This window comes from Nocardioides limicola (assembly GCF_016827675.1).
GTDB classification, from domain to species: domain Bacteria; phylum Actinomycetota; class Actinomycetes; order Propionibacteriales; family Nocardioidaceae; genus Nocardioides; species Nocardioides limicola.
Genome location: NZ_JAERJA010000002.1, coordinates 1 through 57,044, shown reverse-complemented (window position 1 = coordinate 57,044; position 57,044 = coordinate 1). Strand labels below are relative to the sequence as shown.

55 protein-coding genes, 3 tRNA genes and 2 pseudogenes (1 of these 60 running past the window's edge) are annotated in these 57,044 nt (G+C 69.5%); 51 read left to right on the top strand and 9 right to left on the bottom strand.

Features of this window, described 5'->3' with window-relative positions:
• Positions 1-795: the final stretch of an energy-dependent translational throttle protein EttA gene (gene ettA, locus JKG67_RS04060; RefSeq protein WP_203336007.1), read on the top strand. It extends 888 nt beyond the left edge of the window; only the last 795 of its 1,683 coding nucleotides appear in the window; its start codon lies beyond the left edge, outside the window; its stop codon occupies positions 793-795.
• An 83-nt stretch (positions 796-878) separates the two neighbouring features.
• Here the strand turns inward: ettA and JKG67_RS04055 are convergent, their stop codons facing one another.
• Positions 879-1,361, bottom strand: coding sequence for a MarR family winged helix-turn-helix transcriptional regulator (locus tag JKG67_RS04055; RefSeq protein ID WP_203336006.1), 483 nt, complete (start codon positions 1,359-1,361; stop codon positions 879-881).
• A 62-nt stretch (positions 1,362-1,423) separates the two neighbouring features.
• On the bottom strand, positions 1,424-2,638 hold the full coding sequence (locus tag JKG67_RS04050; protein ID WP_203336005.1) for an acetyl-CoA C-acetyltransferase: 1,215 nt from the start codon (positions 2,636-2,638) through the stop codon (positions 1,424-1,426).
• Between the two features lie 94 nt (positions 2,639-2,732).
• Here JKG67_RS04050 and JKG67_RS04045 point away from each other — a divergent pair, with 94 nt between their 5' ends.
• The gene (locus tag JKG67_RS04045; RefSeq protein ID WP_203336004.1) at positions 2,733-3,599 is read left to right on the top strand and encodes an acyl-CoA thioesterase; all 867 of its coding nucleotides are present in this window, start codon (positions 2,733-2,735) and stop codon (positions 3,597-3,599) included.
• Between the two features lie 28 nt (positions 3,600-3,627).
• Here the strand turns inward: JKG67_RS04045 and JKG67_RS04040 are convergent, their stop codons facing one another.
• Positions 3,628-4,014 carry a globin gene (locus JKG67_RS04040; protein WP_372442036.1) on the bottom strand — a complete coding sequence of 129 codons (387 nt, stop codon included), beginning with the start codon at positions 4,012-4,014 and terminating at the stop codon, positions 3,628-3,630.
• An 83-nt stretch (positions 4,015-4,097) separates the two neighbouring features.
• On the opposite strand from JKG67_RS04040, the gene JKG67_RS04035 reads away from it, so the two are divergent.
• Positions 4,098-4,523, top strand: a complete 426-nt coding sequence (locus JKG67_RS04035) for an OsmC family protein (protein WP_203336002.1) — start codon at positions 4,098-4,100, stop codon at positions 4,521-4,523.
• Positions 4,524-4,528: 5 nt separating this feature from the next.
• Here the strand turns inward: JKG67_RS04035 and JKG67_RS04030 are convergent, their stop codons facing one another.
• On the bottom strand, positions 4,529-5,560 hold the full coding sequence (locus JKG67_RS04030) for a mechanosensitive ion channel family protein (RefSeq protein ID WP_238997963.1): 1,032 nt from the start codon (positions 5,558-5,560) through the stop codon (positions 4,529-4,531).
• A gap of 47 nt (positions 5,561-5,607) precedes the next feature.
• Between JKG67_RS04030 and JKG67_RS04025 the strand changes: the two genes are divergently transcribed.
• Positions 5,608-5,961: a hypothetical protein gene (locus JKG67_RS04025; RefSeq protein WP_203336001.1), complete on the top strand. Its 354-nt coding sequence runs from the start codon at positions 5,608-5,610 to the stop codon at positions 5,959-5,961.
• On the top strand, positions 5,948-6,310 hold the full coding sequence (locus JKG67_RS04020; RefSeq protein WP_203336000.1) for a DUF5130 family protein: 363 nt from the start codon (positions 5,948-5,950) through the stop codon (positions 6,308-6,310). Before JKG67_RS04025 ends, JKG67_RS04020 begins: the two co-directional genes overlap by 14 nt.
• A gap of 175 nt (positions 6,311-6,485) precedes the next feature.
• On the opposite strand, the gene pepN is transcribed toward JKG67_RS04020, so the two are convergent.
• Positions 6,486-9,020, bottom strand: a complete 2,535-nt coding sequence (gene pepN, locus JKG67_RS04015) for an aminopeptidase N (protein ID WP_203335999.1) — start codon at positions 9,018-9,020, stop codon at positions 6,486-6,488.
• A 10-nt stretch (positions 9,021-9,030) separates the two neighbouring features.
• On the opposite strand from pepN, the gene chrA reads away from it, so the two are divergent.
• From chrA to JKG67_RS03905, 22 genes are all read left to right on the top strand, one after another.
• Entirely contained in the window at positions 9,031-10,395 is a 1,365-nt protein-coding gene (chrA, locus tag JKG67_RS04010) for a chromate efflux transporter (RefSeq protein ID WP_203336580.1), read from the top strand.
• 64 nt (positions 10,396-10,459) lie between these two features.
• The gene (gene metG / locus JKG67_RS04005; RefSeq protein ID WP_203335998.1) at positions 10,460-12,253 is read left to right on the top strand and encodes a methionine--tRNA ligase; all 1,794 of its coding nucleotides are present in this window, start codon (positions 10,460-10,462) and stop codon (positions 12,251-12,253) included.
• 4 nt (positions 12,254-12,257) lie between these two features.
• Positions 12,258-13,097 carry a hypothetical protein gene (locus JKG67_RS04000; protein WP_307816422.1) on the top strand — a complete coding sequence of 280 codons (840 nt, stop codon included), beginning with the start codon at positions 12,258-12,260 and terminating at the stop codon, positions 13,095-13,097.
• A 56-nt stretch (positions 13,098-13,153) separates the two neighbouring features.
• Positions 13,154-14,059 carry an alpha/beta hydrolase gene (locus tag JKG67_RS03995; protein ID WP_203335996.1) on the top strand — a complete coding sequence of 302 codons (906 nt, stop codon included), beginning with the start codon at positions 13,154-13,156 and terminating at the stop codon, positions 14,057-14,059.
• A 97-nt stretch (positions 14,060-14,156) separates the two neighbouring features.
• Entirely contained in the window at positions 14,157-14,684 is a 528-nt protein-coding gene (locus JKG67_RS03990) for a SigE family RNA polymerase sigma factor (protein WP_307816421.1), read from the top strand.
• On the top strand, positions 14,677-15,774 hold the full coding sequence (locus JKG67_RS03985) for a hypothetical protein (protein WP_203335994.1): 1,098 nt from the start codon (positions 14,677-14,679) through the stop codon (positions 15,772-15,774). The genes JKG67_RS03990 and JKG67_RS03985 overlap by 8 nt, the downstream gene beginning before the upstream one ends.
• Before the next feature lie 12 nt (positions 15,775-15,786).
• Positions 15,787-16,302, top strand: a complete 516-nt coding sequence (locus tag JKG67_RS03980; protein ID WP_203335993.1) for a ribose-5-phosphate isomerase — start codon at positions 15,787-15,789, stop codon at positions 16,300-16,302.
• A complete protein-coding gene (locus JKG67_RS03975; protein WP_203335992.1) occupies positions 16,295-17,224 on the top strand; it encodes an Fpg/Nei family DNA glycosylase in 930 nt (309 codons plus the stop codon). The genes JKG67_RS03980 and JKG67_RS03975 overlap by 8 nt, the downstream gene beginning before the upstream one ends.
• Before the next feature lie 42 nt (positions 17,225-17,266).
• Positions 17,267-18,337, top strand: coding sequence for a PP2C family protein-serine/threonine phosphatase (locus JKG67_RS03970; RefSeq protein WP_203335991.1), 1,071 nt, complete (start codon positions 17,267-17,269; stop codon positions 18,335-18,337).
• A gap of 65 nt (positions 18,338-18,402) precedes the next feature.
• A tRNA-Gly gene (locus JKG67_RS03965) sits at positions 18,403-18,473 on the top strand.
• Between the two features lie 37 nt (positions 18,474-18,510).
• Positions 18,511-18,583: transfer RNA gene (locus tag JKG67_RS03960), tRNA-Pro, on the top strand.
• Between the two features lie 56 nt (positions 18,584-18,639).
• On the top strand, positions 18,640-20,037 hold the full coding sequence (tig, locus tag JKG67_RS03955; RefSeq protein WP_203335990.1) for a trigger factor: 1,398 nt from the start codon (positions 18,640-18,642) through the stop codon (positions 20,035-20,037).
• 62 nt (positions 20,038-20,099) lie between these two features.
• A complete protein-coding gene (locus tag JKG67_RS03950; protein WP_203335989.1) occupies positions 20,100-21,113 on the top strand; it encodes a hypothetical protein in 1,014 nt (337 codons plus the stop codon).
• 1 nt (position 21,114) lies between these two features.
• A complete protein-coding gene (locus JKG67_RS03945; RefSeq protein WP_203335988.1) occupies positions 21,115-22,392 on the top strand; it encodes an alpha/beta fold hydrolase in 1,278 nt (425 codons plus the stop codon).
• A complete protein-coding gene (locus tag JKG67_RS03940; protein WP_203335987.1) occupies positions 22,389-22,850 on the top strand; it encodes an SRPBCC family protein in 462 nt (153 codons plus the stop codon). The genes JKG67_RS03945 and JKG67_RS03940 overlap by 4 nt, the downstream gene beginning before the upstream one ends.
• A 26-nt stretch (positions 22,851-22,876) precedes the next feature.
• On the top strand, positions 22,877-23,392 hold the full coding sequence (locus JKG67_RS03935; RefSeq protein WP_203335986.1) for a hypothetical protein: 516 nt from the start codon (positions 22,877-22,879) through the stop codon (positions 23,390-23,392).
• Positions 23,393-23,522: 130 nt separating this feature from the next.
• The gene (locus tag JKG67_RS03930; RefSeq protein ID WP_203336579.1) at positions 23,523-24,134 is read left to right on the top strand and encodes an ATP-dependent Clp protease proteolytic subunit; all 612 of its coding nucleotides are present in this window, start codon (positions 23,523-23,525) and stop codon (positions 24,132-24,134) included.
• Positions 24,135-24,138: 4 nt separating this feature from the next.
• Entirely contained in the window at positions 24,139-24,747 is a 609-nt protein-coding gene (locus tag JKG67_RS03925) for an ATP-dependent Clp protease proteolytic subunit (RefSeq protein ID WP_203335985.1), read from the top strand.
• A 29-nt stretch (positions 24,748-24,776) separates the two neighbouring features.
• The gene (gene clpX, locus JKG67_RS03920) at positions 24,777-26,051 is read left to right on the top strand and encodes an ATP-dependent Clp protease ATP-binding subunit ClpX (protein WP_203335984.1); all 1,275 of its coding nucleotides are present in this window, start codon (positions 24,777-24,779) and stop codon (positions 26,049-26,051) included.
• 161 nt (positions 26,052-26,212) lie between these two features.
• On the top strand, positions 26,213-26,806 hold the full coding sequence (locus JKG67_RS03915; protein ID WP_203335983.1) for a hypothetical protein: 594 nt from the start codon (positions 26,213-26,215) through the stop codon (positions 26,804-26,806).
• A gap of 73 nt (positions 26,807-26,879) precedes the next feature.
• Positions 26,880-27,569 carry a hypothetical protein gene (locus JKG67_RS03910; RefSeq protein WP_203335982.1) on the top strand — a complete coding sequence of 230 codons (690 nt, stop codon included), beginning with the start codon at positions 26,880-26,882 and terminating at the stop codon, positions 27,567-27,569.
• A gap of 50 nt (positions 27,570-27,619) precedes the next feature.
• Complete coding sequence (locus JKG67_RS03905) at positions 27,620-28,693, top strand: class I SAM-dependent methyltransferase (RefSeq protein WP_203335981.1); 1,074 nt, start codon at positions 27,620-27,622, stop codon at positions 28,691-28,693.
• A gap of 63 nt (positions 28,694-28,756) precedes the next feature.
• On the opposite strand, the gene JKG67_RS03900 is transcribed toward JKG67_RS03905, so the two are convergent.
• Positions 28,757-28,832 (bottom strand) — tRNA-Arg (locus JKG67_RS03900).
• 86 nt (positions 28,833-28,918) lie between these two features.
• Here JKG67_RS03900 and argS point away from each other — a divergent pair.
• From argS to JKG67_RS03785, 23 genes are all read left to right on the top strand, one after another.
• Positions 28,919-30,604 carry an arginine--tRNA ligase gene (gene argS, locus JKG67_RS03895; RefSeq protein WP_203335980.1) on the top strand — a complete coding sequence of 562 codons (1,686 nt, stop codon included), beginning with the start codon at positions 28,919-28,921 and terminating at the stop codon, positions 30,602-30,604.
• Between the two features lie 7 nt (positions 30,605-30,611).
• Entirely contained in the window at positions 30,612-32,024 is a 1,413-nt protein-coding gene (lysA, locus tag JKG67_RS03890) for a diaminopimelate decarboxylase (RefSeq protein WP_203335979.1), read from the top strand.
• A 102-nt stretch (positions 32,025-32,126) separates the two neighbouring features.
• Complete coding sequence (locus JKG67_RS03885) at positions 32,127-33,449, top strand: homoserine dehydrogenase (RefSeq protein WP_203335978.1); 1,323 nt, start codon at positions 32,127-32,129, stop codon at positions 33,447-33,449.
• Positions 33,446-34,525, top strand: a complete 1,080-nt coding sequence (gene thrC, locus JKG67_RS03880; RefSeq protein WP_203335977.1) for a threonine synthase — start codon at positions 33,446-33,448, stop codon at positions 34,523-34,525. The genes JKG67_RS03885 and thrC overlap by 4 nt, the downstream gene beginning before the upstream one ends.
• A gap of 11 nt (positions 34,526-34,536) precedes the next feature.
• Entirely contained in the window at positions 34,537-35,445 is a 909-nt protein-coding gene (thrB, locus tag JKG67_RS03875) for a homoserine kinase (protein ID WP_203335976.1), read from the top strand.
• A gap of 313 nt (positions 35,446-35,758) precedes the next feature.
• The gene (gene rho / locus JKG67_RS03870) at positions 35,759-37,573 is read left to right on the top strand and encodes a transcription termination factor Rho (RefSeq protein ID WP_238997990.1); all 1,815 of its coding nucleotides are present in this window, start codon (positions 35,759-35,761) and stop codon (positions 37,571-37,573) included.
• 56 nt (positions 37,574-37,629) lie between these two features.
• Positions 37,630-38,814 (top strand): multidrug effflux MFS transporter, encoded by a 1,185-nt coding sequence (locus JKG67_RS03865; RefSeq protein WP_203335975.1) that lies wholly within the window; start codon positions 37,630-37,632, stop codon positions 38,812-38,814.
• Between the two features lie 70 nt (positions 38,815-38,884).
• A complete protein-coding gene (gene rpmE / locus JKG67_RS03860; protein WP_203335974.1) occupies positions 38,885-39,103 on the top strand; it encodes a 50S ribosomal protein L31 in 219 nt (72 codons plus the stop codon).
• 20 nt (positions 39,104-39,123) lie between these two features.
• A complete protein-coding gene (prfA, locus tag JKG67_RS03855; protein WP_203335973.1) occupies positions 39,124-40,206 on the top strand; it encodes a peptide chain release factor 1 in 1,083 nt (360 codons plus the stop codon).
• Positions 40,207-40,230: 24 nt separating this feature from the next.
• On the top strand, positions 40,231-41,085 hold the full coding sequence (gene prmC, locus JKG67_RS03850) for a peptide chain release factor N(5)-glutamine methyltransferase (protein WP_203335972.1): 855 nt from the start codon (positions 40,231-40,233) through the stop codon (positions 41,083-41,085).
• 4 nt (positions 41,086-41,089) lie between these two features.
• Entirely contained in the window at positions 41,090-41,770 is a 681-nt protein-coding gene (locus JKG67_RS03845; RefSeq protein WP_203335971.1) for an L-threonylcarbamoyladenylate synthase, read from the top strand.
• A complete protein-coding gene (locus tag JKG67_RS03840) occupies positions 41,763-42,902 on the top strand; it encodes a glycosyltransferase family 4 protein (protein WP_203335970.1) in 1,140 nt (379 codons plus the stop codon). Before JKG67_RS03845 ends, JKG67_RS03840 begins: the two co-directional genes overlap by 8 nt.
• Before the next feature lie 89 nt (positions 42,903-42,991).
• Positions 42,992-43,504 (top strand): hypothetical protein, encoded by a 513-nt coding sequence (locus JKG67_RS03835; RefSeq protein WP_203335969.1) that lies wholly within the window; start codon positions 42,992-42,994, stop codon positions 43,502-43,504.
• 30 nt (positions 43,505-43,534) lie between these two features.
• Positions 43,535-43,777 (top strand): AtpZ/AtpI family protein, encoded by a 243-nt coding sequence (locus JKG67_RS03830; RefSeq protein ID WP_203335968.1) that lies wholly within the window; start codon positions 43,535-43,537, stop codon positions 43,775-43,777.
• Between the two features lie 13 nt (positions 43,778-43,790).
• Positions 43,791-44,594 carry a F0F1 ATP synthase subunit A gene (gene atpB / locus JKG67_RS03825; RefSeq protein ID WP_307816420.1) on the top strand — a complete coding sequence of 268 codons (804 nt, stop codon included), beginning with the start codon at positions 43,791-43,793 and terminating at the stop codon, positions 44,592-44,594.
• A gap of 84 nt (positions 44,595-44,678) precedes the next feature.
• On the top strand, positions 44,679-44,882 hold the full coding sequence (locus JKG67_RS03820) for an ATP synthase F0 subunit C (RefSeq protein WP_203335967.1): 204 nt from the start codon (positions 44,679-44,681) through the stop codon (positions 44,880-44,882).
• A gap of 47 nt (positions 44,883-44,929) precedes the next feature.
• Positions 44,930-45,466, top strand: coding sequence for a F0F1 ATP synthase subunit B (locus JKG67_RS03815; RefSeq protein WP_203335966.1), 537 nt, complete (start codon positions 44,930-44,932; stop codon positions 45,464-45,466).
• Positions 45,466-46,263 (top strand): F0F1 ATP synthase subunit delta, encoded by a 798-nt coding sequence (locus JKG67_RS03810; protein WP_203335965.1) that lies wholly within the window; start codon positions 45,466-45,468, stop codon positions 46,261-46,263. Before JKG67_RS03815 ends, JKG67_RS03810 begins: the two co-directional genes overlap by 1 nt.
• Positions 46,264-46,320: 57 nt before the next feature.
• A complete protein-coding gene (gene atpA / locus JKG67_RS03805; protein ID WP_203335964.1) occupies positions 46,321-47,964 on the top strand; it encodes a F0F1 ATP synthase subunit alpha in 1,644 nt (547 codons plus the stop codon).
• A 3-nt stretch (positions 47,965-47,967) separates the two neighbouring features.
• Positions 47,968-48,894: a F0F1 ATP synthase subunit gamma gene (locus JKG67_RS03800; RefSeq protein ID WP_203335963.1), complete on the top strand. Its 927-nt coding sequence runs from the start codon at positions 47,968-47,970 to the stop codon at positions 48,892-48,894.
• Positions 48,895-48,907: 13 nt separating this feature from the next.
• The gene (gene atpD / locus JKG67_RS03795; protein WP_203335962.1) at positions 48,908-50,362 is read left to right on the top strand and encodes a F0F1 ATP synthase subunit beta; all 1,455 of its coding nucleotides are present in this window, start codon (positions 48,908-48,910) and stop codon (positions 50,360-50,362) included.
• Positions 50,362-50,751 carry a F0F1 ATP synthase subunit epsilon gene (locus JKG67_RS03790; RefSeq protein ID WP_238997962.1) on the top strand — a complete coding sequence of 130 codons (390 nt, stop codon included), beginning with the start codon at positions 50,362-50,364 and terminating at the stop codon, positions 50,749-50,751. The genes atpD and JKG67_RS03790 overlap by 1 nt, the downstream gene beginning before the upstream one ends.
• A gap of 151 nt (positions 50,752-50,902) precedes the next feature.
• Positions 50,903-51,358 (top strand): DUF2550 domain-containing protein, encoded by a 456-nt coding sequence (locus JKG67_RS03785; RefSeq protein WP_203335960.1) that lies wholly within the window; start codon positions 50,903-50,905, stop codon positions 51,356-51,358.
• 31 nt (positions 51,359-51,389) lie between these two features.
• On the opposite strand, the gene JKG67_RS03780 is transcribed toward JKG67_RS03785, so the two are convergent.
• The 3 genes and pseudogenes from JKG67_RS03780 to JKG67_RS03770 all read right to left on the bottom strand — a co-directional run bounded on the left by JKG67_RS03780 (position 51,390) and on the right by JKG67_RS03770 (position 56,413).
• Positions 51,390-54,542 (bottom strand): DEAD/DEAH box helicase, encoded by a 3,153-nt coding sequence (locus tag JKG67_RS03780; RefSeq protein ID WP_203335959.1) that lies wholly within the window; start codon positions 54,540-54,542, stop codon positions 51,390-51,392.
• Between the two features lie 138 nt (positions 54,543-54,680).
• Complete coding sequence (locus tag JKG67_RS03775) at positions 54,681-55,976, bottom strand: NCS2 family permease (RefSeq protein WP_307816419.1); 1,296 nt, start codon at positions 55,974-55,976, stop codon at positions 54,681-54,683.
• Positions 55,977-56,022: 46 nt separating this feature from the next.
• Positions 56,023-56,413: pseudogene (locus JKG67_RS03770) on the bottom strand (ATP:cob(I)alamin adenosyltransferase).
• Between JKG67_RS03770 and JKG67_RS19295 the strand changes: the two are divergent.
• A pseudogene (locus JKG67_RS19295) lies at positions 56,414-56,653 on the top strand (IS1380 family transposase); the annotation flags it as partial.
• Positions 56,654-57,044: the final 391 nt, after the last annotated feature.

Sequence of the window (57,044 nt, the reverse complement as noted above, 5' to 3'; positions counted from 1 at the left end):
GCCGCCGAAGCCGAGAAGTTCCGCAAGATCGACACCGCCGAGATCAACATCCCGGCCGGTCCGCGACTCGGCGACGTGGTGCTCGAGGCGAAGGGTCTGACCAAGTCCTTCGACGACCGCACCCTGTGGCAGGACATGACCTTCTCGCTGCCGCGCGCCGGCATCGTCGGTGTGGTCGGCCCCAACGGTGTCGGCAAGACCACGCTGTTCCGGATGATCACCGGCGAGGAGAAGCCCGACGCCGGTGAGCTCACCCTCGGTCAGACCGTGAAGCTCTCCTACGTCGACCAGTCCCGGGGCGGCATCGACGGGACCAAGAACGTCTGGGAGGTCGTCTCCGACGGGCTGGATCACATCAAGGTCGCCAACTTCGAGATGCCGTCGCGGGCCTACGTCGCCTCCTTCGGCTTCAAGGGTGCCGACCAGCAGAAGAAGGCCGGGGTCCTCTCCGGTGGTGAGCGCAACCGGTTGAACCTGGCGCTCACCCTGAAGATGGGCGGCAACATGCTGCTCCTCGACGAACCGACCAACGACCTGGACGTGGAGACGCTCTCCTCACTCGAGGACGCGCTGCTGGAGTTCCCCGGCTGCGCCGTGGTGACCTCGCACGACCGGTGGTTCCTGGACCGGGTCGCCACCCACATCCTCGCCTGGGAGGGCACCGAGGACGAGCCGGGGAAGTGGTTCTGGTTCGAGGGCAACTTCGCCTCCTACGAGGAGAACAAGATCGACCGGCTCGGCGCCGAGGCGGCCCGACCCCACCGGGTCACGCACCGTCGCTTGACGCGGGACTGACCGCCACTGCCCGCGAGGGCACTGCCCGCAGCGTCGCCGGGCGCCCGTGAGGGTGCTCGGCGTCCGAGCTGGCGCTGGCGCTGTCAGCGTAGGTCGGAGCCGGGGTGGTCGCCGGCCAGCCGATCGGTCACCGCGTGCATCACGCGGCCGACCGCGCGGAAGTCAGCGGGCGTGGCCAGGTCGACCAGGTTGTCCCGGACCCCGTTGACGTGGGTGGGCGCCGCCCTGACCAACAGGTCGTAGCCGGCGTCGGTCATCCGGGCCTGGATGCCGCGACCGTCCTCGCTGCACTGCTCCCGGACCACCAGGCCGGCCTGCTCCATCCGGCTGATGGTGTGGGTGACGCGGCTGCGACTGTGCCGCAGCGCGTCGGCGATGACGGCCATCCGGAGGGTGCGGCCGGGGCTCTCGGAGAGCCGGACCAGGATCTCGTACTCGGCCAGTGAGAGGCCGAAGTCCCGTCGCAGGTCGCTGTCGAGTCGGTCGAGCAGCAAGGTGACGCCCACCACGAAGGCGCGCCAGTCGCGCTGCTGGTCGGCGTCGAGCCACCGGGTCTCCTCAGCCATGCCGGGAGTGTAGCCCCAGCAGCGGACGCCGCCCAGAACCGCGTCCGCTGCTGGATGCCGGCTCAGCCCAGCCGCTCCAGGATCATCGCCATGCCCTGCCCGCCACCGACGCACATGGTGATCAGGCCGGTGGACTTGTCGTGCCACTCGAGCGAGTTCAGCAGAGTGTTCTGCAGCCGGGCACCGGTCATCCCGAACGGGTGGCCGACCGCGATCGCACCGCCGTTGACGTTGAGCCGGTCCAGGTCGATGCCCAGCTCCTGGTAGGACGGCACCACCTGAGCAGCGAAGGCCTCGTTGATCTCCACCAGGTCGATGTCGCCGATCGACATGTTCGCGTTGGCCAGCGCCTTCTTGGTCGCCTCGACCGGGCCCAGCCCCATGATCTCGGGGGAGAGACCGCTCACACCGGTGGAGACGATCCGGGCCAGGGGCGTGAGGCCGAGTTCGCTGGCCTTGGTGTCGGACATGATCACCACGGCGGCAGCGCCGTCGTTGAGGGGGCAGCAGTTGCCGGCGGTGACCACCCCGTCGGGGCGGAACACCGGGTCGAGCTGCGAGATCGCGTCGTACGTCACCCCGGCGCGCGGGCCGTCGTCCTTGGTGACCACGGTGCCGTCGGCGAGGGTGACCGGGGTGATCTCCCTCTCCCAGAAACCGTCGTTGGCGGCCTTCTCGGCGAGGTTCTGGGACCGCACCGCGAACTCGTCGAGCTCCCTGCGGTCCAGGCCGCGCAGCCGGGCGACGTTCTCCGCCGTCTGGCCCATCGCGATGTAGATGTCGGGCAGCAGTCCGTCTTCGCGCGGGTCGTGCCAGTCCTGGCCGCCCTTGGCGTACTCCTCGGTCCGCGCCTGGGCGTCGCCGAACAGCGGGTTCTTGGTGTTCGGGATGTGGTCGGAGGTGCCGAACTGGTAGCGCGAGACCGCCTCGACGCCGGCGGAGATGAACACGTCGCCCTCGCCCGCCTTGATGGCGTGGAACGCCATCCGCGACGTCTGCACAGAGGACGAGCAGTAGCGGGTGATGGTGGCGCCGGGGATCTCGTAGCCGAGCAGGGTGGTGACGATACGGGCCATGTTGTTGCCCGCTTCGCCGCCGGGCAGGCCGCAGCCCAGGTAGAAGTCGTCGACCTGGTTGGGGTCCAGCGCGGGGATCTTGTCGAGCGCAGCCTTGGTGATCAGCGCGGTGAGGTCGTCGGGTCGGAACTCCTTGAGCGACCCCTTGTTCGCCCGACCGATGGGGGTCCGGGCGGCGGAGACGATGACGGCTTCGGGCATGACGGGGCTCCGTTTCTCGATGTGCAAGTCGGAGTCAGCCTAGCCCTACCCCCCGGACGACTTGGAACGCGTTCTAGTCTGCGATCATCGAAGGGTGCGCCACACCTACACCTGCCCGATCCGATGGGCCGATCTGGACATGCTCGGTCATGTCAACAACGTGATCTGGATCGACTACCTGCAGGAAGCGCGCATCGACATGCTGCTCACCCATGCGCCGGACAGTCGGGCCGCCGAGCTGGCCGAGGGGGTGATCGTGGTCCGCCACGACGTCCAGTTCGCTGCACCGTTGGGCTTCCGCCCCGAGCCGGTCACCATCGACGTGTGGGTCACCAGGATCACCGCAGCCAGCGTCACGATGGCCTACGAGGTGTACGACGAGACGCCGGAGGGCCGGCTGGTCTACGTGCGAGCGACAAGTGTGCTGGCGCCGTACGTGTTCAGTGGTGAGTACCCGCGACGGCTCACCGATGCCGAGAAGGACGCCTTGGCGCCGTTCCTGGCCGACCCCGACCCGAAGTTGGCCCCGACCAAGGTCGGCCCGGCGCACCGCACCGAGATGGGCCACTACCCGGTCCAGGTGCGCTTCTCCGACGTCGACGTCTACGGCCACGTCAACAACGTGAAGTACTTCGAGTACTTCCAGGAGGCCCGGATCGCCCATATGGCGAAGATCTGGGCCGATGCCCCGACCGAGATCGCACGGGTGCCGATGGTGCTGGCCCAGGTGTCGGTGGACTACCGCAAGCCGATCCTGTTCCGCACCCAGCCCTACGACATGTGGAGTTGGGTCGCCTCGATCGGGCGCTCCAGTTTCGTGATCGAGTCCGAGATCGTCGACGGCGACGACATCCTGTCCCGGGCTCGGGTGGTGCTGGTGACCTTCGACCCGCAGACCCAGAAGGCCGCGCCCGCTCCGGACATCTACCGGGAGCTGCTGGTCGCGCACATGCCGGACTGAGGCCTGCCGTGCTGAGGCCTGCCGCGCGTCACTCCGGGCTGTTCACCAGGAACTGCGCCGCGTGCGTGGCGTAGGCCCAGAACTGCTGGTCCTGCTCGGGGGTGAGTTCGGCCGCGTCGAGGCCGGCCCGGAAGTGCTTCAACCACCGGTCCCGGGCGCTCGGAGTGACCGCGAACGGCGCGTGCCGGATCCGCAACCGAGGGTGGCCCCGCTGTTCGGAGTACGTGGTCGGACCACCCCAGTACTGCGCCAGGAAGAGTGTCAGTCGCTCCGCGGCCGGCCCCAGATCCTGCTCGGGGTAGAGCGGCCGCAGCAGATCGTCGTCTGCGACGCCTTCGTAGAAGACGTCGACGATCCGACGGATCGTCTCCAGGCCGCCGATGGATTCGTAGAAGGAGGTGGTCACCCGTCCCATTCTGCCCGGCCCCGTGGAAGACTCGGACACGTCCTGCGCACACACGTGGCTGAAACGCCACCGAAGAACTACCGAGGAGACCCATGCCCACCACTCGCACCGCCACCGCTCACTGGGAAGGCAGCCTGTTCGAGGGCGCCGGTCAGGTGACGCTGGCCTCGTCCGGGCTCGGCACCTACGACGTGACCTGGCCCTCGCGGGCCGAGGAGCCGGACGGGCGCACCAGCCCCGAGGAGCTGATCGCTGCGGCTCACTCCTCGTGCTTCAACATGGCCTTCTCCAACGGTCTGGCCAAGGCCGGCACCGCCGCCACCTCACTGGACACCACTGCCGAGGTCGAGTTCACGCCTGGCACCGGCATCACCGGCATCAAGCTGACCGTGCGGGGCGTGGTCGAGGGGATGAGCAACGACCAGTTCGTGGAGCTCGCCGAAGCCGCCAAGGCCGGCTGCCCGGTCTCCCAGGCGCTGACCGGCACCACGATCACCCTGGACGCTGCGCTGGCCTGATCGGGTCACCGCTGGTGGGGCACCGTCCCGGGATCGACTCCGGGATCCGCATCGGGCTCGGGCCGGTGCCACACCACCCGCTGCGGGAACGGGATCTCGATCCGGTCCTCGTCGAAGCGGGCCTTGATCCGCTCCCGCAGCGCCCGAGCGACCGTCCACTGCTGCAGCGGCGCCGTCTTGACGGTCAGCCGGACCGTCACCGAGTCGGCAGCCAGGTCCTGGACCCCGAGCACCTCGGGGTCGTCCAGCACCAGCGCGGCGTACTCGGGGTCGGTGCGCAACTGCTCGGCCACCTCCAGCAGCACTCGACGTACCCGGGCGATGTCCTCGCCGTACCCGACGCCGATGTCCAGCACTGCCTTGGCCCAGCCCTGGCTCATGTTGCCGATCCGCAGGACCTCCCCGTTGCGGACGTACCAGACGGTGCCCTCCACGTCGCGGAGCCGGGTGACTCGGAGGCCGACCGCTTCGACGGTGCCGGATGCTTCGCCGGTATTGATGACGTCGCCGACGCCGTACTGATCCTCGAAGATCATGAAGACCCCGGAGATGAAGTCCTTGACCAGGCTCTGGGCGCCGAAACCGAGAGCGACGCCGACGATGCCGGCGCCGGCGATCAGCGGCCCGATGTTGATGCCGAGCTCTGCCAGCACCATCACCGACGTGATCGCCACGATGATGCCGGTGGCGATGCTGCCCAGCAGGGAGCCCATCGCTTGGGCGCGTTGCACCCGTCGGGCCGGGTCGATGCTGGCCACGTGCCCGATGGAGATGCGGGCCACCTTGCCCGGCATCAGGCCCTGGGCGGCGCGGGTGGCGACCCGGTTGATGAAGCGGTGCGCCAGCCAGCGGATCACCAGACCGAGAAGGACGATCCCGGTGATCGCCAGCGGCCGGCCGACGAGGTAGTCGGCGAGCCGTGCGGCGAGGTCGCTGCCGGTCTGCTCGTGCACCAGAGTGCACCAGAACTGATCCGGTGTGCACGGCTCGGCCCGGACGGCGGCCAGCATGGAAGGCGCGGATGTGGTGAGAACCATGCGGCCCAGTATCCCGGGTCGGCCGAGGAGCCGATATCCTGCTGCCCGTGATCACCACGACGCCTCGACGCCCCAGCCGCGCCGCCGCCCTTCTCGCCGGTCTGAGCCTGCCGTTCCTGGCTGCCGGTGCTGCCCAGGCAAGCATCCCGGCAGGGTGGTCCGACCCCGACCCGGTCTCGACGATCACCGTGCTGTGGATGCTGGTGGGCATTCCGATCGGCATCATCGTGCTGATCACGCTGCTGGTCTACCTCCCCGCGCTGGCCAAGGGCGAGCGCCTGCTCCCGGGCCAGCCGGCCGCGGACGACGAGTGGTTCGGTGGGCCGCGCAAGGGCACCGACGAGCTGGCCGACCCCGACACCGACGAGTCGAAGGCAGGAGCCACCGGTGGCCGCTGGTGAGTACTTCACCCGGATCGAACGCCAGCAGATCGACGCCTGCATCCGTGCGGCGGAGCAACTGTCGCGCTGTGAGTTCTCGGTCTTCGTCGGTTGCGCCGAGGGTGAACCGCGTGCCTTCGCGACGCAGTTGCACAACTCGCTGGTGGCACCGGCACGCAGCATCGTGATCATGGTCGACCCGACGGCCAAGGCAGTCGAGGTCGTCTGGGGTGGTTGGACCCGCGAACGCCTCAGCGACGACGACGTCGCCGCCGCAATCGCGACCATGACGTCGACCTTCGCGGCCGGGGATCTGGCCGGAGGCGTGATCAGCGGCATCGAGCAGCTGGCCGCCTCCGCCAACTCCTGACGTTCGCGCTGTCCCCCCGCTTGCCCCCGGCACTCAGGGCGTGAGGCGCCGCCGCCGTACCGGCCCGCGGAAAGCCCTGATGTCAGGCTGTTCTGACTGTTGTCAGGGGTTGCAACCCCTGACAACAGTCAGCAGTCCCTGACATCAGGCTTTTCCGTCGGCCCGTCAGCGGGCCTCAGCGGGCCTGGGCGGCGAGGGCGCGGGCCATGTCGGAGCGGCCCTCGGCGACGTACCGCTTGGCGGCCGGGTTCGCCGGGGAGTTCTCCAGCCACTCGTCGATCCGGGCCAGGGTGGCCTCCGACAGCAGCGGCATCGGGAACATGTACTGCAGCGCGGTCGAAGCGCGCTGCACACCCTTGTCCTCCCAGATCGTGTCCGCACAGGTCAGGTACTTCTCCAGATACGGAGCGAGTACGTCGACCTGGCCGGCCACCGCGAACGACGCGGCGATGTTGCGCTGGGTCTCGTTCGCGACGTCGTCGCGCTCGATGGCGTCCCGCCACGCCTCGGCCTTCGCCTCGGCGGTGGGCCGGACCGCGCGCACCGCGGCGGCGCGCTCCTGACCGGAGATGGTCTGGTCTTGCGCCAACTCGGCGGCGATCCGGGCCTCGTCGGCGCGGCCGGTCCGCGACAGCGCGCCCAGCAACGCCCAGCGCAGGTCGGTGTCGACGGTCAGCCCATCGATGGCCGCGGTGCCGTCCAGCAGGCCGGCGACCAGATCCAGTCCCGGCTCCGAGCGCACCGCCGCGGCGAACGCACGGACGAAGGCCAACTGGTGGTCTGAGCCCGGCTCCGCCTCGGCGAGCAGGCCACGCAGCCCGGTCTCCCACTCCGCGGCGAGCGCCCCCGCGTCAGCAGGTGCCGTGTAGTAGTTGACGGCCGTCTGGGCCGACAGCGGGATCCGGCTCACCGCGGTCAGGTCCGTCTCGGCGCCGATCCCGGCCAGCACCAGCGCCACGAAGTCCCGGGCGCTCATCTCGGCGTCCCGGGTCATGTCCCAGGCGGCACCCCACAGCAGTGCCCGGGCCAGCGAGTCGTCGACCCGGTCGATGTGGCCGATGGCGGTGGCCAGCGACCGCTCGTCCAGGCGGATCTTCGCGTAGGTCAGGTCGCCGTCGTTGAGCAGCAGCAGGTCCGGCTGCCGCACGCCCACCAACTCCTCGATCGGGGTGGCGGCGCCGGCCACGTCCACCTCGAGGGAGGTACGCCGGACCAGTCGGTCGTCGACCAGGTCGTAGAGGCCGATCCCGATCCGGTGCCGCCGCAGTGTCGGGAACGCCTCGGCGGCGGTCTGGGCGACGCTGAACGAGGCGTAGTTGCCGTCGGCGTCGACCTCGAACTCCGGAGCGAGGGTGTTCACCCCGGAGGTCTGCAGCCACTCGGTCGCCCAGCTGGCCAGCTCCCGACCGGAGGCCTCCTCCAGCGCGGCGAGCAGGTCGGTGAACTCGGAGTTGCCGAACTCGTGGGCGCGGAAGTAGCGCCGCAGCCCGGCCAGGAACGGCTCAAGTCCCACCCAGGCGACGAGCTGCTTGAGCACGGAGGCGCCCTTGGCGTAGGTGATCCCGTCGAAGTTGACCTCGACGGCCTCGAGGTCGAAGTTGTCCGCGGCGATCGGGTGCGTGGAGGGCAATTGGTCCTGCCGGTAGGCCCAGTTCTTCCGGGCATTGGTGAAGCCGGTCCAGGCGCCGGTGTACTTGGTCGCCTCCACCAGCGCGTGGTGCGAGGCCCACTCGGCGAACGACTCGTTCAGCCACAGGTCGTCCCACCACCGCATCGTGACCAGGTCGCCGAACCACATGTGCGCCATCTCGTGCAACACCGTGTTCGCCCGCTGCTCGTAGAACATGTGCGTCTGCCGGGAGCGGGGCAGGTACTCGTCGCGGAAGGTCACGCAGCCGGCGTTCTCCATCGCACCCATGTTGTATTCGGGCACGTAGAGCTGGTCGTACTTGCCGAACGGGTACGGGTAGTCGAAGGCCTCCTCGAAGAAGGCGAACCCCTGCTTGGTCAGCTCGACCAGCTCGTCGACGTCCAGGTCGGCCACCTTGGACTGGCGGCAGAAGTGGCCCAGCGAGATCTCGCCGTGCTTGCCGACGTAGGTGTCGCGGACCTCGTGGTACTCACCGGCCACCAGCGCGGTGATGTACGTCGACATCCGTGCGGTGGGAGCGAACTCCCACCGGGCGGCCCCGTCGGCCACGGGGACCGGCTCGGGGGTGGGGGAGTTGGAGACCACCTTCCAGTGGCTCGGGGCGGTGACGTGGAACTCGAAGCTGGCTTTGAGGTCGGGCTGTTCGAAGGTGGTGTACACGCGGCGGGCGTCGGGGACCTCGAACTGGGTGTAGAGGTACACCCGGTCGTCGGCCGGGTCGACGAACCGGTGCAGGCCCTCGCCGGTGCGGCTGTAGGCGCAATCGGCGCGGACCACCAGCACGTTGTCGGCGGCCAGGTCATCCAGCGCGATCCGGGAGTCGGCGTACACGGTGTCCGGGTCCAGCGAGCGGCCGTTCAGGGTGATCTCGTGGATCTGGGCGCCGACCAGGTCGGCGAAGGTGTTCGCCCCCGGTTCGGTGCAGCGGAATCGGATCGTGGTGACGGATCCGAAGGTCGCATCAGAGGTGGTCAGGTCGAGCTCGACGGTGTAGGAGTCGACGGCGAGGAGTGCGGCGCGGGTCTGCGCCTCCTCGCGAGTGAGGTTGGTTCCAGGCATGTGGGGCATGATGCCACCCGTGACCCAGCGCAACAGTCGGCACCTCGTCGGCCTCGGTGAAGCGACCCGAACTTGGGGTCTCATCTCGATCCAGACCTTCGGTGGCCCCGCCGGCCAGATCGCGATGATGCACCGGATCCTGGTGGAGCAGAAGCGCTGGCTGGGGGAGCGTCGCTTCTTGCATGCGCTGAACTACTGCATGCTGCTGCCCGGTCCCGAGGCGCAGCAGTTGGCGATCTACGCCGGCTGGCTGCTCAACGGCTGGCTGGGTGGGATCATCGCCGGGGTGTTGTTCGTGCTGCCGGGGGTGGTGGCGCTGCTGGCGCTGTCGTGGGTCTACGTCACCCATGGCGACACTCAACTGGTGGCGGGGCTCTTCCTGGGCCTGGCGCCCGCGGTGCTGGCGATCGTCGCCTACGCGGTGTGGCGGCTGCGGCAACGGGTGCTGCACCATCGGCTGCTGCTGGGGATCGCGGTGGCCGCCTTCGTGGCTCTGGCGCTCTTCGGGGTGCCGTTCCCGGTCGTGGTGCTCGCTGCGGGACTGATCGGCTGGTGGGTGCATCGGCGGTGGCCGGACCTGATCCCCGAATCGGGCCACGCCGCTGCCGGCGACGGGCCGCAGCCGCTGGTCCCCGACGACGCCCTGCACTCCGCGCGGCCGTCGCGCCGCCGCAACACCACCATCCTCAGCCTCGGTCTGGTGCTGTGGGCGGCGCCGGTGCTGGTGGCGGTGCTGTGGGCGGGACGGCAGAGCGTCTTCGTGGAGCAGGGGCTCTTCTTCGCCTTCACCGCCCTGGTCACCTTCGGCGGTGCGTACGCCGTGTTGTCGTTCGTCGCCCAGCAGGCGGTCGGTGTCTTCGGCTGGCTGACCGGTGGCGAGATGGTCAAGGGGCTGGCGCTGGCCGAGAGCACCCCCGGGCCGTTGATCATGGTGGTCCAGTTCGTCGCCTTCCTCGGCGCCTACCGGTCCCCGGGCGGACTGGACCCGGTGGTCGCCGGCGTACTGGCCTCGCTGCTGGTGACCTGGGTGACCTTCGTGCCCTGCTTCCTCTTCATCCTGCTCGGGGCGCCGTACGTCGAGCGGCTGCGCGGCAACACCACCATCACCGCCGCGCTAGGTGGGGTGACCGCGGCCGTGGTCGGCGTGATCGCGAACCTGGCGGTCTACTTCGCCTCGCACACTCTTTTCGCGCAGACCCGGGAGGTGGTCGCCGGGCCGCTGCAGGTCGAGCTCCCGGTCCTCACCAGCTTCCAGGCACCGGCTGCCGCCATCGCCGTCCTGGCGCTGCTGCTGGTCTTCTGGCGGGGTTGGAGCACGCTGCGGGTGTTGGGGCTCTGCGCCCTGCTCGGGGTCGGCGTCGGCCTGCTCGGGTAGCTCGACCGCCTCGATGCCGCGGCCGCCCCGCCGGCAGGGATCGTCGGCGCCTAGGATTCGCTCCATGAGTCACGTCCTGTCTGCCGTCGCCTGGCCGTACGCCAACGGCCCACGCCATATCGGCCATGTCGCCGGTTTCGGTGTGCCCTCCGACGTCTTCTCCCGGTACATGCGGATGGCGGGCCACGACGTACTCATGGTCTCGGGCACCGACGAGCACGGCACCCCGATCCTGATCGCCGCCGACGAGGCCGGGCTCACCCCGCAGCAGTTGGCCGACCAGAACCACCGGCTGATCGCCGAGGACCTGTGCGCCCTCGGCATCTCCTACGACCTCTACACGCGAACCACCACCCGCAACCACGAGGCCGTGGTGCAGGAGATGTTCCTCGGGGTCTTCGAGAACGGGTACTTCGTCGAGCAGACGACGTACGGCGCCATCTCACCCTCGACCGGCCGCACCCTGCCGGACCGCTACATCGAGGGCACCTGCCCGATCTGCGGGTACGACGGTGCGCGCGGCGACCAGTGCGACAACTGCGGCAACCAGCTCGACCCGCACGAGTTGAAGGACCCGCGGTCGAAGATCAACGGGGAGACCCCGGAGTTCATCGAGACCCAGCACTTCTTCCTCGACCTCCCCGCGTTGGCCGAGGCGCTCACCGAGTGGCTGGATCAGCGGGAGGCCACCGGCCTGTGGCGACCGAACGTGATCCGGTTCTCCAAGAACATCCTCGGCGACATCAAGCCCCGGGCGATGACCCGCGACATCGACTGGGGGATCACCGTTCCCCTCGACGGATGGCGGGAGAACCCCACCAAGAAGCTCTACGTCTGGTTCGACGCGGTGATCGGCTACCTGTCCGCCTCGATCGAGTGGGCCCGGCGCAGCGGCGACGTCGACGCCTGGCGCGAATGGTGGAACGAGCCGGACGCGCTGTCCTACTACTTCATGGGCAAGGACAACATCACCTTCCACTCCCAGATCTGGCCGGCCGAGCTGCTCGCCTACAGCGGTCGCGGTGACCACGGCGGCGAGCCCCGCGACTACGGCGTACTGAACCTGCCCACCGAGGTGGTGAGTTCGGAGTTCCTGACCATGGAGGGGAAGAAGTTCTCCTCCTCCAAGCGGGTCGTCATCTACGTCCGCGACCTGCTCTCGCGCTACCAGCCGGACGCCTTCCGGTACTTCGTCGCCGCCGCGGGTCCGGAGAACTCCGACTCGGACTTCACCTGGTCGGAGTTCGTCCGCCGCACCAACGACGAACTGGTCGCCGGCTGGGGCAACCTGGTCAACCGCACCGCGACGCTGATCGCCAAGAACTTCGGCGAGCTGCCGGTCGCGACCGACCTCACCGACGCCGACCGGGCGCTGCTGGCCCACATCGAGGCCGCCTTCGACGTGGTGGGCGACCTGATCGGCCGGCACCGGCAGAAGCAGGCCATCAGCGAAGCGATGCGGGCGGTCGCCGAGGTCAACAAGTACGTCTCCGACCATGAGCCGTGGAAGCTCAAGAGCGACGAGGAGCGGGACCGGCTGGCCACCATCCTCCATGTCACCGCGCAGTGCGTGGCCGACCTCAACCTGATCCTCAGCCCGTTCCTGCCGTTCTCCGCGAACGAGGTGGACAAGGCCCTGGGCGGTGCCGGTGAGGTGGCGCCGATGCCGCGCATCGAGGAGGTCGAGGACCTCGACGGCGGGGCGCCGTACCCGATCCTCACCGGCGACTACACCGGCGTACCGGCCTGGCAGCGGCACCCGATCGTGCCCGGCACCCCGGTCGCGAAGCCGACCCCGGTCTTCCGCAAGCTCGACACGTCGGTGGTGGATGACGAGCTGGCCCGCCTGGAGGGCTGATCCCGTGCTCCCCCTCGATCTGGGGACGCGGAAGTTCTGGCGGGCGGTGGGTCGCCCCATCGACGTCAGCGGTCCGCAGGACTGGCTCCGCGCCCCGGTGAGCGCTGGCGTCACCGTCGCCGACGGGTGGCTGGCGGCGGAGGCCGAACTGGCGGGCGGCCGGGTGGTCGAGGGTGAGGACGGCGCCGGGCTGCTGCCCGATCTTGCGGTCCTGGACGGTCCCGGCTTCGCCGCGGCCGACGTGCACCCTCGGATCCGCGCCTTCTACGAGCACAGTTCGGACTGGCGGATGGAGGTGTGGGCCGGCTGGAGTCCCGTCTTCTGGCTCGGGGGCGAGGTGGTGTCCCGGCTGTTCGGCAAACGGGTCCAGCAACTCGCCCTGCCGATGCGACCGCTCGACGTGGCGCACGGCATGGACAGCCGGGTCTCGGTGATCCACGACGCTGCCGGGCGGCAGGTGGCCGCCGGCTGGATCCGGACACTGCGGTCCACCGGGGAGGTCGTCTTCAGTGGCTGCTACTCGGCGCGGCGGCTGCCCGGCAGCGACAGGGCCAGCGTGCATGTGGCCTTCCCGCTGGAGTCGGGGAACGTGCAGGTGTACCTCCGCCCCGATCACGGCCCCGACCGGTCCCTCCTGCTCCGCTCGCCCCGGGGACGGTTCGGCCAGGACGGCGCCTACGTGGTGGTCGAGGACGGCGGTCGCACCTATGCGGCGAGGGTGCCGGTCCACGAGACGTTCCATGTGTACGTCGACGAGGAGGGCATTCTGCGCGCCGACCACCACCTGCGGATCTGGAACGCCACCGCCGTACGGCTGCACTACCGGCTGGACGAACTCGACTGACCCGGGGGCTGCACCGCCCGGTCGAGCGGCGGGGGGCGGGGTGGCAGGCTACGACCATGGTGTTGCATCCTCAGGCCCGCAAGGCGCTGGAACTGGCCGCCGGCGAGATGCCGGTGCACGCGGCGGAGTACGACATCGAGGCGGCCCGAAGGGCTGCCCGCGAACTGGCCGCCGAGCAGCCCCGGGAGCAGGTGGCCGAGGTCCGAGACGTCACCGTCGGGGGAGTGCCCTGCCGGTTCTACCGACCGGCGTCGGTGCCGGCACCGAGCGCGCTGATCGTGCATCTGCACGGGGGCGGCTTCGTCTTCAACGACATCGACGTGCACGACCCCGCCGCCCGGCGGCTGGCCAACCGAGCCGGGATGGCGGTGCTGAGCGTGGAGTACCGCCGGCCCCCCGAGCACCGGTTCCCGGCCGCCCCCGACGATGTGAGCGCCGTGGTGACGGCCATCGACAGTGCCCAGCTGGCCGAGTGGGGGCTGGCGGTCGACGTGCCGACGTTCGCCCACGGCGACAGCGCCGGCGCCAACCTGGCGCTGGTGGCAGCGCTGCGTCACCCGGGGCTCTTCGCCGCCGTGGCGCTGATCTACCCGTTCCTGGATCCTGGCATGTCACACGACTCCTACCGCAGCGCCGCGGACGGCTTCGACCGTCGCGAGGCGGCCTGGTACTGGGATCAGTACGCTGCCTCCCCGGCCGACTTGGAGCATCCCGACCTGGCGCCGCTGCACTCGGCGGCCATGTCGCTGTTGCCGCCGACGCTGGTGGTCACCGCGGAGCACGACCCGTTGCGTGATGAGGGCGAGGAGTTGGCGGCCACACTGGCCGAGTCGGGGGTGTCGGTGGTCGCCACCCGATACCTGGGCCTGGTGCACGGATTCTGGCGGCACCCGGACGCCTTCGACGCCGCCGAACCGTTGACGGGTCAGGTGGCCGCCTTCCTGGGCCAGTACGCCCGCTGAGGGAGTCCGTGCCCGCGGACCAGAAATGTGCGGCGGACTGCAACGAAACGCCGCGCGGTCGCGTACTAGCAGTGTGAGCAGTGTCAATCTGGGAACCGTGCACCCGAAGCCACGCACCCCACAGGTCGACTTCTCCGAGTGGGTGGCCGCACGGGGGGCGGCCCTCCAGCGGTTCGCCCGCCTGGTCAGTGACCAGGAGGCGGCCGATCTCGTCCAGGAGGCGTTGTCGCGGGCCTATCCGCGGTGGCAGAAGTTGGCCGAGTCCGGATCGGCGGAGGCCTATGTGCGACGGAGCATCGTCAACGCCTCGGTCAGTGCCTGGCGCAAGGACCGGCGGCTGGTCGCCGTCGCCGACCCGTCGGTGCTTCCGCACGCCGTCCAGGAGGACCCCGCGTCCGGCCTGGGTGACGCCGAGGTGGCCTGGCGTCTCTGTCTGGAGTTGCCGCCACAGCAGCGTGCTGCGGTGGTGCTGAGGTTCTACGAGGACCTGAGCTTCGCCCAGATCGCGGAGACCCTGGACTGTCCCGAGTCGACCGCTCGCTCCCATGTGCACCGTGCACTCAGCACCCTGCGCCGGCGGCTGGACGCCGCTGGCGCCGACGAACTTGGAGGCAGCCATGAGTGAGGACCGCGCCGAACGGGCATTCCGCGACGCCTTGGCGAAGCGGGCGGAGGAGACGACCCCCAAGCCGCTGGACGTGCCGACCCGCCGTCGTACGCCGCGGCTGATGCTGGCCGCCGCAGCAGCGCTGCTGGTGGTGGCCGGCGGACTGGGGATCCTGCAGTCGATGCGGGGTGGCGAGCAGTCCCAGGTGGCCACCGACCCGCAGCCGCACGAGACCGACCCGGCCGCCCCCGCGGCCGGCTGGCAGTGGATCTCCTGGCGTGACCTGGAGGTCCAGGTGCCCGCGGAGTGGCAGTACGCGTTCTCGCCCGCCAACGACTGGTGCGTGGACCACATCGAGTACCCCGATGGGCCCTACGTGGCCTTCCCCGGGACCCGGATCACGATGATGATCGCCTGCGAGGAGGAGTTCACTCATCCGGCCGAGTTCGGGCCCGCTCCGGAGCGGCTGTGGGCGCCGCACGTGGCCCTGCATGAGCGGCAGTTCGACGACGGCGTCGCCACGCACGGCGACTGGACGGCCACGATCCGCACCTTCGGCGACCTCCAGCTCACCGTGATCACCGACGCCGACACCACCCCGCTCGTGGACAGCATCGTGGAGTCGGCCCGCCAGGTGCAGGTCGACCACGCCGGGTGCGACGTCACCTCGCCCGTGCAGGCCACTGACATCCAGCGACCGGACCCGTTCGACCTGGCCACGATGGCCGAGGTCGACCAGGCAGCGATCTGCCTCTACAACCGGATCGGCACCGAGCAGCCGGGGCTTGCCGGCTCACGGACCCTCGGCCAGGCGGAGGCGCGCGAACTGCTGGCGGCAGTCCTGGAGGCGCCGGTCGGCGGCGGCCCCGACGAACCCGAGAGCTGCCTGGAAGGCTCCTACGGCGACACCGCGTTCGTGGTCCGCTGGCACACCGGCGAGGGCGTCCGTGACATGTACGCCTACGCCGACTGGTGCTTCGGCAACGGCTTCGATGACGGGACCAACCTGCGCGAGGTCACCTGGGAGAACTGCAGGATGCTGCAGGGCGGTGCCGTGCACCTGTGGGCCGGTGCCGGACCGGTGAGCGGACGCTGCCTCGCCGGGTGAGAAGATCGGCCCATGCGCGTGCACCTGGGCTCCGACCATGCCGGACTCGAACTCAAGGACCACCTGTTGAACTGGCTGGTCGACGCCGGCCACGAGGTCGTCGACCACGGTCCGTTCGTCTACGACGCTCTCGACGACTACCCGGTGTTCTGCCTGCGGGCCGCCGAGGGTGTGGCCGCTGAGCGGAGCGAAGGGCTGGACAGCCTGGGCGTGGTGATCGGCGGGTCCGGCAACGGCGAGCAGATGGCCGCGAACAAGGTGGCCGGAGTGCGCTCGGCCCTGGTCTGGTCGGAGGAGACCGCCGCGCTGGCTCGCGAGCACAACGACGCCAACGTGGTCTCCATCGGCGGGCGGATGCACACGCTGGAGGAGATGACCCGGTTCATCGAGGTCTTCCTGGCCACGCCCTTCTCCGGCGACGAGCGTCATGTACGTCGGATCGGCCAGCTCAGCGACTACGAGGCCACCGGCGAACTGCCGCCGCTGCCGGAGTCCGCGCTCCAGGGTCGCTCCGACTCGGATGCCTGAGGGGCACACCCTTCGCAGGCTCGCCCTGGACCTGACCGATGCCTTCGCCGGGCAGCCGGTGCGGGTCAGCAGCCCCCAGGGACGGTTCGCTGCCGAGGCGGCGGACCTGGACGGGGCTGTGCTGGAGTCGGCCGACTCGGCGGGCAAGCATCTGTTCATCGAGTTCGCCGGTGAGCGGTTCGTGCACGTCCATCTCGGACTGATCGGCAAGTTCGACGTGCGCACCGGGGTGGACGTCGTACCCGAGCCGGTGGGGCAGGTCCGGCTGCGCATCTCCGGTGGCAGGCCCAAGTCGACGCGGATGGGGCCCAAGTCGACGCGGATGGGGCCCAACTCGACGCGGATGGGGCCCAACTCGACGCGGATGGGGCCCAACTCGGGGTATGCGGATCTGCGGGGGGCGACGCGCTGCGACCTGGTGGGGCCCACCCGGGTGACCGAGGTGATCGCCGGCCTGGGGCCGGACCCGCTCCGGCCCGACGCCGACCCGGACCGCGCCTGGCGACGGATCGCGCACAGCGACCGCCCGATCGGCGACCTGCTGATGGACCAGGCGGTGATCGCCGGGGTCGGCAACGTCTATCGGGCCGAGGTCCTCTTCCGGCACCGGATGCACCCACTACGTCCCGGCCGCACGCTGCGCCGCCGTCAGTTCGACGAGATCTGGGCCGACCTGGTCGACCTGATGGCCGAGGGAGTGCGCCACAACCGGATCGACACCGTGCGTCCCGAGCACACCCCCGAGGCGATGGGTCGCGCGCCACGACAGGACGATCACGGGGGAGAGGTCTACGTCTACCGGCGGGCGGGCCTGCCCTGCCACGTCTGCGGGGCACCGGTGCGAACGGAGCCGCTGGCCGGGAGAAACTCGTTCTGGTGTCCGCGTTGTCAGCGCGCATTCCGCTCCCGGGCCCTACAGTGAGCCGGACACGACTCTGAGCCCTCTCGGGAGAAGCAGACAGCAGTGAGAGCACCGACCGTGCGGTTCCTCGGCCGGAGACTGCGCACCGGCGGTCTCCGGGAGCTGGTGCTGCTCACCGCGCTCACCCTGGGCCTGGGGGTCGGCACCGTGCTCTGGCCGATGTCGGTGCCCCTGGATGCCATGGTCGTCCCACTGGTGCTCGGCAGCGTCTTCCTCGGCCCCCGGCTGCTGCCCTGGTTCGTGGTGTTCCTGCTCGCCGTGTTCGCGTTGGGAGTGGCCCGGCAGCCCGCACTGGAGCGGCTCAGCATCACCGCCATCGCGGTCATCTACCTGGTCGGGCTGATCGTGATGCTGGTCTCCTTCCGGCGCAGTCGGCTGGGCGTAGGCGGGGCCCAGGGCGAGTCGATGCTGGTCGACCTGCGGGACCGGATCCAACGCCAGGGCGAGCTCCCCGACCTCCCGGACGGCTGGTACGCCGAATCCGCGCTCCGCTCCGCGGGCGGCACGAAGTTCTCCGGTGACTTCACGGTGGTCAGTACGGCGACCTCGGCCGGCGGTGGCTCACGGCTGGACGTCGCCGTGGTCGACGTCTCGGGCAAGGGCGCTGAGGCCGGCACCCGGGCGCTGTTGCTGCTCGGTGCCTTCGCCGGCCTGCTGAGCGCGGTGGAGCCGGCTCGGTTCCTCCCCGAGGCCAACGAGTACCTGCTCCGCCAGGGCTGGGAGGAGGGCTTCGCGACCGCAGTGCACCTCTCCCTCTCGTTCGACACCGGAGAGTTCGAGCTCCGCTCCGCAGGACACCCGCCGGCCGGGCACCTGGAGTCCGGCTCGGGCCGGTGGCTGAAACTGCTGGCCGAGGGGCCGCTGCTCGGCGTGATCGAGCAGCCCCGATACGAGGTCGTCACCGGCCGGATGCGGCCCGGCGACGTGCTGTTGCTCTACACCGACGGTCTGATCGAGACCGGTGGCCGGGACATCGACCGCGGTATCGACCGGCTGTTGGGCCACGCGGTCCGGCTCCAACAGGGCGGCTTCACCCACGGCGCCGACCGGCTCGTGGACCAGCTCGGGGCAGAACGCGACGACCGGGCGCTGGTCCTGGTGCACCGCCGCTGAGGGGATCTGATTCGGAGCCGCCGCCGGGCGTGTGGCACCATGGCACCGCACCGAAACCGGTGCGCGCGGATGTAGCTCAATGGTAGAGCCCCAGTCTTCCAAACTGGCTACGCGGGTTCGATTCCCGTCATCCGCTCTCAGGAGGTGTGCTCGACGCTGAGCACGCCGCTTGGCGGGGCGTAGCGTAGTGGCTAGCGCGCCTGCTTTGGGAGCAGGAGACCGCAGGTTCGAGTCCTGTCGCCCCGACATGTTCCCTGCGGACCCGCCGCAGGGACTTCGCTACACGAATGAGGAGACAACCTGTGAAGAGCGCCGTCGAGACCTTGAGCCCGACCCGGGCCAAGCTGACCGTCGAGGTGCCCTTCGAGGAGCTCAAGCCGAGCCTCGACGCGGCGTACAAGCAGATCGCCCAGCAGATCAACATCCCCGGCTTCCGCCGGGGCAAGGTCCCGCCGGCCATCATCGACCGCCAGATCGGTCGGGGCGCGGTCCTCGACCAGGCCGTCAACGAGGTGCTGCCGAAGAGCTACACCGAGGCGCTGCAGGAGAACTCGCTGGAGCCGCTCGGCCAGCCCGACATCGAGGTGACCAAGCTCGAGGACGACGGTGTGCTCGAGTTCACCGCCGAGGTGGACGTGAAGCCGGAGATCACCCTCCCCGCCTACGAGGGCATCGAGGCCGAGGTCGAGGACATCGTCGTCACCGATGACGACGTCGACGAGCAGGTGCAGGCGCTGCGTGAGCGGTTCGGCACCCTGATCGAGGTCGAGCGGGCCGCTGCCGACGGCGACTACGTGGTCATCGACCTGGCGGCCACCCAGGACGGGGAGCCGCTGGAGGGCGCCGAGATGGCCGGTACGTCGTACCAGGTCGGTCGCGGCGGCATGGTGGACGGTCTGGACGACGCGCTGATCGGGATGGCCGCCGGCGAGGAGAAGACCTTCGGCTCGCAGCTGGTCGGCGGTGACCTGGTCGGTCAGGACGTCGAGATCCAGGTCAAGGTGACCAAGGTCCAGGAGCAGGAGCTGCCGGAGCTGGACGACGAGTTCGCGCAGATGGCGTCGGAGTTCGACACCGTCGAGGAGTTCACTGCCGATGTGCGTGAGCGGCTGGGCCGCGGCAAGCGCCTGGAGCAGGCGGCCGCAGCCCGCGACGCGGTCCTGGAGCAGCTGCTGTCCACCGTCGAGGTGCCGCTGCCGGAGAACCTGGTCACCGACGAGCTGAACTCGCGCCGGCAGAGCATCGAGCAGCAGCTCATGTACGCCGGGATGACGATGGAGAAGTACCTCGAGGACGAGAAGCAGACCATCGAGGAGTTCGAGGCCGACCTCGACCGCCGGGTCCGCGACGCCATCGCCGCTCAGTTCGTCCTGGACGCGATCGCCAAGGAGAAGGAGATCGGCGTCGACCAGGCCGACCTCTCCCAGCACCTGGTCCGCCGCGCTCAGCAGTCCGGCCAGGACCCGCAGGAGTTCGCGAACCACATGTTCGAGCACAACCACATCCCGGACATGATCGCCGAGATCCTGCGTGGCAAGGCGCTCCAGCTGGTCGTCGAGGCCGCTTCGGTCGCCGACGCCTCCGGCAACACGGTCCAGCTCAAGGGACTGCAGCCCGATGGCACCTACGCCGAGCCGGTCGAGGAGACCCCCGAGGCCGAGGCCACGGGCGAGGCCGAGGCCACCGCGAGCGACGACTGACACATGTGATCTGTGGCGCGTCGCGTTGACCAGTCTCGACGTCGACACCGACACTTGATCCCATGACCACGCTCCGACTCGATGACGACGAGTACGCCGTCGTCCCAGAGCCGGGGCGCCACCGGGCCCCGTCCGGACCTGACCCGATCAAGGTGGTCGAGACCACGACCACCCAGTTGGGCCGTCGGGTCCAGGCGGGGCTGGTGCTGCTCCGCAGCACCGCCGGCCTCGGACTGCGGCTCGTCGGCCTGAGCCGGGTCCCGATCGCGCTGGCCACCGCCCCGGTGGCCAAGGTGATCGGTGGCGTGGACCAGGAGGTCCCCGCCGTGCGACTCCGGGTGGACGGTGTCGACTGCGCCCCCGGCGAGGTCGGCACGCGTCTGCTGGCTCCCACCGACCAGATCGTGGTGCTGATCGCCGGCGAGGGGGAGAGCGACGCCGTCTGGGCGGCCGGGGCCGACGCGGCCGGAGGCAGCTACGCCAGCCGGCTCCGCAGTCTGCTCGACTGGACGCCAATCCACCTGGTCGTGGACCATCGGCGCACCCCCACCGAGACCGGGCTGGCCACGGCCGCGCTGCTGCAGCGCACCATCGACGCATGGCCGGTGCCGCCGAAGCGGATCGCGTTCATCGGTCACGGCGCCGGTGGACTGGTGATCCGGGCCGCCGGAGGCCTCGCCCCCACCGCGTCCCGACACTGGACCGACCTGGTCACCGACGTGGTGCTGCTCGGCACCCCGCACCTGGTCGACGCCCGACGACGGGCGGTCACCACCCTGGGCCGGCAGTTCGACGAGCACCTGGCCGGACTGACCACCCTGGACCGGGCCCCGGTCGACGTACCCGATCTGCCCCGAGCCCGCTACCAACTCGTGGTCCGCAAGGCCGTCGTCTCCGCCAACCCCGTCGGCGGGATGCTCGGCGGCCTGCTCTGGTGGCGGCACACCGCGACCCGTCGGCCACGACGCGCACACCTGCTCTTCCCGGCCGCCGAGATGCATCACGTGGAGGAGCCCGGGGCGGCGCTGACCAACCACCCCGACGTGCACCGGGCGCTGCTGGACTGGCTGGTCTGAGATGGTGCTGGAGGATCCGACGCGTACGCCGGTGCCGATCGAGGCCGTGCCGGTGTCCACGCTGCCCAGCCGGGAGTTGGGCTCGCTCGAGGCGGCGGCGATCGGGCTGGACCTGCTCGACGAGGTGGTGCTGGGCACCGTCCGGGACATGCATCGGGCGATCGCCACCCGGGTGCACGGCATCGTGACTCCGGCCACCGGCGGCCTCGGCAGGCCCGTCGAGGTGGCACACCACGGCCTCGCGCACGGGTTGTACGCCGGCTTCGGCTACGGCCTCCGCGGCGGCTCCGCACTGTTTCGGGTCGGTGACCGGCGCGGGCTCGGCACCGGCATCGAGAGCACCCCGACCGGTCGCTGGGCGAACGCGTTCGTGCACGGCGTCCTGGGCGACCGGTTGGCCGAACAGCTGCCCGACCGGGCGATCCGGATGGCCGTGCGGCACCGCGGCGCCGACCTGCCGTTGCAGACCGACGCCCTGCGTGCGGCGTACCCGCAGCCGAGCGCCGACCTGGTGGTCTTCCTGCATGGCCTCACCGAGGACGAGTCCTGGTGGCAGCACCAGGCCGAGCGCCACGGCGGCAGTTATGGGGATCGGCTGACCCGGGACCTCGGTTTCTCGGCCCTGTACCTGCGAGCGAACACGGGGCTGGCGATCAGCGAGAACGGGGTCGCGCTCGCGTCGCTGCTCGACCGGCTGGTGGCCGCCTGGCCGGTGCCGGTCCGTCGGATCGTGCTGGTCGGTCACTCGATGGGTGGCCTGATCTCCCGGGCCGCCTGCGCGGTCCGGCTGGACAGTGCCCGGCCCTGGCAGGACCTGGTCAGCGACCTGGTCGCGGTGGCCACCCCTCACCTGGGGTCACATGTGGCCGCGGGCGCCCACGGCCTCTCCCGGGGCCTCAAGCTCTTCGCCGAGTCCGCACCGCTGGCCGGGATCCTGGACCAGCGCTCCGCCGGCATCGAGGACCTGCAACGGCCGCGGCCCGCGGACGTGGAGAACCTGCCGCATGTCCGGTACCGGCTGGTCGCCGGCAGCCTCGCCAAGAGCGAACGCCATCCGGTCAGCACCACGCTGGGGGACCTGCTGGTCAAACCTCGGTCCGCGTTCGGTCGCACCGCCCGCGGCCAGGAGTTGTTCCCCGGCGCGGACCGGCTCTTCGTCCCCGGCGCCGACCACTTCGCGCTGCTCAACCATGCCGACGTCTACGCGGCGATGCGTCGCTGGCTGGCCGAACCGGTCCCTGCCCACACCCACCACACCTCGACAGGAAGCAGCCGATGAACGCCGACCGGGAACTGCTGGCCAGCATCGTCATCGACGCCGACCCGGGGCAGGTCTGGGAGGTGCTGACGGATCTGGGCCGGATGCGGGAATGGAGCCCGGAGACGCTGCGGATGATCCCGCTCAAGCCCGGCGGGCTGCGCGTCGGACAGTGGTACCTGGGTCTCAACCGGCGCAAGGCGGTGGTCTGGCCGACCCGCAACGTGGTGGTCACCGTGGAGCCGAACCGGCAGTTCGCCTGGGACACCACCTCCAGCGGCGCGCGGTGGATCTATGAACTGTCCCCCGACGGTGACGGCACCCGGGTGGTGCACCGCCGGCCGGTGCCGCGCCGGCTCACCGTCGGGAGCCGGGTGTTCGCCGGCGCCCTCCTCGGCGGCAGCGGCGCCCATGCCGACGAACTGGAGGCCGGGATGAGCCAGACCCTCGCCCGGCTGAAGCAGGCCGTCGAAGGCTGAGCGCCGCTGGGCTAGGCTCACCGGCCATGCGCAGAGTCGGACTGGCCGTGATGGCGGCGTTGGCCACCGTGGCGGCCGGATGCAGCAGCGCCGACGACCCCGAGGTGCCCGGTGACGTTGCCGGGAAGACGATGGTCGCCGAGTACGCGACGATCCTGCGGGCGGCCGATCTCGGCGGCCCGGACGAACTGGCCACCTGCGTGGCCTCCACCGTGATCGACGCGCTGGGCACGGACCGGGTCGAGGCGGCCGGGCTCACGGCCGCCGACCTGGCCGACCCCGAGCACGCGTTCGAGGTCCAGGCGCTGGTCACCGATCCGGATTCGCTGATCGCCGGCCTGGCCGAGTGCGACGGCATCACCGAGGTGATCCTGGGCGAGGTGGGCGACGAAGCGCCCGAGGTCCAGCGCGAGTGTGTCGGTGCGGAGATCACCCCGGAACTGGCCGGTGCGTTCGTGGCCTCGGTGCTGCTCTACGTCGAGTACAGCGACGAAGCCCTGGAATCCTTCGGCCGGATCCGGGAGTGCGTCGACAGCGAGTGAGGGCGCGCCCAGTGCCCGTCGGGTGAATCTGCTGTGGGCGAACATGACCCCACATTCCTCCGGTGTGACGGTGTCACGGGCTAGGGTCGGCGACGTGAACCAGAACACCAGCGCTCCCGGCGCCCCAGCCATGAACGGTGGGGTGCCGACGTACGGGCTCGACGACCACATCTACCAGCGCTTGCTCCGCGAGCGCATCGTCTTCCTCGGGTCGGAGGTGCGGGACCAGAACGCGAACGCCATCTGCGCCCAGCTCCTGCTGCTCAGTGCCGAGGACCCCGAGGCCGACATCTTCTTGCACATCAACTCCCCGGGTGGCTCCGTGGACGCCGGGATGGCGATCTACGACACCATGAACTACATCCCCAACGATGTGGCCACGGTGGGCATGGGCCTGGCCGCGTCGATGGGACAGTTCCTGCTGTGTGCCGGCGCCAAGGGCAAGCGTTATGCGCTGCCGCACGCGCGGATCATGATGCACCAGCCGTCGTCGGGGATGGGCGGGTCCGCCTCCGACATCAAGATCCAGGCCCAGCAGTCGCTGCACATCAAGAAGGTGCTCCTGGAGCTGATCTCCGAGCACACCGGCCAGCCTCTCGAGCAGGTGATCACCGACGCCGATCGGGACCGGTGGTTCACCGCCGACCAGGCCCTGGAGTACGGCTTCATCGACCAGGTCGTCACCAGTGCCCGGGAAGCCTCCGACGAGGGTCGGCCCGCGCACGGCAAGCGGAAGGACTGAGCACGTGAACTACTACATCCCCCAGTGGGAGGAACGCACCTCCTACGGCTTCCGGCGCATCGACCCGTACGCCAAGCTCTTCGAGGAGCGGATCATCTTCCTCGGGACCCCGATCTCCGACGACGTCGCCAACGCGGTGATGGCGCAGCTGCTGTGCCTGGAGACGATGAACCCCGATCAGGACATCCAGATCTACATCAACTCGCCCGGTGGCTCCTTCACCGCGCTGACCGCGATCTACGACACGATGCGGTTCATCAAGCCCGACGTGCAGACGGTCTGCCTGGGGCAGGCCGCGTCGGCGGCGGCGATCCTGCTGGCGGCCGGTGCCCCCGGCAAGCGGCTCGCACTGCCGAACAGCCGGATCCTGATCCACCAGCCCTACACCGAGGGCACCTTCGGTCAGACGTCGGACATCGAGATCCAGGCCAACGAGATCCTCCGGATGCGGGAGCTGCTGGAGAAGATGATCTCCGAGCACAGCGGCAAGCCGGTCGAGGAAGTGAGCCACGACATCGAGCGCGACAAGATCCTGACTGCGGAGGCTGCTGTCGAGTACGGTCTTATCGATGCCGTCCTTGAATCGCGGAAGGGCATCCCGGCACTTGCATGACCGTGCAGTACGCAGAGAAGGGTTGACCCGTGGCACGTATCGGTGAGGGAGGCGACCTGTTGAAGTGCTCTTTCTGTGGAAAGAGTCAGAAGCAGGTCAAGAAGTTGATCGCCGGCCCCGGCGTCTACATCTGCGACGAGTGCATCGATCTCTGCAACGAGATCATCGAGGAGGAGCTCAGCGAAGGCTCCGAGGTCGGCCTCGAGGAGCTCCCCAAGCCCAAGGAGATCTTCGAGTTCCTCAACTCCTACGTGATCGGTCAGGAGCAGGCGAAGAAGTCCCTGGCGGTGGCGGTCTACAACCACTACAAGCGGGTTCGCTCGAGCGCTGCGCCGAGCAAGCACTCCCGCGAGGAGAGCGTCGAGGTCGCCAAGTCCAACATCTTGGTGATCGGGCCGACCGGCTGCGGCAAGACCTACCTGGCCCAGACGCTGGCCCGGATGCTCAACGTCCCGTTCGCCATCGCCGACGCGACCGCTCTCACCGAGGCCGGGTACGTCGGTGAGGACGTGGAGAACATCCTGCTCAAACTGATCCAGGCGGCCGACTACGACGTCAAGAAGGCCGAGACCGGGATCATCTACATCGACGAGATCGACAAGGTCGCCCGGAAGGCCGAGAACCCGTCGATCACCCGGGACGTCTCCGGTGAGGGCGTGCAGCAGGCGCTGCTGAAGATCCTGGAGGGGACCACCGCGTCGGTGCCCCCTCAGGGTGGCCGCAAGCATCCGCACCAGGAGTTCATCCAGATCGACACCACCAACGTGCTCTTCGTGGTGGGGGGTGCCTTCGCCGGGCTCGAGCACATCATCGAGCAACGGGTCGGCAAGAAGTCGCTGGGCTTCACGGCCGAGGTTCGCGGACAGGCGGAGCGCGAGTCCGAGGACCTGCTCGCCCAGGTGCGCCCCGAGGACCTCACCAAGTTCGGTCTGATCCCCGAGTTCATCGGGCGACTCCCGCTGATCGCGAGCGTCAGCAAGCTCGACATCGACGCCTTGGTGCAGATCCTCACCGAGCCTCGGAACGCGCTGATCAAGCAGTACCAGAAGTTGTTCGATCTCGACGGCGTGGAGCTGGAGTTCACCGAGGAGGCGATCGCTGCGGTGGCCGAGCGGGCGCTGGAGCGGGGCACCGGCGCGCGTGGGCTGCGAGCGATCATCGAAGAGGTGCTGTTGCACGTGATGTACGAGGTGCCCTCGCGCGGTGACGTGGCCAAGGTGATCGTGACCGGCGAGGTGGTCCGCGATGACGTCGCGCCGACGCTGATCCCGATCGAGACCCCCAAGAAGAAGAAGTCCGCCTAGCTCCGGACGCCGTGATCCCGGCAGCCCGGACCTGGGCAGCAGACTCGATGCGGGCCCGGCAGGGCCCGGCGGTACCCTGAGATCCTGGTTCGGCTGCGCGAGGTCACCGGTTCGGGTCACAATGGCCGAGGGAGTCGGTGACTGGTGAGGGAGGGTTCGGCGTGAGCAGGGAGCATCGGAGGCCGTTGTTCGCCTTCATCTTCGTCACCCTTGCCTGCGTGGTGATCATCGGCAACGCCGTGGACAGCCATGGCGACGGCCGACCGGCAGATCTGCCCTTGGCCAGTGTGATGGGCGGCGTTCAGTTCGCACCACAGACCGCCCCGGCCCTGCCGGGCTTCGTAGTGGCACCGATGCACGCGGCCGAGGAGTTCGTCGACCTGGCCCGCGGCGCGCTTTCGGAGGCCGACAGCGAAGGGGTCGTTCTTGCGGCGCAGGAGTCCGTGACCCGAAGCCCGCGGTTGACCGCGGCGAGGGGTTCGTCGGCGACGATCCCGAAGGCCTCCGGCGCGACGGGCGAACAGGCCACGCCGACCACGAAGCCAGCAGCATCACCTCGCTCGCACCGGACCAAGCGATCGGCCCGGTTCGGTGCCCGGAACAAGGCGGCCCGGGCCGGGTCCCGGCACGTCTCGGGCCGGGCAGCGGCTCGACACACGTCACGGTCGGCCCGACCCCCGGCCGGCAAGCGCGCCGCGGCGTCGAAGGCCCGGAACTGGCAGGTGCGGCAGCCTGGGTTCAACCGCCCCGCGTAAAGGAATCCGTCTTCGGCTGCGTCCTCCGACGTTCCGCGCCACACTGGTGGGTGGGGCATGTGGGAGGAGAGGCGTGAGTCGGGAGCATCGGGGTCCGATCTGGGGTTTCGTGGCGGTCAGCCTCGCCTGCGTCCTGGCGATCTCGCACACCTTCGCGCCCAGGCCTCAGCAGCAGGAGAGCCGTCCGAAGGCCGTCCTGGTGGGCGGCCTCGACATCGTCGCCACCATCACCCCGGTGCTGCCTGGCGTGGTGATCGCCCCGGTCGGCAGTGCCTGGGGGAATCCGACCGCGATCACGGGCGACCCCGACGGTGTCGATGACCCTGACGAACTCGTCGCGGGTGAAGCCGAGCACTCCTCCGGCGGCGAGCACCCCGCCACCCGCCCGGGCGGGGCCACGCACGACACCGGCGCCGGGCCAGCGGAATCGGGTGTCGGAGCGGGGGATGGCGACGGCAAGCCGGCCACCGGCGATCCGCACTCCAGCCCGGACCGACCCGAGTCGTCCCAGGCGGAGCCGTCCCCATCTGCGCCGCCTCGGCCGGTGCCGACGATGCCCACCCCCACCCCCACCCCCACCCCCACCGCCACGCCTGAGAAGCCGAACAAGCCGAACACCCCGGAGCCGAAGAGCCCGAACAAGCCGGACACCCCCGAGCCGAGGAACTCCGACGCCCCGGCCCCGCCGGAGCACGCGCAGCACAACGTTCCCCCGGGAGTGAACCCGGGCCGCGACGCAGCCGGCCAGGCCGGCGGACGGTGACCACGTCAAGGTCGCTCGACCAGGGCCTTGAGAAGGGGGATAGTGGACGGATGAACGCCACGCAGCAGACGGCGGACGAGGTGGCGGAGCGCCTGTTCGGCTCCCTCCTTGGCACGGTCGAGATCATGTCGGTCTATGTGGGAGACCGTCTGGGTTGGTATCGCTCCCTGGTCGTCGACGGGCCCGCCAGCGCGGTCGAACTCGCCCGGCGGACCGACACCCAGGCTCGCTACGCCCGGGAGTGGCTCGAGCAGCAGGCCGTGGCCGGCCTGTTGGAGGTCGAGTCCGAGGGCGCCCCCGACGAACGTCGCTTCGCTATCCCGGCCAGCACCGCCGAGGTGATGACGGACCCGACGAGCCTGGTGTACCTGGCGCCCCTGGGCAGGATGCTCGGGGCGGTGGGACCTGCGCTGCCCCGGCTCCTCGATGCCTACCGCCATGGCGGTGGAGTCAGTTGGGACACCCTCGGCGATGACGCGCGGGAGTCGCAGGCCGACGCCAACCGTCCCTGGTACGAGAAGCAACTCGGCCCCGCACTCGCCGGTGTGCCCGCGATCCACGACGCCCTCGCTGCTCCCGGTTGTCGGGTGCTCGACGTGGGCTGTGGCGGCGGCTGGTCAAGCATCGCCCTGGCCCGTGCCTACCCCGGGGCCACCGTGCTGGGCGTCGACATCGACCAGCCCTCGATCGACCTTGCCGTGACGAACGCCCGCGACGCCGGCGTCAGCGACCGCGTGAGATTCGTATGCCAGGATGCGGCGGCTCTGCCCGACGCCACGGTGGACGTGGCCTTCGCCTTCGAGTGCGTGCACGACATGCCCCGTCCGGTCGAGGTCCTCAGTGCGGTCCGGAGGACGCTCGCCCCCGGGGGTTCGCTGGTCGTGATGGACGAGGCCGTCGCCGACGCGTTCGCTCCGGACGGCGACGAACTGGAGCGGATCATGTACGGCTTCAGCCTCTTCGTCTGCCTGCCGGACGGGCTCTCGTCACCCCCGAGCGTGGGCACCGGGACGGTGATGCGCCCGTCGACGTTGCAGGGGTACGGAGAGGCGGCCGGGTTCGGCGCGTTCGAGGTCCTCCCGATCGAGGGCTTCGGGTTCTGGCGCTTCTATCGGTTGTCCTGACCGGCGCACCAGCGCGGGGCCGGCACCCACGGCCGCCTGTCAACGATGTCTTGAGACATCACATGGCGCCTTCGGCAGGATTCGAACCTGCGACACCTGGTACCGGAAACCAGTGCTCTATCCCCTGAGCTACGAAGGCACGCATCCGTTCGGAGGATGCGAGATGGAACCTTACCGCTCGATATCGCTGCAGGAGAAACCGACACCCCCCGATAGGCTTGCCCGGTGACCCCCGCGCAGCTCTCCACGCACATCGTTGACGCCCTGCATTCGCTGGTCGACCAGGGCCAGTTGGTCCTCGCCGACGGCGTGCCAGCCGACGTGGCGGTGGAGCGACCCCGGCAGAAGGGTCACGGCGACTACGCCACCAACGTGGCGCTCCAGTTGGCCAAGAAGTCCGGGATGAACCCGCGGGCGTTCGGTGAGCTCCTGGCCGATCAGCTCCGGGCGGTCGAGGGAATCCTCGGCGTCGAGGTGGCCGGTCCGGGATTCCTCAACATCTCCGTCTCCGCCGGCGCCCAGGGCCGGGTCGCCGCCGACATCGTCGCGGCCGGCGCGACCTACGGCCACACCCGCACCCTGGCCGGCCAGTCGATCAACGTCGAGTTCATCTCGGCCAACCCGACCGGGCCGCTGCACCTCGGACACACCCGGTGGGCGGTGCTCGGGGACGCCATCGGTCGGGTGCTGGCAGCGGCCGGGGCCGAGGTCACCCGCGAGTTCTACATCAACGACCGCGGCGTGCAGATGAATCACTTCGCCGACTCCATCATCGCGGCGGCGCTCGGGCAGCCCACGCCCGAGGATGGGTACGCCGGCGGCTACATCGACGATCTGGCCAAGCAGGTGGCGGCGGCCAGCCCCGGCATCTTCGACCTCCCTGCCGATGAGCGGCGGGTGGCGGTGCGCGAGGAGGCGTACCGGATCCAGCTCCGCGAGCAGCAGCAGCAACTGGAGTCGTTCCACACCCACTTCGACGTCTGGTTCTCCGAGCTGTCCCTGCACGACTCCGGCTCGGTGCCCGACACTCTGGCCCGCCTGAAGGACCTGGGGCACGTCTACGAACACGAGGGCGCGCTGTGGATGCGCACCACCGACTTCGGCGACGACAAGGACCGAGTGCTGATCAAGTCCGACGGCGAGCTGACCTACTTCGCCTCCGACACCGCCTACTACCTCAACAAGCGCGCCCGCGGCTTCGACCACTGCATCTATCTGCTGGGGGCCGACCACCACGGGTACGTGGGCCGGCTCAAGGCGATGGCCGCCTGTGTCGGCGACGATCCTGCGCAGACGCTCGACGTGATGATCGGCCAGTTGGTCAAGATCATGCGCGACGGCGCCGAGGTGCGGCTCTCCAAGCGCGCGGGCACCATCGTCACCCTGTCCGAACTCGCCGAGGAGATCGGCGTCGATGCGCTGCGGTACTCGTTGGCCCGCTACCCCGCGGACAGTCCGTTGGCCCTGGACATCGCCGAGATCACCAAGGCGTCCAACGACAACCCGGTCTACTACGTGCAGTACGCCCACGCCCGCACCTGCCGGATGATCGAGAATGCAGTCGACCTGGGCATGCAGGTCCCCGACCCCACGGGTTCGGGAGCCGACTACGACCCGTCGCTGCTGGTCCACGAGCGGGACGGTGAACTCCTCCGGGCACTGGCGGAGTTCCCGCGGGTGGTGGCCAGTGCGGCCGAGCTGCGCGAACCTCACCGGATCGCCCGCTACCTCGAGGACACCGCCTCGGTCTTCAACAAGTGGTACGACACCCGCGAGTGCCGGATGCTCCCGCAAGGCGACGAGCCGGTGACGGCCACCAACGAGGCGCGACTGATGCTGGTGGTGGCCACCCGGATCGTGCTGGCGGGGGGACTCGACCTGCTCGGCGTGACCGCTCCGGAGCGGATGTGAGGGCGCGATGACCCACGAAGCAGGGTGGGCCCATGCCCCCGGCGCGCTGGCCGGGCCGGCCTGGCTGCGTGCCCCCGAGGACGTCAACCGGTTGGAGAGCCAACTGTGGCCGAGCACGGCCCGTAAGGACGACGCGGGAGTGCTGCACGTCGGCGGGATCGCCCTGCCGGACCTGGTCGCCGAGCACAACACCCCGGCGTACATCCTGGACGAGGCCGACTTCCGCTCCCGGGCGGCGGCCTTCCGGGACGCCTTCGCCGGCTGGGACGTCTACTACGCCGGGAAGGCGTTCCTGTGCACCGCGGTGGCCCGATGGGTGGCCGAGGAGGGCCTGAGCCTGGACGTCTGCTCCGACGGCGAGTTGACGGTGGCGCTGCGTGCCGACGTCGACCCGGCGCGGATCGGCTACCACGGCAACAACAAGACACTCCTGGAGCTGCGTCGCGCGGTGGCCGAGGGTGTGGGGCGGATCATCGTCGACTCCCTGCACGAGATCGAGCGCCTGGAGACGATCGCAGCTGAGCTGGTCTCGAGAGGCTCGACCGAGGTGCGGCCGCGGGTGATGGTCCGGGTCACCGCCGGCGTCGAGGCGCACACCCACGAGTACATCGCCACCGCCCACGAGGACCAGAAGTTCGGCTTCTCGATCACCAGCGGCGACGCGCTGGCCGCAGTCCGTCGCCTGCACGAGGCGGACGGCATCGAGGTGCTCGGACTGCACTCGCACATCGGCAGCCAGATCTTCGACGCCTCCGGCTTCGAGGTGGCCGCCCGGCGGGTGCTCACCCTGCACGCTCAGATCGAGCGCGACCTGGGGCTGACCATGCCGGAGATGGATCTCGGTGGCGGCTTCGGCATCGCCTACACCACCCAGGACGATCCGAGCACGCCCGCGGTCCTGGCTGCGGCGATGAACCAGATCGTCGACCACGAGTGCCGCGCCCAGGGTGTGGCTCGCCCGCAGTTGTCGATCGAGCCCGGACGCGCCATCGTCGGGCCGTCGATGTGCACCGTCTACACCGTCGGCACCGTCAAGCAGGTCGCCCTCGACGGCGGCGCGCAACGCAGCTACGTCTCCGTGGACGGCGGGATGAGCGACAACATCCGCACCGCCCTGTACGACGCCGACTACTCGGCCACGCTGGCCAACCGAGCCTCCCCGATCCCGGCCACCATCTCCCGGGTGGTCGGCAAGCATTGCGAGGCCGGGGACATCGTGGTCCGTGACGAGTTCCTGCCCGGCGACGTGAGACCCGGTGACCTGATCGCGGTCCCCGGCACCGGCGCCTACTGCCGCTCGATGGCCTCGAACTACAACCACTCCCTGCGACCTCCGGTGATCGCCGTCAAGGACGGTGAAGCCCGGGTGATCGTCCGCCGGGAGACCGTCGATGACCTGCTGGCCACCGACCTCGGCTGAGCTGTTCCGCCGCCGCCCCGGACCCGCGCGGAACGGCTCCGCCGACGACCGTGGGGTGGGCACCCGGCGCAGCCGGGGAGCGGGCGCGGATACCCTTGCCCGGTGACCTACGACAAGTCTGACGGGCGGCCGCTGCGGGTCGCCGTGCTCGGCTGCGGCTCCGTGGGGTCGCAGGTGGTGCGGCTCCTCACCGAGCAGGCGGATGACCTCGCGATGCGGATCGGAGCACCGGTGCAACTCGCCGGCGTCGCGGTCCGTCGACTCGACGCGCCGCGCGAGGTCGAGGTGCCCGCTGACCTGCTCACCACCGACCCCCATGCGCTGGTCACCCGGGACGACGTCGACCTGGTGGTCGAGGTGATCGGCGGGATCGAACCGGCCCGGAGCCTGATCCTGGCCGCCCTCGAGGGCGGCGCCTCAGTAGTCACCGCCAACAAGGCGTTGCTGGCCGAGGACGGACCGACGCTGTTCGCCGCCGCCGAGAAGGCCGGCCGGGACCTCTACTACGAAGCGGCAGTGGCCGGCGCCATCCCGATCCTGAGGCCGCTGCGGGAGTCGCTGGCCGGGGACCGGGTGACCAAGGTGCTCGGCATCGTCAACGGCACCGCCAACTTCATCCTGGACAAGATGACCACCTCGGGCGCCGGCTTCGCCGAGGCCCTCGAAGAGGCCCAGCAGCTCGGCTACGCCGAAGCCGACCCCACCGCCGACGTCGAGGGCTTCGACGCCGCCGCCAAGGCCGCGATCCTGGCCTCGTTGGCGTTCCACTCGCGGATCACCGTCGACGACGTGCACCGGGAGGGGATCACCGGCGTCACCGCCGCCGACATCGCCTCGGCTGCGGACATGGGCTGCGTGGTGAAGCTGCTCGCGATCGCCGAGCTCCGGGGCATCGACGGTGGCGGGGAGGCGGTCGCAGTGCGGGTGCACCCGGCGATGATCCCGACCAGCCACCCGCTGGCATCGGTCCGCGGCGCCTTCAACGCCGTCTTCGTCGAGTCCGAGGCGGCAGGCGAGCTGATGTTCTACGGGCCCGGTGCCGGCGGTGCGCCCACCGCGTCCGCAGTGCTGGGCGACCTGGTCACCGTGGCCCGCAACCTGCTGGCGCACACCCGCGGGGTCGGCGAGTCGGCGTACGCCGATCGTGCCGTGCTGCCGATGGGGGAGACGCTGACCCGCTACCACGTCGCCGTCGACGTCGATGACCGCACCGGTGTGCTGGCCGCGGTGGCCACCGCGTTCGCCGAGCACGGAGTCTCGATCCGCACGGTCCACCAGGAAGGCCGAGGAGCGGACGCCCAACTGGTGGTGGTCTCGCACCGGGCCACCGATGCCCAACTGTCGGCGACGGTCGAGGAGTTGGAACGCATGGAGATCGTGCACCAGGTCACCTCGGTGATGCGCGTGGAAGGCGACGAGGAATGAGCCGGTTGGCCACTGCCCATCAGTGGCGCGGCGTGATCGAGGAGTACCGGGACCTCCTGGACATCCCCGCAGGCACGCCCGCCGTCACCCTGGGTGAGGGCGGCACGCCGCTCGTCCACTGCGACTGGCTCTCCGAGACCACCGGCGCCGACGTGTGGCTCAAGGTCGAGGGCGACAACCCGACCGGCTCGTTCAAGGACCGGGGGATGACCACCGCGATGTCGGTGGCCGTGCACCAGGGGGCCGAGGCGGTGGTCTGTGCCTCGACCGGCAATACGTCCGCGTCGATGGCCGCCTACGCCGCCAAGGCGCGGGTGACTCCGGTGGTGCTGGTCCCCGAGGGCAAGATCTCGGCGGGCAAGATGGCTCAGGCGCTGATGCACGGCGCTCGGGTGATCATGGTCCGCGGCAACTTCGACGACTGTCTCCGGCTGTCCCGGAGCATGGCCGAGCAGTACCCGGTGGCCCTGGTGAACTCGGTGAATCCGCATCGCCTGCAGGGCCAGAAGACGGCGGCGTTCGAGGTCGTCGACCGGCTCGGTGACGCCCCCGACTACCACCTGCTCCCGGTCGGCAACGCCGGCAACATCTCGGCGTACTGGATGGGCTATCGGCAGTACGCCGAGCTCGGGCACACCTCCCAGCGTCCGGTGATGCGCGCCTTCCAGGCCGCGGGCGCAGCCCCGCTGGTGACCGGGAAGCCGTTCCCGAACCCGGAGACCAAGGCGACCGCGATCCGGATCGGCAACCCCGCGTCGTGGCAGCTCGCCGAAGCGGCCGCCGCCGAGTCGGGGGGCCGGTTCCGTGCGGTCACCGACGAGCAGATCCTGACCGCCCAGCGGGACCTCGCCCGTCGCGAGGGGGTCTTCGTGGAGCCGGCCTCGGCAGCCGGCATCGCCGGGATGCTGGCCGACATCGAGGCCGGCGACTCCTACGCCGGATCACGGGTGGTCATCACGGTGACCGGGCACGGACTCAAGGACACGGCCACGGCGCTCGAGGGTGTCGTGGTGGGTGCCGATGCAGTGGTCGACGTCGACGTGCAGGCCGCGGCGGCAGCCGCGGGCCTGAGCTGAGGCACGGTTCCGTGTTCGTCGACGGTGTGGTCCGCGTCCAGGTCCCGGCCACCTCGGCCAACCTGGGGCCCGGATTCGACTCGCTCGGCCTGGCGCTGGCCAGGTACGACGAGCTCGAGGCCGAGATCCTCGCCGACGGGCTCGAGGTTGAGGTCCTCGGTGAGGGCGCCGGCGAGGTGCCCACCGACGAGCGCCATCTGGTGGTCCGGGCGATGCGGGCCGCGTTCACGGCGATGGACGTGCAGGCGCCCGGTCTCCGGCTGACCTGCCGCAACGTCATCCCGCACGGTCGCGGGCTCGGCTCCTCCTCAGCCGCGATCGTGGGTGGCATCACCCTGGCTCGCGGGCTGGTGGCCGACGGTGAGGAGCGTCTCGACCGCGAGGCGGCGCTCCGACTCGCCGCCGACCTGGAGGGACACCCCGACAACGTCGCCCCCGCACTCCTCGGCGGCTTCGTGATCGCCGGGGGCGCTCCGGGAGGTTGGTACGCCGTCAATGCGCCGGTGGCCGCCGAGGTCTCCGCCGTGGTCTTCGTGCCCTCGATCCCGTTGCACACGGAGGTGGCCCGAGGTCTGCTGCCGGAGGTGGTGCCGCACGCCGACGCGGCCGCGAACGCCGGCAAGGCGGCGCTGCTGGTGGCGGCACTGGCCGGCCGACCCGAGTGGTTGCACACGGCCACTGCGGACCTGCTGCACCAGGAGCAGCGGGGCCCGGCGATGCCGGACTCGCTGGCGCTGATCCACGAACTGCGCGGTGACGGCGTACCGGCCGTGGTGTCCGGGGCCGGACCCTCGGTGCTGGCGTTCACCGACGACTCGGGCGCCGCAGCACTGCTGCGCCGGTGCCCGGACGGGTGGCGGGCGTGGCACCTGTCCGTGGACCGTGTCGGCTGCACCCTGAGTCGGGTGCTAGGCTCGTAGGTGCGTTCTCGATCATTCGAGACGTGGGGCGCCAGCGGATCTTGTTCCGCCTCGGTGCACATCCTCCTCGAACCGTTGCCCCAGCGTCGTCAGTGAGCAACCCGTGGTTGCCTGCCGTCGGCAGGGGCCCGACGCGTATCGAGGATCGCACTCACCGTAGCCCGATCCGGGCTCTTATACGTGGGAAGGACCTCACGTGACCGAAACCATCAACAATCCCGCGATGCCCGATGCCGCTGGCTCGGAAGGCACGTCTGCCGGGGCCCCTGCTGAGCAGGCTGCGCCCAAGCGTCGCGGTGGCGGTCTCAACAACATGCTGATCGCTGACCTCAAGGGCATGGCTGCCGGCCTCGGCATCGCTGGTGCCGGCTCGATGAAGAAGGCCCAACTGGTCGAGGCCATCAAGGCGGCCCAGAGTGGTTCAGCCCAGAGCGGTTCTACCCAGAGCGGTTCCAAGCAGGCTGGTCAGAGGCAGAGCGGCTCGAAGCAGGACGGCCCCAAGCAGGACGGCCCCAAGCAGGACGGCCCCAAGCAGGACGGCCCCAAGCAGGACGGCCCCAAGCAGGACGGCCCCAAGCAGGACGGCCCCAAGCAGGACGGCCCCAAGCAGGACGGCGGCCAGTCGGACCAGGGTGCTGACAAGCAGGCCAAGGGTGCCGGCCGCCAGGGTGCCCAGAAGCAGAACCGTGGCGACCAGCAGGGTCAGCAGAAGCAGCAGAACCGTGGCGACCAGCAGGGCCAGGGTCGCGGCGGTCGCGGCGACCAGCAGGGTCAGCAGAAGCAGCAGAACCGTGGCGACCAGCAGGGCCAGGGCCGCGGCGGTCAGGGCGACCAGGGTGGCCAGCAGGGCCAGGGCCGCGGCGGTCAGGGCGACCAGCAGGGCCAGGGCGAGGACGAGGAGAGCCGCCGCAACCGGCGGCGTCGCGGCCGGGACCGTCAGCGTCCCGCCGGCAGCCGCAGCGAACCGGACACCCAGATCCTCGAGGACGACATCCTGCTTCCCGCAGCGGGCATCCTCGACGTCCTGGACAACTACGCGTTCGTCCGCACCAGTGGCTACCTGCCCGGGACCGAGGACGTCTACCTCTCCCTGTCCATGGTCCGCAAGTTCGGTCTCCGCCGTGGCGACGCGATCGTCGGTCAGGTGCGTCAGCCCCGCGAGGGCGAGCGCAAGGAGAAGTTCAACCCGATGGTGCGCATCGACAGCGTCAACGGGATGGACCCCGAGGTGGCCAAGGACCGCCCCGAGTTCGCCAAGTTCACCCCGCTGCACGCGAGCGAGCGTCTCCGTCTGGAGACCGACCCGGCGAACCTGATCGGTCGGGTCATCGACATCGCCGCACCGATCGGCAAGGGTCAGCGCGGTCTCATCGTCTCGCCGCCGAAGGCCGGCAAGACGATGGTGCTGCAGTCGATCGCCAACTCGATCAGTGCCAACAACCCCGAGTGCCACCTGATGATCGTGCTGGTGGACGAGCGGCCCGAGGAGGTCACCGACTTCCAGCGCACCGTCAAGGGTGAGGTGATCGCCTCCACGTTCGACCGGCCGGCCACCGACCACACGATGGTCGCCGAGCTCGCCATCGAGCGGGCGAAGCGGCTGGTCGAGCTCGGGCACGACGTGGTGGTGCTTCTCGACTCCATCACCCGACTGGGCCGTGCCTACAACCTGGCCGCCCCGGCGTCCGGCCGGATCCTGTCCGGCGGGGTCGACTCGTCCGCGTTGTACCCGCCGAAGAAGTTCTTCGGAGCTGCCCGCAACATCGAGCACGGCGGGTCACTCACCATCCTCGCCACCGCGCTCATCGAGACCGGTTCGAAGATGGACGAGGTGATCTTCGAGGAGTTCAAGGGCACCGGCAACATGGAGCTCCGACTGCGTCGCGAGTTCGCCGACAAGCGGATCTTCCCGGCCATCGACGCGGTGCAGTCCGGCACTCGGCGTGAAGAGCTCCTGCTGAGCCGTGAAGAGACCGCCATCGTCTGGAAGCTTCGCCGGGTGCTGTCCGGCCTGGAGGGCCAGCAGGCTCTGGAGCTGCTCCTCGAGCGACTGAAGAAGTCGCAGAGCAACGTGGAGTTCCTGATGCAGGTGCAGAAGAGCACACCGACTGTCGGCGGCGACGACTGAGTGCCGTTGGCCCGTCCGCTGCGGCGCCGCTGAGTCGAGGCAGGTACGTCCGATTCGTGGTGGTCCTGGGGTGTTTGATCGCCCTGGGGCCGCTCACGATCGACATGTACCTGCCGGCGTTCCCCCGGATCGCCCGCGACTTCGACGCCAGCAGCTCCGCCGTGCAGCTCACGCTGACCGGGATGCTTGCCGGGCTGGCCGTGGGGCAGCTCGTGATCGGGCCGCTGTCGGACGCCTTCGGACGCCTCCGGCCGCTGCTCGTCGGGCTCGCCGTGCATGCGGTGGCCTCCATCGCGTGTGCGATCGCGCCGACGATCGAGGTGCTCGCCGCCTTCCGGGTGGTGCAGGGCTTCGCCGGCGCGGCGGTCTCGGTGACGGCGATGGCGATGGTGCGGGACCGGTTCTCCGGCATCGCGATGGCGCGCCTGATGGCGCGATTGATCCTGGTCATCGGGCTCGCGCCGATCATCGCCCCGTCCTTGGGCGGTGTGCTGCTGACCTGGTTCGACTGGCCGGTGATCTTCCTGGTCCTGGCCGCCGTGGCGCTGCTGCTGATCGTGGTGGCGGTGACCGGCATGGAGGAGTCGCTGCCACCGGCACGACGACGCCAGGCTCGACCGGTGGCGATCGCCGCTGCCTATCGCATGCTGCTCAGGGAGCCCCAGTTCGTGGCGCTGGCGACCATCGGTGGCGCGATGATGGCCACCCTGTTCGCCTACGTGGCCGGCGCGAGCTTCGTGCTCCAGGAGGGTTTCGGCGTCTCCGAACGGACCTTCGCGCTGATCTTCGGAGCCAATGCGGCCGGGTTCGTGGTCGGCTCCCAGATCAACCCGATCCTGTTGCGCCGCTTCCGGATGGTCGACGTGCTGACCGGCGGCATCCTCGCGGCACTGACCGGGGGCGTCGCGCTGACGGTGTCCGCGGCCACCGGGTTCGGTGGTCTCGCCGGAGTGCTGCTGCCGCTGGCGATCGTGATGGGGGCTGCGGGCTTCTCGATGCCGAACACGCCGGCGCTGGCCCTGGATGCCCACGGGGGCGAGGCCGGCACCGCCGCCGCGGTCCTGGGCTTCTTCCAGTTCGGGATCGGTGCGCTGGTGGCACCGTTGGTCGGTGCCTTCGGCACCGGGAACGCCCTGCCCATGGGCGTGGTGATGATGGTGATGGCCGGGTTGGCCGCAGTGCTCGCCTTCACGGTGGTCCGACCCAGATTTCGTGTCACTGGATCGCAGTGGCACACTTGAGGGTCGGTCCCGGTTCCCGTCGCTGAGCATCCGAGCTCGCGCCGACCCGGCGCCGATGAGAGAGGACATCATGAAGAAGGACATCCACCCGGAGTACATCGAGACCACGGTCACCTGCACCTGTGGCGCGACGTTCACCACCCACAGCACCGCCCCCGAGGGAAACATCCGCGCTGACGTGTGCTCGCAGTGCCACCCCTTCTACACGGGCAAGCAGAAGATCCTCGACACCGGCGGCCGCGTGGCTCGCTTCGAGGCTCGCTACTCCAAGGCCAAGGAGAGCAAGTAGCCACTGGGGCGGACGAGCCCGTGTTTGAGGCCGTCGCCGGTCTGGTCGACGAGGCTGCCGAGCTTGAGCAGCGTCTCGCCGACCCGACCACCCATGGTGATCAGGTGCTCGCGAAGCGCCTGAATCAGCGGTACGCCGAGGTCTCGGCCATCGTGCGCACCTGGCGCGAATGGATCCGCCTCGGCGACGACGCCGAAGCCGCCCGCGAACTCGGCGGCGAGGACGACTCCTTCGCCGCCGAGGCGCTGCGCCTCGACGTCGAGCGGGCGCAGGTCGCGGAGCGACTCCGCGAGATGCTGGTGCCCCGCGACCCGGCCGATGCCAAGGACGCCCTCATCGAGGTGAAGTCGGGTGAGGGCGGTGAGGAGTCGGCACTGTTCGCCGGCGACCTGCTGCGGATGTACCTGCGCTGGGCGGAGCGACGCGGCTGGCGCACCGAGGTGCTCGATGCCACCGAGTCCGACCTCGGAGGCTACAAGTCGGTCACCGTGGCCGTGCAGGCCAAGGGGACCCCAGGTCCCGGGGAGGCCCCCTTCGCGCTGCTCAAGTTCGAGGGTGGCGTGCACCGGGTGCAACGGGTGCCGGTGACCGAGTCCCAGGGGCGGGTGCACACCTCGGCAGCCGGCGTCCTGGTGATGCCCGAAGCCGAGCAGATCGACGTCGAGGTCGACCCCAACGACCTGCGCATCGACGTGTTCCGTTCCTCGGGCCCTGGTGGCCAGAGCGTGAACACCACCGATTCGGCGGTCCGGATCACCCATCTGCCCACCGGCATCGTGGTGAGTTGTCAGAACGAGAAGAGCCAACTGCAGAACCGGGAGCAGGCGATGCGGATCCTGCGTGCCCGACTGCTCGCCGCAGCGAACGAGGCCGCCCAGGCCGAGGCCAGCGACGCCCGGCGGCTGCAGGTGCGCACCGTGGATCGCTCGGAGCGGATCCGCACCTACAACTTCCCCGAGAACCGGATCTCCGACCACCGCACCGGCTACAAGTCCTACAACCTCGACACGGTCCTCGACGGCGACCTCGATGCCGTCGTGGAGTCCTGCGTCAAGGCTGACCTCGCCGCCCGGTTCGAGGCCCTGGAGCAGGCGGGTGGCTGACCCGGTCGGGTGCGGCGGTTGAGCATGGCCACCCCCCGACACCTGATCCGTGAGGCTGCCCTCCGCCTCGACGAGGCCGGCGTACCGTCGGCCCACCGCGACGCCGAACTGTTGCTGAGCCATGTCCTCGGCGTCGGCACGGGCGGACTGCTGCTCGTCGACGAGGTCACCGAGGCGCAACGATCGGCCCTCGACCTGCTGGTGCAGCGGCGGGCGGCCCGCGAGCCGCTCCAGCACCTCACCGGAGTGGCCGGCTTCCGCTACCTGGAACTGGCCGTCGGACCCGGCGTCTTCGTGCCTCGGCCGGAGACGGAGCTGCTGGCCGGCTGGGCGGTCGATGCGGCCGAGCAGGTGCACCGCCAGGGGCTGACGCCGATCGTCGTCGACCTGTGCACCGGCTCCGGCGCCATTGCCGCGTCGGTGGCGCACGAGGTGCCCGGCGCGCAGGTGTACGCCGTGGAGCTGGACCCGCAGGCGCATGCGTGGGCGGAGCGCAACCTGGCCGGCTCCGGGGTCGACCTGCGCCTCGGTGACCTGGCCGAGGCCTTCGACGAGTTGACGGGGCAGGTGCACGTGGTGGTCTCCAACCCGCCGTACATCCCCTTGGAGGCGTGGGCGTCGGTGGCTCCCGAGGCGCGCGACCACGACCCGGCGATGGCGCTCTTCTCCGGGGTCGACGGCCTGGATGCGATCCGGGTGATCGCTCGCCGGGCCGCCCTGCTGCTCAGCAGCGGGGGAGTGGTGGGCGTGGAGCACGCCGACGAGCAGGGCGACGCCGTGCCCGGCGTCTTCGCGGCCACCGGGGACTGGGCCCGGATCCGCGACCACCGCGATCTGGCCGGTCGTCCGCGGTTCACCACGGCGCGACTGGCACGATGACCCCATGGCGATCAGGTACCCGGTCGGGGACGACCAGCAACTCGAGGCCGCGCTGGCCGCCGCCACGGAGGCGATCCGCGGGGGCACGCTGGTGGTGTTGCCCACCGACACCGTGTACGGCGTCGCCGCCGATGCCTTCGACCCCGATGCGGTGGCCGGACTGCTGGCAGCCAAGGGCCGGGGGCGAGAGATGCCGCCACCGGTGCTGATCGGGGCGAGTGCCACGCTGGATGCGCTGGCCACCCGGCTCACCGACGTGGTGCGCGCGCTGGCCGACGAGTTCTGGCCCGGCCCGCTGACCCTGGTCTGTCACCAGCAGGCCTCGCTGCGCTGGGACCTGGGGGAGACCCGCGGCACCGTGGCGGTCCGGATGCCCGACCATCCCGTGGCGTTGGCAGTGCTGGAGCGCACCGGGCCGCTGGCGGTGAGCTCGGCGAACCTGTCCGGGCACCCGGCAGCGACCACAGCCGACGCGGCCGACGAGATGCTCGGCGACGCCGTGGAGGTGATCGTGGACGACGGACCGAGCCCGGGAGGGGTCGCCTCGACCATCCTCGACGTCACCAGCGACACGGTGCGAGTGCTGCGTGCGGGAGCGATCGGGTCGGAGGAGATCAACGGCGTACTCGCCCGCTTCGACATCCGACTCGACGATGAGGCCGACCCCGGAGCCCCGGGTGCGTGAATACCTGCTCGTCTTCCTGGTGGCCGCCGTCGTCACCTACCTGTTGACCGTCATCGCCCGGGAGATCGCGTTGCGCACCGGGGCGGTGGCCGGAGTGCGGGACCGGGACGTGCACGACGAACCGATCCCGTACCTGGGCGGGCTGGCGATGCTCGGCGGCCTGCTGGCCGCCTACCTGGTGGCCACCCAGCTGCCGTTCCTGTCGCTGGGCGGCGAGCGGGTCTTCGGGCCGGCCAAGGTGGTGCTGCTGGCCGGGGCGATCATCTGCCTGGTCGGGGTGATCGACGACATCTTCGACATCGACGCCCTGATGAAGCTCGGTGGACAGCTCCTGGCCGCCGGAGTGCTGGTGCTCCTCGGTGTCCAGTACTACTTCCTGCCCCAGGCCGGCGGCGGAGTGCTCACCCTGGACGCCGCCCAGGGGGGACTGCTCACCGTCTTCGTGGTCACCGCCACCGTCAACGCCGTCAACTTCGTCGACGGCCTGGACGGGTTGGCGGCCGGGGTGGTCGGCATCGGTGCAGTGGCCTTCTTCCTCTTCTGTTACCAGTTGGCCGCGGTCAACGAGCAGTCCCTGGCGATCACCGGGGCGCTGTTGTGCGCGGCGCTGGCAGGCGCCTGCGGCGGCTTCATGGTGCACAACTTCCATCCGGCGAGGCTCTTCATGGGTGACTCGGGGTCGATGCTGATCGGGTTGGTGCTCTCCGGAGCGGCGGTGACCCTGACCGGGCAGTTCCCCGCCGCCGACGTGACCCGCGGCGCGGCCGGCTCGGAGGCGAGCCTGCTGCCGATCGTGCTCCCGCTGGCGCTGCCGCTGCTGATCCTGATCGTGCCGCTGGCGGATCTGGTGCTCGCGGTGATCCGGCGTACCAGGGCGGGGCGGTCACCGTTCGCGCCGGACAAGCAGCACCTCCACCACCGGCTTCTCGAGATCGGCCACTCGCAACGGCGGGCAGTGTTGATCATGTGGATGTGGGCGGGCCTGATCGCCTTCGGCGCGGTGACGGCGAGCCTCTACAGCGGCCCGGTGATGTGGACCGGGCTCGGCGTGATGGCGGCCGTGACGGTGACGGTCACCTTCGTGCTGCCGCGGCTCAAGGAGCCCACGCTCACCGCCGAGGTGCAGGCGTAGCCCCCATATTCACCCCTCCCCGACTTTGTGCTAGTTTTCACAAGCGATCGGTGGCGCGGTCGGCCAGAGCCACGCGCGCCCACGCGGTCATGACGAGCACCCCCGTCGAGGAAGAGGCCAACCACCCCATGTCGACCACGGAGGACTCCCGGGCCGCGTCAGCGGTCGGCGTCACCGTCGGCGACCCGCAGTTGCGGATCGCCGTCTGGGTGGGCGCTTCCTGCCTGGTGCTGGGTGTTCTGGCGGCCGTGACCGGTGCGCTGCTGGTCGGCGCTCCCGCAGCGTGGGGCGCCGGGATCGGTGCCACCATGGCCGGGGGCATCTTCGTCGTCGGTGCCCTGGTCGTCTATGTGGCCGCCCGAGTGATGCCGTCGCTGGCGCTGGTGGTGGCGTTGCTCACCTACGTCTCCCAGGTGTTGCTGGCGGCGCTGATCTTCGTCCAGCTCGAAGGCAGCGGCGTGCTCGACGACGGGACCGTCCACCGGGCCTGGCTCGCCGCCCTGCTGGTGCTCTGCACGCTGGTCTGGGTGACGGTCCAGATCACCTCGGCGACGCGCTCCCGGGTGCCGATCTTCGACCTTCCCGAGGCGGGTGCGCGATGACCCGCCGGGCCTGCTATCGTCCGGGGCGCGATGGCTCAGCAGCAGACCCCTTCCGCAGACTCCAGCGACTCACCTCCGGGCAGCCCATGGCAGGCCCTGGGCTACCTCGTTGCGGGTGTGCTGTTCTACGGTCTGATCGGCTGGGCGCTCGATTGGTGGCTGGGAACCACGTTCCTGGTGGCCATCGGGGTGCTCGTCGGAGCCGGCCTGGGGATCTACATGACCATCGCGCGGTTCGGTGGCATATCCGCCAAGCACAGCAGTCAGAGCTAAGGCAGGAGAGAGAGTGAGCGTCACCGCTTCGATGGCAGCGGCCACGATCAAGGCCGCTGGCGGTTCGGGTTTTCACGCCCCTGGTCCGGAGATCTTCAACCTCCCGCCGGTGTTCGGCGAGGTCACCAAGCCGATGTTGCTGCTCTGCCTGTCAGCGGTGCTGATCATCGCGTTCACGGTGCTTTCGTCCCGCCCCGCCGCGGTGGTGCCGGGTCGCCTGCAGTTCGCGGGTGAGGCCGTCTACGGGTTCGTGCGCAACTCGATCGCCCGCGAGAACATCGGCTCCGCACACTTCATGCGGTTCGTGCCGTACCTCTTCGCGCTGTTCCTCTTCATCCTGGTCAACAACTACTACGCGTTGATCCCGCTGCTCCAGTTCCCCTCGTTCTCGCGGATCGGGTTCATCGTCCCGCTGGCGGCCATCTCCTGGCTGCTCTACATCGGTGCCGGGATGTGGAAGCACGGCCCGCTGGGCTACCTCAAGCACGCCACCGTGCCCGCCGGCGTCCCGCTGTGGATCACCCCGGTGCTGGTGCCGTTGGAGTTCCTCTCCAACATCATCGTGCGCCCGGCCACCCTGACGCTGCGTCTGTTCGGCAACATGTTCGCCGGCCACATCCTGTTGGTGCTCTTCGCCACCGGCGGCTGGTACCTGCTGGGCACCGGCAACTTCGTGTACGCCGGCGCAGGCGTGCTGGCGTTCGTGCTGGGTATCGCGGTGAGCTTCCTGGAAGTGATCGTGATGTTCCTGCAGGCCTACGTGTTCACCCTGCTCTCGTCGATGTACATCGGCGAGGCGCTGGCCGACGAACACTGATCCGACTCCCAGAACCACAACTCGACACCCGCAAGTTTCGCCAACCGCGACGTGACGTCCACGTCGCAGACGAAAGGAAAAGCCATGGAAGGCAACCTCAACCTCATCGGACTCGGCCTGTCGGCCATCGGCCCCGGCGTGGCCATCGGTCTGATCTTCGCCGCACTGATCAGCGGGATCGCCCGTCAGCCCGAAGCTGCGAACACGCTCTTCGGTCGCGCGATCCTCGGCTTCGTGCTGGCTGAGGCGCTCTTCATCATCACCCTGGCCATCGCCTTCGTGCTCTAGAACCGACCCTCTCCGCACACGAGTGGTCCGAACAGGGAGACTCCACCATGATCACTGATGTCGTTATGGCAGCCGGTGAAGAGCACGATCCGCTGATGCCGGTGCTTTCCGAGATCATCCTCGGACTGATCGTCTTCGGCATCCTCCTCTTCGCGATCTGGAAGTTCGTGGTGCCGCGCTTCGAGCAGGCCTACGCCGACCGGACCGCAGCCATCGAGGGGGGTCTGGCCGCTGCCGAGACCAAGCAGGCCGAGGCGGACGCCAAGCTCGCCGCACTTGAGCAGCAGTTGGGAGACGCGCGACACGAGGCCGCCCGGATCCGCGAGGAGGCCCGTGAGCAGGGCGCCGCGATCATCGCCGAGATGCGGGAGCAGGCGCAGACCGATGCGGCCCGGATCGTCGAGCACGCGCACGCGCAGATCGAGGCCGAGCGCCAGCAGGCGGTCACCTCGCTGCGGGCCGAGGTCGGCAGCCTTGCTACCGGACTCGCCAGCCGGATCGTCGGGGAGAGCCTGGAGGACGAGGCCCGACAGAGCCGTGTCGTCGAGCGCTTCCTGGCCGATCTGGAGCAGGGGGTCAACTGATGCGTGGCGCATCCGCCGAGGCACTGAAGGTGCTCACCGAGGGGCTTCCCTCGGTGCTCGCCGCCGGTGACGCAGCCCAGATCGGGACGGAACTCTTCGGAGTCGCCGGCCTGCTCCGGACCGAACCGGCGCTGCGGCGGGTGGCGACCGACCTCTCCGTCGCGACCGAGGCGAAGACGGCCCTGGTGCACGGGGTCCTTGACAGCCGGGTCTCCCCAGCAGTAGCCGACCTGGTCGCCGACGCTGTCGGCCGACGGTGGACGGCAACCCGTGACCTGGCCGACTCCCTCGAGCAATTGGGTGTCGTTTCAGTCGTCCGGTCGGCCTCGGACCCGGCGCGTCTGTCGGACGAACTGTTCTCGGTCGGCCAGGCGATCAAGGAGCACCCGGAGCTGCGCGATGCGCTCGCCGATCCGTCGCGGACGGCCGCCGACAAGCGGAGCCTGATGGAGGGGCTGCTGTCGGACAAGGTGCTGGCGGCCACCCTGGCGCTCATCGATCAGGCACTCTCCGGCTCGTACCGCACCGTGACCGCCGCGCTCGAGGCCTACGGCAAGGTGGCGGCCCACGTGCGTGACCAGCAGGTCGCCACGGTGGTGGTGTCCACGCCGCTGTCCGAGGCGGACAGCGAGAGGCTGGCAGTTGCGCTCTCGCGCCAGTACGGGCGGCAGATGCACCTCAATGTGGTGGTCGACCCGCGAGTGGTCGGCGGCATCAAGGTGGAGGTCGGAGACGATGTCATCGATGGCACCGTCTCCACCAGACTCGACGACGCCCGACGGCGACTGGCCGGCTGACCCGGCACCGGCAACCCAAGACATTCATTACCAGGCCCAAGAAGTGAGGATGAGGAAATGACGGAGCTGACCATCCGTCCGGATGAGATCCGGGACGCGCTTCAGCGCTTCGTGTCGGACTACCAGCCCGAGACGGCCAGCCGGGAGGAGGTCGGCACCGTCTCCGAGACGGCTGACGGCATCGCGAAGGTCACCGGACTTCCATCGGTGATGGCCAACGAGCTGCTCGAGTTCGAGGACGGCACGCTCGGCATCGCCCTGAACCTGGACACCCGCGAGATCGGCGTCGTGATCCTCGGTGACTTCGAGGGTGTCGAGGAGGGTCAGCCGGTGCGCCGCACCGGCGAGATCCTCTCCGTGCCCGTCGGTGAGGGCTACCTCGGCCGGGTCGTCGACCCGCTGGGCAAGCCGATCGACGGCCTGGGTGAGATCACCGGCATCGAGGGCCGCCGCGCCCTGGAGCTGCAGGCTCCGGACGTGATGCAGCGCAAGTCGGTGCACGAGCCGCTGGCCACCGGCATCAAGGCCATCGACGCGATGACCCCGATCGGCCGCGGTCAGCGTCAGCTGATCATCGGCGACCGCGCCACCGGCAAGACCGCGATCGCGATCGACACGATCATCAACCAGAAGCAGAACTGGGAGTCCGGCGACCCGACCAAGCAGGTGCGCTGCATCTACGTGGCGATCGGTCAGAAGGGCTCCACGATCGCTTCGGTGCGTGGCGCCCTCGAGGAGGCCGGCGCGCTGGAGTACACCACCATCGTGGCGTCCCCCGCCTCCGACGCGGCCGGCTTCAAGTACCTCGCCCCGTACACCGGCTCGGCCATCGGCCAGCACTGGATGTACGACGGCAAGCACGTCCTCATCGTCTTCGACGACCTGACCAAGCAGGCCGAGGCCTACCGCTCGGTGTCGCTGCTGCTGCGCCGCCCGCCGGGCCGCGAGGCGTACCCGGGTGACGTCTTCTACCTGCACTCGCGGCTCCTCGAGCGTTGCGCGAAGCTCTCCGACGAGATGGGCGCCGGCTCGATGACGGGCCTGCCGATCATCGAGACGAAGGCCAACGACGTGTCGGCGTTCATCCCGACCAACGTCATCTCCATCACCGACGGTCAGATCTTCTTGCAGTCCGACCTGTTCGCCGCCAACCAGCGTCCCGCGATCGACGTCGGTATCTCGGTCTCCCGGGTCGGTGGCTCGGCGATGACCAAGGCGATGAAGCAGGTCACCGGTTCGCTCAAGGTGGACCTGGCCCAGTTCCGCGCCATGGAGGCGTTCGCGATGTTCGCCTCCGACCTGGACGCGGCCTCGCGTCAGCAGTTGGCCCGTGGCCAGCGGCTGATGGCGCTGCTGCGGCAGCCGCAGTACTCGCCGTACCCGGTCGAGGAGATGACGGTGTCGCTGTGGCTGGGCACCAGTGGTCGCCTCGACATCGTGCCGACCGAGGACGTGCTCCGCTTCGAGTCCGAGTTCCTCGACTTCCTGCGCCGCTCGCACTCCGGCATCCTGGCCGGCATCCGCGAGTCGCTGAAGTTCGAGGACTCCACCGAGGACCAGGTGGGCGTCGCCTACGACGCGTTCCTGGGCCAGTTCGAGACTTCCGACGGCCAGCCGATCAAGGCCGGCAAGGAAGAGCACGAGGCGCTCGAGGACGAGGCGATCGAGCAGGAGCAGATCGTCAAGCAGAGGCGGGGCTGACCCATGGCCCTATCGCTGCGTGAGTACCGCGCGCGGATCAAGTCGACCGAGTCGATGAAGAAGATCACGCGCGCCATGGAGCTCATCGCTGCGTCCCGCATCATCAAGGCGCAGCAGCGGGCGCAGGCCGCCGCGCCGTACTCCCGGGAGTTGACCCGGGCGGTGTCCGCGGTGGCGACGTACTCCAACGAAGACCACGCGCTGACCACCGAGGTGGAGAACCCGACGCGGGCCGCGGTGCTGGTGATCACCAGCGACCGTGGTCTGGCCGGGGCCTACTCCTCGAGCGTTCTCAAGGAGGCCGAGAGCCTCGTTGAGAAGCTTCGGGGTGAGGGCAAGGACGTCGACCTGTACATCTCCGGCCGCAAGGGCGAGGCGTACTACAGGTTCCGCCAGCGCCCGGTGGTGCAGGTGTGGTCCGGCTTCTCCGACCAGCCGACCTACGACGTGGCCGCAGACATCGGGGCGACGCTGATCCAGGCGTTCCTGAACACCGACCCGGCGCCGTCCGAGGCCGGCGTGCCTCCCGGTGTCGACGAGGTCCACGTGGTCTACACCCGGTTCGTGTCGATGCTTCGTCAGGAGCCCAACACGATCCGACTGGTTCCGCTGGAGATCGTCGAGGGCACCGAGCCTCCGGAGAAGTCCGAGGTGCTGCCCCTGTACGAGTTCGAGCCGAACGCCGGGGAGGTTCTCGACGCGCTGCTGCCCAAGTACGTGCAGAGCCGGATCTACTTCTGTCTGCTGCAGGCGGCCGCTTCCGAGCTGGCCTCCCGTCAGAAGGCGATGAAGTCCGCGACGGACAACGCTGAAGAACTCATCAAGAAGTACACGCGAATCGCCAACCAGGCCCGCCAGGCCGGCATCACCCAGGAAATCAGCGAGATCGTCGGTGGCGTGAACGCGCTTGCCGATGCCGCCAGCGAATAGTGAGTGAGAAGACATGACTGCCACTGTTGAAGAGACGAACGCCGCGGCCACCGGCGGCATCGGCCGGATCTCCCGGGTCATCGGGCCGGTCGTGGACATCGAGTTCCCGATCGACACGATGCCGGGCATCTACAGCGCCCTGAAGGTGGATCTGGAGCTCGGTGGCGAGACCCAGACCATCACCCTCGAGGTCGCCCAGCACATCGGCGACGGGATGGTTCGCGCCATCTCGTTGAAGCCGACCGACGGTCTGGTCCGCGGTGCTCAGGTGACCGACACCGGGAGCCCGATCACGGTTCCGGTGGGTGACGTCACCCTGGGTCGCGTGTTCAACGCGACCGGTGACTGCCTGAACCTTGAGGAGGGCGAGGAGCTCGCCTCCTCCGAGCGGTGGGGCATCCACCGCAAGGCTCCGGCCTTCGACCAGCTCGAGTCCAAGACCCAGATGTTCGAGACGGGCATCAAGGTGATCGACCTGCTCACCCCGTACGTGCTGGGTGGCAAGATCGGCCTCTTCGGTGGTGCCGGTGTCGGCAAGACCGTGCTGATCCAGGAGATGATCGCCCGAGTCGCGAAGGACCACGAAGGTGTGTCCGTGTTCGCCGGTGTGGGTGAGCGGACCCGTGAGGGCAACGACCTCATCGTGGAGATGCAGGAGGCCGGCGTCTTCGACAAGGTCGCCCTGGTCTTCGGTCAGATGGACGAGCCGCCGGGCACCCGCCTGCGGGTCGCGCTGTCCGCCCTGACGATGGCGGAGTACTTCCGCGACGTGCAGAAGCAGGACGTGCTGCTCTTCATCGACAACATCTTCCGGTTCACCCAGGCCGGCTCCGAGGTCTCGACCCTGCTCGGCCGGATGCCGTCGGCGGTGGGCTACCAGCCCAACCTGGCGGACGAGATGGGTGTGCTGCAGGAGCGGATCACCTCGACCCGTGGTCACTCGATCACCTCGATGCAGGCGATCTACGTGCCCGCGGACGACTACACCGACCCGGCTCCGGCGACCACGTTCGCGCACCTGGACGCCACCACCGAGCTGTCGCGTGAGATCGCCTCGCTGGGTATCTACCCGGCCGTGGACCCGCTCACCTCGACCTCGCGGATCCTGGACCCGCAGTACATCGGCCAGACCCACTACGACACCGCCATCCGGGTGAAGCAGATCCTGCAGCGCAACAAGGAGCTGCAGGACATCATCGCGATCCTCGGTGTCGACGAACTGTCCGAAGAGGACAAGATCGTGGTGCACCGGGCCCGCCGGATCCAGCGCTTCCTGTCGCAGAACACCTACGTCGCCAAGCAGTTCACCGGCATCGAGGGTTCGACCGTCCCGGTGGCCGACACCATCGAGGCGTTCAACAAGATCTGTGACGGTGAGTACGACCACGTTGCTGAGCAGGCCTTCTTCATGTGTGGTGGCCTGGACGACGTGGAGCGCAACTGGGCCGACATCCAGAAGAGCCTGTGATGGCTTCGCTTCGAGTCGAACTGGTGGCCGCGGACCGGCTGGTCTGGTCCGGGGACGCGAAGCGTGTCATCGCGCGCACCGTCGAAGGCGATGTGGGCATCCTGCCCAACCACGCCCCGATGCTGTCGCTGATGATCTCTGGCGTGGTCGACATCCAGACCCCCGACGAGGAGACCCTGGTCGCAGCTGTGGACGCGGGCTTCCTGTCGGTGGCTGAGAACCGGGTGTCGATCCTGGCCGAGCGTGCGGACCTCTCGCACGACATCGACCTGGAGCAGGCTCGCGCCGAACTGGAGCGGGCCCACGCCGCCGGCGAGAACGATGACGAGGCGACCGCCGCGGTCCGCCAGGCCGAGGCTCGGATCCGCGCTGTCGAGCGCGCCCGCTGAGTCTCACCCCCTGAAGCAGCGCTGAGGAGGCGCCCGTCCGGAGCGATCCGGGCGGGCGCTTCCTGCGTTGAAGTGGAGGCCCGGGTTCGCGTCCGGGGCGGGTGCGGTTAGTCTTCGTCGCACGACCCGAGAGATCGATGCGAGGTGGGCGATGCCGTGGTGGGCGTGGCTGCTCGATGCAGTCGCCGTCGTGCTGCTGCTCTGCGTCTGCTACGCCGTCACCCTGGTGGTGCGCCGCCGGCTGCTGGCCCGCCACGGTGGCACCTTCGAGTTGAGTCACCGGGTCCGTTCCTCCAAGGCAGGCCGTGGTTGGGTGCTCGGCGTGGGTCGCTACCACGGTGATCGGTTGGAGTGGTTCCGGGTCTTCTCCCCGAACCCCCGACCGACCAAGGTCTGGGGGCGCAAGGAGTTGATCTATCAGGGGCGCCGCGAGCGGGTGGGCGGTGAGCAGATCTCGCTGTACGCCGATCATCTGGTGATCGTGTGTCACACCACCGCCGGTGAGACGGTCGAGCTGGCGCTGACCCGCTCCTCGCTGCTCGGCCTGCAGGCGTGGCTGGAGGCCCGGCCTCCCGGCACGAACTGGACCGAGGCGCCGCTGCGCTGACGCGGTGGCGGCCGCGGACGACCGGCCTGGTTCAGTCGGAGAAGAGGCCGCGAATGTCGTCGGCGTCGATGCCGGTGCTCATCGCCTGGTCGCCGTCCATCACCTGGGCGAAGAGCTCGGCCTTGCGGTCCTTGAGCTCCATCACCTTCTCTTCGATCGTGTCGGTGCTGAGCAGGCGGTAGACGTGCACGTGTTTGGTCTGGCCGATGCGGTGGGCGCGGTCGACAGCCTGGGCCTCGGCAGCGGGGTTCCACCAGGGATCCAGCACGAACACGTAGTCGGCTTCGGTCAGGGTCAGACCCACCCCTCCGGCCTTGAGGGAGATCAGGAACGCCGATGCCTCGCCGCGTCGGAACTGGTCGATGACCGCGCCGCGGTCGCGGGTGGCCCCGTCCAGGTAGGTGGTGGCCACCCCCTCGGCGGTGAGCCTCTCTCGGACTCTGCCGAGGAACGAGGTGAACTGGCTGAACACCAGCGCCTGGTGGCCCTCCGCGGTGATCTCGGCGAGATGGTCGACCAGCACGTCGAGCTTGGCTGAGCCGACCCGGTGGTGCTCGGCGTCGACGAGCGCTGGGTCCAGCGCGAGCTGACGCAGTTTGGTGAGTGCCGCGAAGATCGCCACCCGGTTGCGGTCGAAGTCCTCCACGAGTCCGAGGATCTTCTGGCGCTCCTTGGCCAGGTGGGTGTCGTAGATCTTGCGGTGTCGTGGGGACAGGGTGACGTCGAGGATCTGCTCCTGCTTCGGGGGCAGCTCGTCGGCGACGAGTTCCTTGGTGCGGCGGAGCAGGAACGGGCGGATCCGCTGGCGGAACCTCCGCAGCGCCGCCTCGTCGCCGGTCTTCTCCACCGGCCGGGCCACGTGCTCCTTGAACTTGGCCGGCCACGGGTAGAGACCGGGCACGGTCAGGGACAGCAGCGCCCACAGCTCCATCAGCCGGTTCTCGAACGGGGTCCCGGTCACGGCCAGCCGGAACGGTGCCTCGATCTTGCGGATCGCCGCGTAGGTCTTGGACTGGTGGTTCTTCACCTGCTGGGCCTCGTCGAGGATCAGACCGGCCCACTCCAGACAGGTGTAGCGCTCCTCGGCCAGTCGGGCCAGCGCATAGGTGGTGACCACGACGTCTGCGTCGGCGGCCAGGGCGGCCACGTCGTCGGACTTGCGGGTCGCCACGGCCACCCGCAGGCCCGGGGCGTGCAGGGCCGACTCGTGCGCCCAGGCCGTCACCACGCTGGTCGGCGCTATCACCAGGAACGGTCGCTGTTCGCCGTGGTGTGTGGCGTGCGCGATCGCGGCGAGCACCTGCAGCGTCTTGCCCAGGCCCATGTCGTCGGCGAGGATGCCGCCCAGGCCGTGCTGGATGAGGAAGCTGAGCCACCAGAAGCCTTCGAGTTGGTAGCTGCGGAGCTCGGCGGTGATCCCGACCGGGTCCGGTCGGTCGATGTCGGTGAGGTCGCGCAGCGCCTGGGCGCGTCGTACCCATTCGGCGGCCTGGCTGTCCACGATGCCGAGCTCGGCCAGTTGCGCCCACACCCCGAGGTCGTGCCGGCCGACGCTGACGCCGTCTCCCTCCGACTCCTTGAGCTCCTCGGCCGCCTTGACGACGTCCCGGAGCTGGGCGAACTCAGGTCGGTCGGTGCGCAGGTAGAGGCCGCTGGGAAGGACCAGGTACTCCAGATCGAGGGTGAGGGCGGCGAGGACGTCGGGGAGCGGGATCGGCTCCCCCTCGACGGTGATGATGACCGCGAGGTCGAGCCAGTCGGTGCCGGAGCTCTCCTCGGCGACGGCGAAGGCGATCTCGGGGTCGTCGGTCGACTCGCGGAAGTCGGGTCGCTCGTCCTCGACCACCTCGATCCCGGGCATCTCCCGCAGTGTCGGCAGGTCGTGGATGGCCAACGCGAGGGCGTCGCCGTCGGTGGCGGTGGAGCGGTGCAGCAGGTCGATCGGCACCTGGTCGCTGATCCGCCGTTCGGCGTTCGGGTCCCTCAGGCCCCCGAGGGTGTCGGTGGAGGTGAGTCGGGTCAGTCGCCCGGCGTACCGCCACTCCCAGCGCAGGGAGGCCTTGGTGGAGGAGTGCCAGGTCACGGTGAGCAGCAGAGTCGGGGTGATCGGCTCGGGGAGCGGCACCGAGCCGTCGGGGGAGCGGAGCTCGACCAGCCGGGTCATCGGCGCGAGCACTTCGTCGAGCCGGTCGTGCGCGTCCGCGGGCACGTCGACGGTCGGGGTGCTGAGCAGGAACCGCATGGTGGCTGCGCTGACCGGTCGGTCGAGGCGGGCGATCCGGAGTGCGCCGTCGCTGAGCAGTCCGACCGAGTGGTCGCCGATGGCGAGTACGTCGTCGCCGGACCAGAGCCGGTCCTCGTGGACGAGGCCGAGCCGGACCGTGGTGCCGTCCTCGGTGCGGGTCAGGTCGGTGGCCAGATGCAATGGCTCGTCGACGATCCGTAGCTCGGTCAGCGGTCGACGGGGCAACAGCTCGACGCCGGAGTCGCGGACGTCGCGGAGCAGGTCGACCACCCGGCCGCCGAACTCTTCCAGATGGGGTTCGGCCGAGTAGTACTGGAACTGGGAGTTCATCGCCCGGTGCAGCGCCAGCAGCGCGGCGACCTGGGCGCGTGGGTGACCGTGGCTGCGGGGCAGGTGCGGGAGGTCCCGCCAGTCGGCTCCGCCCTTCACCCACTGGCCTCGGGCACCGCGGCGCAGTGGTCTCAGGTGCACCCGGTACTGCTCGTCGCTGCCGTAGTAGGGCCGCCGTTGGCCCAGTTTGAACTCCAGGGCCAGCGGCGGCAGGTCGTCGTCGGGGTGGCTCTGCTCGGCGAGTTCACCGATCAGGTGCTCGAGCCGCTCCTTCCAGTCCTCCCGCGGTGGTGCCGGCTGGGGTGCGAACGACTGGCCCAGCGTCACCGCGAGTGCGGCCCCGTGCTTGCAGGCGATCCGCACCGGGCAGCTGCACATGGTGGTGAGCCACAGCTCACCGCTGGGCATCTCGGCGTACAACTGCACGTGGTAGGGGAGTGGCTCGGTCCCCTTCACCCGCGCGGTGACCGAGAGGTTCTCCGCGCCGAGCTCACTGATCTCGGGTTGCAGCACCCGGCCGCGGGCCGCGTAGTCCTGGCCACGGGCCAGCGAGGCTGCGTCGAAGAACCGGCGCAGCGCCTCATCGGAGAGCGAGTTGAGGATGTTCATGAGTGCCACCCATGGTGACAGGTCGGAGCGACAGGCAGGGAATCCTCTCCACAGGCGCCAGCCGGCGCCGGTGGTCGAGCCGGCCGTGCCAGCGTGGGCCTTCGCGTCTCCGATCGACTGGCGGCCTGCGCGGAACCGTCAGTGCAGCCAGATGAAGTAGGCCAGCACGACCGCGAGCAGCAGGTAGTTCAACCAATGCACCTCACGCCTGCGTCCCTTGGCGATCATGGCGATCGGGTGCAGCAGCAGGCCGCAGGCGATGCCGGTGGCGATCGAGTAGGTCAACGGCATCGCGATGACGGTGGCGAACGCCGGGATCGCGACCTCCAGCTCCGTCCAGGCGATCTTGCCGAGGGAGGCGGCCATCAGCACCCCGACGATGATCAACGCGGGCGCGGTCACTTCGGCGGTGACCACGTCCAGCAGCGGTGAGAAGAAGAGTGCGAGCAGGAACCAGCCGGCCGTCACCACCGAGGTGAAGCCGGTCCGGCCACCGGCGCTGACCCCGGCGGATGACTCGATGTAGGACGTGGTGGTCGAGGTGCCCAGCACCGCACCGACCATCGTCGCGGTGGAGTCCGCGGCCAGGGCACGGTTCGCCCGGGGCAACTTGCCGTCCTCGAGGAGATCGGCCTGGTTGGCCACCGCGATCAGGGTGCCCGAGGTGTCGAAGAAGTCGACGAACAGCATGGTCAGCACCACGACCAGCATCTGGGTGGTGAAGAAGCCGCCGAACCCGTCGAAGACCGCTCCGAAGGTGGGGGCCAGGCTCGGCACCGGCGCCACCAGGCCGCTGGGCACCGAGGCGACGCCGGCCAACACCGCCACCACCGCGGTGGCGACCAGACCGTAGAAGACGCCCCCGCGGACACCCCGGATCACCAGCACGGCAGTGATCAGCAACCCGGCGACCGCCACCAGAGTGCCTCGCTGGGACAGGTCGCCCAGCGCCACCGTGGTGTTCTCGTCCGGCACCACGATGCCCGCGTTGCGCAACCCGATGAAGGCGATGAACAGCCCGATCCCCGAGGCGGTGGCGAACTTCAGATGCATCGGGATGGCCTCGATGATCACCCGCCGCAAGCCGGTCAGCGCCAGCACCAGGAACAGCGCCCCGGAGACGAGGGTGCCGACCAGTGCGGTCTGCCACTCGATCCCCATCCCCAGCACCACGGTGTAGGCGAAGAACGCGTTCAGGCCCATCCCCGGCGCCAGCGCGATCGGGTAGTTCGCCAGCAGACCCATCAGCAGGGTGCCGAGAGCGGCCGCCAGTGCGGTGGCGACGAAGAGCGCCTGGGGGTCCATCCCGGTGGCGCTGAGAATGCTCGGATTCACGAACAGGATGTAGGCCATCGCCAGGAACGTGGTGGTGCCGGCCACCGTCTCGACCCGGTACGACGATCCCTGATTGCTGATGCCGAAGAAGCGGTCCACGGGGCGTAGTTTGGCAGAGACCCGGCGCTGTGAGGTGACGCGGGCGTTACGACTCGCCGCGCTCGCCGCCCGGCACCCACAGCACGTCGCCCTGTTCGCGGTTCGCATACCTGGCCAGGATGAAGAGCAGATCCGAGAGCCGGTTCAGGTAGGTGATCGCCAGCAGATTCATCACCTCGGCGTGCTCGGCGTACGCAGCCCAGGCCGACCGCTCGGCACGGCGGCACACGTCGGCCCCGACATCGAAGAGGTCGTTCTGGATCCGGGTCAACACCGTGACCACGTCGGGCTCCAGTGCGCCGGTAGCCACCGCCACCCCGATCTGAGCATTCGTCTCGTCCACGTCGGCGTACGCCGTGAGGCGGAGATCGGTCTTGGCCGTCTCGCTCATGTCCGCCCAGGCGGGTGCTCCCGGCGTCGCCGGTGCGGGTGTAGATAAGGACGGGCCGCTGGCGCACCTGCCGTCCGGGTCGTACACCGCCAACGCCGCCTGGGTCGCCCTGGCGGTGATCTCGTTCAACATCGCTCGCGCCGCCGCAGTCGCCGCCGACCTGGCCAAGGCCAGGTGGGCCACCCTGCGTCGCAAGATCATCAAGGTCCCCGGCCGGATCGCATCCACCGCCCGCCGACTCGACCTGCATCTGCCGATCCACTGGCCCTGGGCCCCAAACTGGCAATCCCTGCACCCCTCGCCACCGGACCACTGGTCACCGCAACAACCTGACCACCCAGCCCCAGCGGGCACGACCGAGGACATCGAAGTGGAGAGCCGGAGCCGACCGGCAGGTCAGCCACGCTCACGAGCCAGTCCCGCCACGATCCATCAGAATCACCGCTCACGAAATCACCGATGGTGGATCCGGGTTCAGTAGGCCAGCTTCTCGCTCGCTGTCACTACTCATGGATTGGCCGGGCTGGGTCTGTCAGGAATTTTGTGTAACCGCATCGGCGTGATGCCACGGGCTGGGTCCGTGGTCGAAGGAGCATCACGTCATGAGCGAGCACGAGTCTGAGAGTACGACGTTGCCAGCGGTGAGGGAGCCGGACATGGTTCGGCTCGCCGAGGAG

What these genes read in the sequence shown, in the direction of transcription:
- JKG67_RS04055 (WP_203336006.1), bottom strand. Translation starts at nt 1,361, where the DNA reads ATGGCTGAGGAGACCCGGTGGCTCGACGCCGACCAGCAGCGCGACTGG.
- JKG67_RS04050 (WP_203336005.1), bottom strand. Translation starts at nt 2,638, where the DNA reads ATGCCCGAAGCCGTCATCGTCTCCGCCGCCCGGACCCCCATCGGTCGG.
- JKG67_RS04040 (WP_372442036.1), bottom strand. Translation starts at nt 4,014, where the DNA reads ATGGGACGGGTGACCACCTCCTTCTACGAATCCATCGGCGGCCTGGAG.
- JKG67_RS04035 (WP_203336002.1), top strand. Translation starts at nt 4,098, where the DNA reads ATGCCCACCACTCGCACCGCCACCGCTCACTGGGAAGGCAGCCTGTTC.
- JKG67_RS04030 (WP_238997963.1), bottom strand. Translation starts at nt 5,560, where the DNA reads ATGGTTCTCACCACATCCGCGCCTTCCATGCTGGCCGCCGTCCGGGCC.
- pepN (WP_203335999.1), bottom strand. Translation starts at nt 9,020, where the DNA reads ATGCCTGGAACCAACCTCACTCGCGAGGAGGCGCAGACCCGCGCCGCA.
- chrA (WP_203336580.1), top strand. Translation starts at nt 9,031, where the DNA reads ATGCCACCCGTGACCCAGCGCAACAGTCGGCACCTCGTCGGCCTCGGT.
- metG (WP_203335998.1), top strand. Translation starts at nt 10,460, where the DNA reads ATGAGTCACGTCCTGTCTGCCGTCGCCTGGCCGTACGCCAACGGCCCA.
- JKG67_RS03995 (WP_203335996.1), top strand. Translation starts at nt 13,154, where the DNA reads ATGGTGTTGCATCCTCAGGCCCGCAAGGCGCTGGAACTGGCCGCCGGC.
- JKG67_RS03985 (WP_203335994.1), top strand. Translation starts at nt 14,677, where the DNA reads ATGAGTGAGGACCGCGCCGAACGGGCATTCCGCGACGCCTTGGCGAAG.
- JKG67_RS03980 (WP_203335993.1), top strand. Translation starts at nt 15,787, where the DNA reads ATGCGCGTGCACCTGGGCTCCGACCATGCCGGACTCGAACTCAAGGAC.
- JKG67_RS03975 (WP_203335992.1), top strand. Translation starts at nt 16,295, where the DNA reads ATGCCTGAGGGGCACACCCTTCGCAGGCTCGCCCTGGACCTGACCGAT.
- JKG67_RS03950 (WP_203335989.1), top strand. Translation starts at nt 20,100, where the DNA reads ATGACCACGCTCCGACTCGATGACGACGAGTACGCCGTCGTCCCAGAG.
- JKG67_RS03945 (WP_203335988.1), top strand. Translation starts at nt 21,115, where the DNA reads ATGGTGCTGGAGGATCCGACGCGTACGCCGGTGCCGATCGAGGCCGTG.
- JKG67_RS03940 (WP_203335987.1), top strand. Translation starts at nt 22,389, where the DNA reads ATGAACGCCGACCGGGAACTGCTGGCCAGCATCGTCATCGACGCCGAC.
- JKG67_RS03935 (WP_203335986.1), top strand. Translation starts at nt 22,877, where the DNA reads ATGCGCAGAGTCGGACTGGCCGTGATGGCGGCGTTGGCCACCGTGGCG.
- JKG67_RS03930 (WP_203336579.1), top strand. Translation starts at nt 23,523, where the DNA reads ATGAACGGTGGGGTGCCGACGTACGGGCTCGACGACCACATCTACCAG.
- JKG67_RS03905 (WP_203335981.1), top strand. Translation starts at nt 27,620, where the DNA reads ATGAACGCCACGCAGCAGACGGCGGACGAGGTGGCGGAGCGCCTGTTC.
- lysA (WP_203335979.1), top strand. Translation starts at nt 30,612, where the DNA reads ATGACCCACGAAGCAGGGTGGGCCCATGCCCCCGGCGCGCTGGCCGGG.
- thrC (WP_203335977.1), top strand. Translation starts at nt 33,446, where the DNA reads ATGAGCCGGTTGGCCACTGCCCATCAGTGGCGCGGCGTGATCGAGGAG.
- rho (WP_238997990.1), top strand. Translation starts at nt 35,759, where the DNA reads ATGCTGATCGCTGACCTCAAGGGCATGGCTGCCGGCCTCGGCATCGCT.
- rpmE (WP_203335974.1), top strand. Translation starts at nt 38,885, where the DNA reads ATGAAGAAGGACATCCACCCGGAGTACATCGAGACCACGGTCACCTGC.
- prmC (WP_203335972.1), top strand. Translation starts at nt 40,231, where the DNA reads ATGGCCACCCCCCGACACCTGATCCGTGAGGCTGCCCTCCGCCTCGAC.
- JKG67_RS03845 (WP_203335971.1), top strand. Translation starts at nt 41,090, where the DNA reads ATGGCGATCAGGTACCCGGTCGGGGACGACCAGCAACTCGAGGCCGCG.
- JKG67_RS03835 (WP_203335969.1), top strand. Translation starts at nt 42,992, where the DNA reads ATGACGAGCACCCCCGTCGAGGAAGAGGCCAACCACCCCATGTCGACC.
- JKG67_RS03830 (WP_203335968.1), top strand. Translation starts at nt 43,535, where the DNA reads ATGGCTCAGCAGCAGACCCCTTCCGCAGACTCCAGCGACTCACCTCCG.
- JKG67_RS03820 (WP_203335967.1), top strand. Translation starts at nt 44,679, where the DNA reads ATGGAAGGCAACCTCAACCTCATCGGACTCGGCCTGTCGGCCATCGGC.
- JKG67_RS03815 (WP_203335966.1), top strand. Translation starts at nt 44,930, where the DNA reads ATGATCACTGATGTCGTTATGGCAGCCGGTGAAGAGCACGATCCGCTG.
- JKG67_RS03810 (WP_203335965.1), top strand. Translation starts at nt 45,466, where the DNA reads ATGCGTGGCGCATCCGCCGAGGCACTGAAGGTGCTCACCGAGGGGCTT.
- atpA (WP_203335964.1), top strand. Translation starts at nt 46,321, where the DNA reads ATGACGGAGCTGACCATCCGTCCGGATGAGATCCGGGACGCGCTTCAG.
- JKG67_RS03800 (WP_203335963.1), top strand. Translation starts at nt 47,968, where the DNA reads ATGGCCCTATCGCTGCGTGAGTACCGCGCGCGGATCAAGTCGACCGAG.
- atpD (WP_203335962.1), top strand. Translation starts at nt 48,908, where the DNA reads ATGACTGCCACTGTTGAAGAGACGAACGCCGCGGCCACCGGCGGCATC.
- JKG67_RS03790 (WP_238997962.1), top strand. Translation starts at nt 50,362, where the DNA reads ATGGCTTCGCTTCGAGTCGAACTGGTGGCCGCGGACCGGCTGGTCTGG.
- JKG67_RS03785 (WP_203335960.1), top strand. Translation starts at nt 50,903, where the DNA reads ATGCCGTGGTGGGCGTGGCTGCTCGATGCAGTCGCCGTCGTGCTGCTG.
- JKG67_RS03780 (WP_203335959.1), bottom strand. Translation starts at nt 54,542, where the DNA reads ATGAACATCCTCAACTCGCTCTCCGATGAGGCGCTGCGCCGGTTCTTC.